General features: G+C 72.5%; 51 protein-coding genes (2 of these 51 cut by a window edge). 31 read left to right on the forward strand and 20 right to left on the reverse strand.

What is annotated here, in order from left to right:
- Together BJY14_RS29330 and BJY14_RS29335 are read left to right on the forward strand one after the other, a co-directional pair.
- On the forward strand, positions 1-371 hold the end of the coding sequence (locus BJY14_RS29330; protein ID WP_179846558.1) for a hypothetical protein. It extends 631 nt beyond the left edge of the window; the window shows 371 of its 1,002 coding nt (coding positions 632-1,002); its start codon lies beyond the left edge, outside the window; its stop codon occupies positions 369-371.
- A 203-nt stretch (positions 372-574) separates the two neighbouring features.
- The gene (locus tag BJY14_RS29335; protein ID WP_179846559.1) at positions 575-781 is read left to right on the forward strand and encodes a hypothetical protein; all 207 of its coding nucleotides are present in this window, start codon (positions 575-577) and stop codon (positions 779-781) included.
- A gap of 113 nt (positions 782-894) precedes the next feature.
- Here the strand turns inward: BJY14_RS29335 and BJY14_RS29340 are convergent, their stop codons facing one another.
- Complete coding sequence (locus BJY14_RS29340; protein WP_179846560.1) at positions 895-2,043, reverse strand: methyltransferase domain-containing protein; 1,149 nt, start codon at positions 2,041-2,043, stop codon at positions 895-897.
- Between the two features lie 210 nt (positions 2,044-2,253).
- Complete coding sequence (locus BJY14_RS29345; RefSeq protein WP_179846561.1) at positions 2,254-3,786, reverse strand: PucR family transcriptional regulator; 1,533 nt, start codon at positions 3,784-3,786, stop codon at positions 2,254-2,256.
- Positions 3,787-3,920: 134 nt separating this feature from the next.
- Between BJY14_RS29345 and BJY14_RS29350 the strand changes: the two genes are divergently transcribed.
- The 3 genes from BJY14_RS29350 to BJY14_RS29360 all read left to right on the forward strand — a co-directional run bounded on the left by BJY14_RS29350 (position 3,921) and on the right by BJY14_RS29360 (position 6,923).
- Positions 3,921-5,159, forward strand: a complete 1,239-nt coding sequence (locus BJY14_RS29350) for an NAD(P)/FAD-dependent oxidoreductase (protein WP_179846562.1) — start codon at positions 3,921-3,923, stop codon at positions 5,157-5,159.
- A gap of 113 nt (positions 5,160-5,272) precedes the next feature.
- On the forward strand, positions 5,273-6,262 hold the full coding sequence (locus BJY14_RS29355) for a DUF2637 domain-containing protein (protein WP_179846563.1): 990 nt from the start codon (positions 5,273-5,275) through the stop codon (positions 6,260-6,262).
- Between the two features lie 52 nt (positions 6,263-6,314).
- Positions 6,315-6,923 carry a hemerythrin domain-containing protein gene (locus BJY14_RS29360; RefSeq protein WP_179846564.1) on the forward strand — a complete coding sequence of 203 codons (609 nt, stop codon included), beginning with the start codon at positions 6,315-6,317 and terminating at the stop codon, positions 6,921-6,923.
- A 64-nt stretch (positions 6,924-6,987) separates the two neighbouring features.
- Here BJY14_RS29360 and lpdA read toward each other — a convergent pair whose 3' ends face one another.
- Positions 6,988-8,391, reverse strand: coding sequence for a dihydrolipoyl dehydrogenase (lpdA, locus tag BJY14_RS29365; RefSeq protein WP_179846565.1), 1,404 nt, complete (start codon positions 8,389-8,391; stop codon positions 6,988-6,990).
- Positions 8,392-8,683: 292 nt separating this feature from the next.
- On the opposite strand from lpdA, the gene BJY14_RS29370 reads away from it, so the two are divergent.
- From BJY14_RS29370 to BJY14_RS29400, 7 genes are all read left to right on the forward strand, one after another.
- Positions 8,684-9,346 carry a hypothetical protein gene (locus BJY14_RS29370; RefSeq protein ID WP_179846566.1) on the forward strand — a complete coding sequence of 221 codons (663 nt, stop codon included), beginning with the start codon at positions 8,684-8,686 and terminating at the stop codon, positions 9,344-9,346.
- Between the two features lie 106 nt (positions 9,347-9,452).
- Positions 9,453-10,862 (forward strand): MFS transporter, encoded by a 1,410-nt coding sequence (locus BJY14_RS29375; protein WP_258941860.1) that lies wholly within the window; start codon positions 9,453-9,455, stop codon positions 10,860-10,862.
- Positions 10,863-11,413: 551 nt separating this feature from the next.
- Positions 11,414-12,847: a family 2B encapsulin nanocompartment shell protein gene (locus BJY14_RS29380; protein WP_312879466.1), complete on the forward strand. Its 1,434-nt coding sequence runs from the start codon at positions 11,414-11,416 to the stop codon at positions 12,845-12,847.
- Entirely contained in the window at positions 12,844-14,214 is a 1,371-nt protein-coding gene (locus BJY14_RS29385) for a family 2B encapsulin nanocompartment shell protein (RefSeq protein ID WP_179846567.1), read from the forward strand. Before BJY14_RS29380 ends, BJY14_RS29385 begins: the two co-directional genes overlap by 4 nt.
- A 16-nt stretch (positions 14,215-14,230) precedes the next feature.
- Complete coding sequence (locus BJY14_RS29390; RefSeq protein WP_179846568.1) at positions 14,231-15,310, forward strand: family 2 encapsulin nanocompartment cargo protein polyprenyl transferase; 1,080 nt, start codon at positions 14,231-14,233, stop codon at positions 15,308-15,310.
- 40 nt (positions 15,311-15,350) lie between these two features.
- Entirely contained in the window at positions 15,351-16,958 is a 1,608-nt protein-coding gene (locus BJY14_RS29395; RefSeq protein ID WP_179846569.1) for a serine/threonine-protein kinase, read from the forward strand.
- 47 nt (positions 16,959-17,005) lie between these two features.
- The gene (locus BJY14_RS29400; protein ID WP_179846570.1) at positions 17,006-17,239 is read left to right on the forward strand and encodes a hypothetical protein; all 234 of its coding nucleotides are present in this window, start codon (positions 17,006-17,008) and stop codon (positions 17,237-17,239) included.
- A gap of 269 nt (positions 17,240-17,508) precedes the next feature.
- Here BJY14_RS29400 and BJY14_RS29405 read toward each other — a convergent pair whose 3' ends face one another.
- Positions 17,509-18,726: an ABC transporter substrate-binding protein gene (locus tag BJY14_RS29405; RefSeq protein ID WP_179849712.1), complete on the reverse strand. Its 1,218-nt coding sequence runs from the start codon at positions 18,724-18,726 to the stop codon at positions 17,509-17,511.
- Between the two features lie 289 nt (positions 18,727-19,015).
- On the opposite strand from BJY14_RS29405, the gene BJY14_RS29410 reads away from it, so the two are divergent.
- From BJY14_RS29410 to BJY14_RS29430, 5 genes are all read left to right on the forward strand, one after another.
- Positions 19,016-21,568, forward strand: coding sequence for a nitrate- and nitrite sensing domain-containing protein (locus BJY14_RS29410; RefSeq protein ID WP_179846571.1), 2,553 nt, complete (start codon positions 19,016-19,018; stop codon positions 21,566-21,568).
- 6 nt (positions 21,569-21,574) lie between these two features.
- Positions 21,575-21,952: a DUF742 domain-containing protein gene (locus tag BJY14_RS29415; protein ID WP_179846572.1), complete on the forward strand. Its 378-nt coding sequence runs from the start codon at positions 21,575-21,577 to the stop codon at positions 21,950-21,952.
- Positions 21,953-22,028: 76 nt separating this feature from the next.
- A complete protein-coding gene (locus BJY14_RS29420; protein ID WP_376770019.1) occupies positions 22,029-22,589 on the forward strand; it encodes a GTP-binding protein in 561 nt (186 codons plus the stop codon).
- A gap of 13 nt (positions 22,590-22,602) precedes the next feature.
- Positions 22,603-23,652, forward strand: a complete 1,050-nt coding sequence (gene galT, locus BJY14_RS29425; RefSeq protein ID WP_179846574.1) for a galactose-1-phosphate uridylyltransferase — start codon at positions 22,603-22,605, stop codon at positions 23,650-23,652.
- A gap of 70 nt (positions 23,653-23,722) precedes the next feature.
- The gene (locus BJY14_RS29430; RefSeq protein WP_179846575.1) at positions 23,723-24,631 is read left to right on the forward strand and encodes a hypothetical protein; all 909 of its coding nucleotides are present in this window, start codon (positions 23,723-23,725) and stop codon (positions 24,629-24,631) included.
- Between the two features lie 47 nt (positions 24,632-24,678).
- Here BJY14_RS29430 and BJY14_RS29435 read toward each other — a convergent pair whose 3' ends face one another.
- From BJY14_RS29435 to BJY14_RS29475, 9 genes are all read right to left on the reverse strand, one after another.
- Positions 24,679-25,611 carry a LamG-like jellyroll fold domain-containing protein gene (locus BJY14_RS29435; RefSeq protein WP_246396153.1) on the reverse strand — a complete coding sequence of 311 codons (933 nt, stop codon included), beginning with the start codon at positions 25,609-25,611 and terminating at the stop codon, positions 24,679-24,681.
- Between the two features lie 61 nt (positions 25,612-25,672).
- Positions 25,673-27,766, reverse strand: a complete 2,094-nt coding sequence (locus BJY14_RS29440) for a PQQ-dependent sugar dehydrogenase (protein WP_179846576.1) — start codon at positions 27,764-27,766, stop codon at positions 25,673-25,675.
- 125 nt (positions 27,767-27,891) lie between these two features.
- Positions 27,892-29,268 (reverse strand): SLC5/6 family protein, encoded by a 1,377-nt coding sequence (locus BJY14_RS29445; RefSeq protein WP_179846577.1) that lies wholly within the window; start codon positions 29,266-29,268, stop codon positions 27,892-27,894.
- On the reverse strand, positions 29,265-30,098 hold the full coding sequence (locus BJY14_RS29450; protein WP_179846578.1) for a sugar phosphate isomerase/epimerase family protein: 834 nt from the start codon (positions 30,096-30,098) through the stop codon (positions 29,265-29,267). The genes BJY14_RS29445 and BJY14_RS29450 overlap by 4 nt, the downstream gene beginning before the upstream one ends.
- A complete protein-coding gene (locus BJY14_RS29455; RefSeq protein WP_179846579.1) occupies positions 30,095-31,210 on the reverse strand; it encodes a dihydrodipicolinate synthase family protein in 1,116 nt (371 codons plus the stop codon). Before BJY14_RS29455 ends, BJY14_RS29450 begins: the two co-directional genes overlap by 4 nt.
- Positions 31,207-32,358 carry a Gfo/Idh/MocA family protein gene (locus BJY14_RS29460; RefSeq protein ID WP_179846580.1) on the reverse strand — a complete coding sequence of 384 codons (1,152 nt, stop codon included), beginning with the start codon at positions 32,356-32,358 and terminating at the stop codon, positions 31,207-31,209. Before BJY14_RS29460 ends, BJY14_RS29455 begins: the two co-directional genes overlap by 4 nt.
- Positions 32,359-32,428: 70 nt before the next feature.
- Entirely contained in the window at positions 32,429-33,238 is an 810-nt protein-coding gene (locus BJY14_RS29465) for an ABC transporter ATP-binding protein (protein ID WP_246396154.1), read from the reverse strand.
- Positions 33,239-33,258: 20 nt separating this feature from the next.
- Positions 33,259-34,281, reverse strand: coding sequence for an ABC transporter substrate-binding protein (locus BJY14_RS29470; protein WP_179846582.1), 1,023 nt, complete (start codon positions 34,279-34,281; stop codon positions 33,259-33,261).
- Positions 34,282-34,403: 122 nt separating this feature from the next.
- Entirely contained in the window at positions 34,404-35,273 is an 870-nt protein-coding gene (locus tag BJY14_RS29475; RefSeq protein WP_179846583.1) for an ABC transporter permease, read from the reverse strand.
- 141 nt (positions 35,274-35,414) lie between these two features.
- On the opposite strand from BJY14_RS29475, the gene BJY14_RS29480 reads away from it, so the two are divergent.
- Positions 35,415-36,473, forward strand: a complete 1,059-nt coding sequence (locus BJY14_RS29480; protein ID WP_179846584.1) for a LacI family DNA-binding transcriptional regulator — start codon at positions 35,415-35,417, stop codon at positions 36,471-36,473.
- Between the two features lie 30 nt (positions 36,474-36,503).
- Positions 36,504-37,628, forward strand: coding sequence for a mandelate racemase/muconate lactonizing enzyme family protein (locus tag BJY14_RS29485; protein WP_179846585.1), 1,125 nt, complete (start codon positions 36,504-36,506; stop codon positions 37,626-37,628).
- A gap of 57 nt (positions 37,629-37,685) precedes the next feature.
- Here BJY14_RS29485 and BJY14_RS46755 read toward each other — a convergent pair whose 3' ends face one another.
- Entirely contained in the window at positions 37,686-37,814 is a 129-nt protein-coding gene (locus BJY14_RS46755) for a hypothetical protein (RefSeq protein ID WP_281382140.1), read from the reverse strand.
- A gap of 195 nt (positions 37,815-38,009) precedes the next feature.
- On the opposite strand from BJY14_RS46755, the gene ybiA reads away from it, so the two are divergent.
- From ybiA to BJY14_RS29500, 4 genes are all read left to right on the forward strand, one after another.
- A complete protein-coding gene (gene ybiA / locus BJY14_RS29490; protein WP_179846586.1) occupies positions 38,010-38,537 on the forward strand; it encodes a riboflavin biosynthesis intermediates N-glycosidase in 528 nt (175 codons plus the stop codon).
- Positions 38,538-38,614: 77 nt separating this feature from the next.
- Positions 38,615-38,806, forward strand: a complete 192-nt coding sequence (locus tag BJY14_RS44575) for a nucleoside/nucleotide kinase family protein (protein WP_218905630.1) — start codon at positions 38,615-38,617, stop codon at positions 38,804-38,806.
- A 5-nt stretch (positions 38,807-38,811) separates the two neighbouring features.
- Complete coding sequence (locus BJY14_RS44580) at positions 38,812-39,150, forward strand: hypothetical protein (protein ID WP_218905631.1); 339 nt, start codon at positions 38,812-38,814, stop codon at positions 39,148-39,150.
- Positions 39,151-40,060: 910 nt separating this feature from the next.
- Entirely contained in the window at positions 40,061-41,371 is a 1,311-nt protein-coding gene (locus BJY14_RS29500; RefSeq protein ID WP_179846587.1) for an HNH endonuclease signature motif containing protein, read from the forward strand.
- A gap of 559 nt (positions 41,372-41,930) precedes the next feature.
- Here BJY14_RS29500 and BJY14_RS29505 read toward each other — a convergent pair.
- A complete protein-coding gene (locus BJY14_RS29505; RefSeq protein ID WP_179846588.1) occupies positions 41,931-42,509 on the reverse strand; it encodes a GNAT family N-acetyltransferase in 579 nt (192 codons plus the stop codon).
- Positions 42,510-42,641: 132 nt separating this feature from the next.
- On the reverse strand, positions 42,642-43,322 hold the full coding sequence (locus tag BJY14_RS29510) for a TetR/AcrR family transcriptional regulator (RefSeq protein ID WP_179846589.1): 681 nt from the start codon (positions 43,320-43,322) through the stop codon (positions 42,642-42,644).
- A 110-nt stretch (positions 43,323-43,432) separates the two neighbouring features.
- Here BJY14_RS29510 and BJY14_RS29515 point away from each other — a divergent pair, with 110 nt between their 5' ends.
- On the forward strand, positions 43,433-44,431 hold the full coding sequence (locus tag BJY14_RS29515; protein ID WP_246396155.1) for an NADPH:quinone oxidoreductase family protein: 999 nt from the start codon (positions 43,433-43,435) through the stop codon (positions 44,429-44,431).
- Positions 44,432-44,441: 10 nt separating this feature from the next.
- Here the strand turns inward: BJY14_RS29515 and BJY14_RS29520 are convergent, their stop codons facing one another.
- On the reverse strand, positions 44,442-45,035 hold the full coding sequence (locus BJY14_RS29520) for a helix-turn-helix domain-containing protein (protein ID WP_179846590.1): 594 nt from the start codon (positions 45,033-45,035) through the stop codon (positions 44,442-44,444).
- A 92-nt stretch (positions 45,036-45,127) separates the two neighbouring features.
- Between BJY14_RS29520 and BJY14_RS29525 the strand changes: the two genes are divergently transcribed.
- Positions 45,128-46,108, forward strand: coding sequence for an NAD(P)/FAD-dependent oxidoreductase (locus tag BJY14_RS29525; protein ID WP_179846591.1), 981 nt, complete (start codon positions 45,128-45,130; stop codon positions 46,106-46,108).
- Between the two features lie 44 nt (positions 46,109-46,152).
- Complete coding sequence (locus BJY14_RS29530) at positions 46,153-47,304, forward strand: Cmx/CmrA family chloramphenicol efflux MFS transporter (protein WP_246396157.1); 1,152 nt, start codon at positions 46,153-46,155, stop codon at positions 47,302-47,304.
- Between the two features lie 51 nt (positions 47,305-47,355).
- Here BJY14_RS29530 and BJY14_RS29535 read toward each other — a convergent pair whose 3' ends face one another.
- The 3 genes from BJY14_RS29535 to BJY14_RS29545 form a co-directional block, all read right to left on the reverse strand.
- The gene (locus tag BJY14_RS29535; protein WP_179846593.1) at positions 47,356-48,300 is read right to left on the reverse strand and encodes a hypothetical protein; all 945 of its coding nucleotides are present in this window, start codon (positions 48,298-48,300) and stop codon (positions 47,356-47,358) included.
- Complete coding sequence (locus BJY14_RS29540; protein ID WP_246396158.1) at positions 48,297-48,938, reverse strand: RNA polymerase sigma factor; 642 nt, start codon at positions 48,936-48,938, stop codon at positions 48,297-48,299. Before BJY14_RS29540 ends, BJY14_RS29535 begins: the two co-directional genes overlap by 4 nt.
- A gap of 194 nt (positions 48,939-49,132) precedes the next feature.
- Positions 49,133-51,280 (reverse strand): terpene synthase family protein, encoded by a 2,148-nt coding sequence (locus BJY14_RS29545; protein WP_179846595.1) that lies wholly within the window; start codon positions 51,278-51,280, stop codon positions 49,133-49,135.
- 112 nt (positions 51,281-51,392) lie between these two features.
- Here BJY14_RS29545 and BJY14_RS29550 point away from each other — a divergent pair, with 112 nt between their 5' ends.
- The 5 genes from BJY14_RS29550 to BJY14_RS29570 all read left to right on the forward strand — a co-directional run.
- Complete coding sequence (locus tag BJY14_RS29550; protein ID WP_179846596.1) at positions 51,393-51,815, forward strand: phage holin family protein; 423 nt, start codon at positions 51,393-51,395, stop codon at positions 51,813-51,815.
- A gap of 31 nt (positions 51,816-51,846) precedes the next feature.
- Positions 51,847-52,392: a 2Fe-2S iron-sulfur cluster-binding protein gene (locus tag BJY14_RS29555; protein WP_218905632.1), complete on the forward strand. Its 546-nt coding sequence runs from the start codon at positions 51,847-51,849 to the stop codon at positions 52,390-52,392.
- On the forward strand, positions 52,389-53,363 hold the full coding sequence (locus BJY14_RS29560; RefSeq protein ID WP_179846597.1) for an FAD binding domain-containing protein: 975 nt from the start codon (positions 52,389-52,391) through the stop codon (positions 53,361-53,363). Before BJY14_RS29555 ends, BJY14_RS29560 begins: the two co-directional genes overlap by 4 nt.
- A complete protein-coding gene (locus BJY14_RS29565; RefSeq protein ID WP_179846598.1) occupies positions 53,360-55,420 on the forward strand; it encodes a xanthine dehydrogenase family protein molybdopterin-binding subunit in 2,061 nt (686 codons plus the stop codon). The genes BJY14_RS29560 and BJY14_RS29565 overlap by 4 nt, the downstream gene beginning before the upstream one ends.
- Positions 55,421-55,515: 95 nt before the next feature.
- Positions 55,516-56,862: the 5' portion of an L-lactate permease gene (locus BJY14_RS29570; protein WP_179846599.1), read on the forward strand. Its footprint extends 318 nt past the window's final position; 1,347 of the gene's 1,665 nt are visible here — the first part of the coding sequence; it begins with the start codon at positions 55,516-55,518; its stop codon lies beyond the right edge, outside the window.

A 56,862-nucleotide genomic window follows, 5' to 3' on the forward strand; every position in this document is an offset into this window, starting at 1 on the left:
TGGAGGCCCTGACCGAGGCCGTCACGCAGCCGCTGCGGCTGCGGACGGGATCGGCCGTGATCGTGGACGAGTCCGATCCGGGCTGGCCGCACGAGGGGAGCTTCCTGCTCCGTGCGGTGGTGCGCAGCCCGCGGAGCCGGTGGGTGGGGCGATCCGAACTGGTGGCCGACGGTCAGATGTACGGCCGGCTGGTGCACTGGGACTTCCCGTTCGACGCCGCGAAGATCGTGCACCGGACCGTGCACGCCCCAGAGCCGGAGGGACGGATCGTGCTTTTCCGGGTCGAGGGGCCCGTTGAGCACGCCGAGTCGTTGGTGAACCGGGACGTCGAGGCATGGCCGCCCGGCCTGAGAGAACACCTCACCCCCTGACCCCCGCGAAACTCGTGCGGCGCCCCGTCGCGGCGCCGACCCGGGGTGATCTTTGGCACAGGTGAAGCCCGTGACCTGGTGTTCTGCGGTGCTCCATCAGGCCGGAGTCCTCATCAGACTGCGGCTCGGGTGTTTCGGCGAACGGTAGCGGCTGCGGCCGATGAGAGCCGCACCAGAGGAACAACGAAAAGAGGAACCCAGATATGTCTGGTAACCAGAGCGCCGCCCAGAACGCGCACATCGCGGCGGAGGCCACGTCCGACACCGCGCACGCCGACCTGGCCACCACGGCCAAGGCGCTCGCGCAGGGTCAGGCCACCCCGGAGCAGTACGACGCGGCGCGCGACAACGCGGCCGACGCCACGCAGGGCGTCCACCAGGCCAACAGCCAGCTGCCCTACCAGGGCTGACGGCTTCTGATCAACAGCCCGGACCAAGGGCTGCGCACCATCCGGCCGGTTCCCACGCCCTCGCGGCGTGGGACCGGCTCTCTTCGTCCGGAGCGGCACGTCCGCAGTCGCGGTCATCGCCTGATGCGGTGCTCCTCGGCGTCCAGCCAGATGTGCTGGCCCTCCGGGCGGACGGTCAGGCCCCACCGGTCTGCGGCGGGACGATCCAGCGCATCCCACCAGTGGAAGGCCGCTTCCACCTCGTCCCACAGGCCGCGGTCGCCCGATTGGCGGACGGGGAACCTCTCCGCGCCGGGCTCGTGGTCCACGGCGGCCCATGACCCTGACCACGGATCGATCAGCCACACCGTGTACGCCCCGCCATCGTGGTGGGTGACGACCGGTTTGCAGCGCGGTACCTTGAGGCCGATCGCCAGCGAGGCGTCGTACTCGCCGAGCACCTGGTAGGGGTGCAGGCGTGTGAACGCCTGCCGCGCGCCTGCGGTGCCGCGCATGTCGTCGTCCAGCGAAGCCCGCTTGCCGCGCTGGGCTCGCAGGCGCATGAACGACACGTTCCCCACGATCCGGCCGCGCATGGAGCCATCCCCCGATACCGCGAACGACACGAGCGCGCCGTTGTGGAAGTCGGTCGCCCATGGCGTCAGGACCTGGCCGCCGGGCCGGGTCTGCTCCGCCCATGCGTAGGGCACCCGAGCGGCCGCGGCTGTTGCGATCACCCGGTCGAACGGCGCATCCGGCGGGTGTCCCAGTGCGCCGTCTCCGGGCACCACGTTGACCTTGTAGCCGGCCTCCCGCAGGGCGTGCCGGGCGTAGTCGGCCACCTTCGGATCCACCTCGACCGAGGTCACCCGGTCGGGTCCGAGGCGTTCGGCCAGGAGCGCGGCGTTCCAGCCGGTGCCGGTGCCGATCTCCAGGACCGACATGCCCGGTTCGACGTGCAGGGCCGCCAGCATCTGGGCGACCACGTCCGGGCGGCTGGCCGAGCTGGTGATCTCGTGGCCGACCCGACCGGGCAGGGCCGGAACACCGTCGTCCACCTGCGTGACCACGAAGTCGTTGCGGTAGCACAACTCCATCCACGCGGCCTCGTCATCGCCCCGGTCCACCGGCACCAGCGGCCCACCGTCCTGCACCCACACCGTGTCAGGGATGAACCAGTGCCGCGCGACCTTTTCGAAGGCCGCGCGCCACTCCGGAGTCAGATCGCCCGAACCGACCAGTTCGGAGACGAGCCGGGCCGAGTGCTTCGCGAGGTCGGCCACTACTTGCCCTTCTCATGCTTACCGCCACCGGGCGGGTTCCCGCGGTCCGGCGGCGGGATCGGCTTGTCCCACCTGCCATCGCCTTCCTTCTTCTCGTCGTGCTTGCCCACCGCGAACTCCTTCCATGGCTGACCGCTGCTCTTCCTCATCGAAGCCGAGCGGTCACGCCGTCGGCGAGCTGGCGATGGGGACACGGTGCTGACGCGCGGGCTAGGGCCGGGGCTCCAGAGCGGTGAGTTGGAGGCGGAGGGCTAGGCGCTTTTGGGGGGTTGAGAGGTCTACCGCGGTCACCTCGTTCATGCGGCGTAGGCGGTGGCGGAGGGTGTTGGGGTGGACGGCCAAGGCCTGGGCGGCTCCCTTGGGGTCGCCGTAGTGGTCCAGCCAGGCGGCGAGGGTCGGGAGGTAGGACGTTCCGTGTTTCTCGTCGTGGGCGCGTAGGGCGGGGAGGGGGCCGCCCAGCGGGTCGGTGCCGACTGCCTTGCGGGCGCGTTCGACGACCACGGCGTCCCAGGCGTCCTCCAGGAGGACGGTGCCGGGGGCGAGGCCGCCGGACTCGACGAGGGACGCGAGTTCGGACGCTTCGGTGCGGGAGCGGAGCAGGTCGGCGGGGGAGTGGGCGGGGCCGCCCGCCGCCGCGTACAGGGTGCGGTCGTGGGCGCGGGCGCGGGTGAGGACGTGGCGCAGCCAGGGCATCGTTCCGGACTCGGCGGTGTCGCGTCCCGGTTCCGCCAGGACCGCGAAGATCGTGCCGGAGAGGTCGGTGAGGAGGGGGCGGTGCCAGCCGTAGCGGCGGGTGATCGCGTCCCAGAGGTCGAGGCGCCGGCGGACGTCCTCGGTCCCGGCCTGGCTCCCGAGCGCGACCACGCGCCAGGGCGGCGGAGCCGGGACGGGCTGGGAGCCGTCCTGGAGGGCGGCGCGCACCTGGTCCGCCGTGAGGCGGCGCGCGACTCCGGCCTCGGCCCGGAGGCGGAGCAGGTGCAGGGCCAGGACGGACGCCAGTTCGGCCAGGCGCCGGACGCGGTCGGGGGAGATCGCCGTGCGCGCCACGACCCAGATCGAGCCGAGCCACTCGCCGCCGGCGCGGACGGGGATGACGAGGCGGGGCAGCATGCCGTCCGGGCCGGCGGGGACGAGGACCGGGTCGCTCGACCGGGCCAGCTTGCGGAACACCCCGGAGGCGCGCAGATGGGCGATGACCTGCGGTGGGACGCGGCGGCCGACGATCGTGGAGACGCGGGCCGGGTCGGTGCTGTCCTGGCGGCCGGAGTAGGCGAGGACGCGGGAGCGCGCGTCCTCCAGCGTCACCGGGGCGTCGGCGATCTCGGCGGCCGTGTCGGCCAGGGCGAACAGGTCGTCCTGCGGGCCGGACGGTCCGGGGAGCGGGGCGTGGGCGCGGTCGACGGCGCCGCGCACCAGCCAGATGACGTGCGTCCAGGACGCGTCCCGCTGGAGTTCGACGAGCGCCGGTCCGAGGCGGCGCGCGGCGGCGGTCACCTCGGCGGCGCCGGCGAGGGGCGACTTGAACACGACGCCGCTCGCCCCCGCCGCACCGGCGCGTTCCAGGAGCGCGACGGCGGCGGCCGGGTCCGCCACCCCGGCGCCGAGGACGATCTCTCCCGGCTGCCCGGCGGCCTCGCCGGGTTCGGCCAGGACGACGTCGTGCACCTGCGCGTCGCGGCCGGGCGCGACCAGGCGCAGCAGGCCCGGGCCCAGCGCGTCGACCAGGCCGCTCACGCTGATCATGCGTTCTCCCCTCTCGCTTCCCATTGTGCGCTTCGCATCATGGTGGACCTCTCGATTGTCCGAACACGACAGGGGTTTCGGCTCGCGGACGCATCACCATCGAAGTGACCCGTTTCACGAGGAGAGGAGAGGCCATGGCGCGCCGAGTCGCCGTCGTGGGTGCCGGCATGGTCGGTCTGTCCACCGCATGGTTCCTGCAGGAGCACGGCGACGACGTCACCGTGTTCGACCGGCGGGACGTCGCGGCCGGGGCGTCCTGGGGCAACGCCGGGTGGCTGACCCCCGGCCTGGCGACCCCGCTGCCCGAACCGGCCGTCCTCTCCTACGGCGTGCGCGCGGTGCTCAGCCCGTCGTCGCCGGTCTACGTCCCGCCGAGCGCGAACCCGCGGCTGCTGCGATTCCTCGCGGGGTTCGCCCGCAACAGCACGGCGGCGCGGTGGCGGCGCGCGATGGAGGCGCTGGTGCCGATCAACGGGCGGGCGCTGCCGAGCTTCGACGCGCTGCTGGACGGCGGCGTCCGCGCGGAGACCAGCGAGGCCGGGTCGTTCCTCGCCGCCTACCGGACGCGGGAGGAGCGGCGCGTCCTGCTGGAGGAGATCGAGCACATCCGCGCGGCCGGCCAGGAGCTGGAGTACGAGGTGCTGACCGGCGACGAGGCGCGCCGGGTGGAGCCCGCCCTGTCCGGGGAGATCGGCGCGGCGATCCTGCTGCGCGGGCAGCGCTTCATCAACCCGGGCGTGTTCGTGCACGCCCTCGCGGACTCGGTCCGCGACCGCGGCGGCAAGATCCGCGCGGGCGCGGACGTGACGGACGTCCGGGACGAGCCGGGCGGGGTGGCGGTCCGCACGGGCGGCAGCGACTTCGAGACGTTCGACGCGGTGGTCCTCGCGAGCGGCGTGTGGCTCGGCGGCCTCGCCCGGCGGTTCGGGGTCGGCGCGCTCGTCCAGGCGGGCCGCGGGTACAGCTTCAGCGTGCCGATGGAGCGCGTCCCCGACGGTCCGGTGTACTTCCCCGCGCAGCGGGTCGCCTGCACGCCGCTCGGCGACCGGCTCCGCGTCGCCGGGATGATGGAGTTCCGCCGCCCCGAGGCGCCGCTCGACCCGCGCCGGATCCGGGCGATCGTCGAGGCCGCGCGCCCGCTGCTGCGCGGCGCCGACCTCGACGCCCGGCGGGACGAGTGGGTCGGGTCGCGGCCCTGCACCCGCGACGGCCTGCCGCTGATCGGCGCCACCCGGTCGCCGCGGGTGTTCGCCGCGGGCGGCCACGGCATGTGGGGCATCACGCTCGGCCCGGCCACCGGAAGCCTCCTCGCGGAGATGATCGCCATCGGGCGCCGTCCGGGCGAGCTGGACCCGTTCGACCCGCTCCGCTGACCCGCCCCCGCCAGCCTGCGGCTTCTGGGTGGTTATGGCGCTTTCGTCCGGACGGGCGGTCGCGAGGCGCTACCGTCTCGGGGTGATCCGGACCCCGTGACGGAGGAGCGCCGATGGACGAGCAGCGCGCGGCCGCCGTGCCGCTGACCCGGGCCCAGCGGGTCCTGGCCGGGGTCGGCGGCCTGTTCTTCGCCGGCCTCGCCGGGCTCGGCGGCTACGGGTCGTTCGCCTCCGTCCGGGACGTGGCCGAGCCCTGGTTCGGCGGCCAGGCGTGGATCGTCCCGGCGGGCGTCGACCTCGGCATCCTCGCGCTGGTGTCGGTCGCGCTGCTGCTGGAGTGGCTGGCCATGCCGATGCCGGCGCTGCGCTGGACGGCGTTCGCCTTCACCGCCGCCACCGTCTGGCTGAACGTCTCGGCCGCGCACGGCGACCCGACCGGCATGGTGATGCACGCCGCGATGCCGGTGCTGTTCATCACGTTCATCGAGGCCGTCCGGCACGCCATCCGCCGCCGCGCCGGGATCGCCGCCGGGACCGTCCGCGAAGGCGTCCCCCTGGCCCGCTGGCTGCTCGCCCCGTTCTCGACGTTCCGGCTGTGGCGCCGCATGGTGCTGTGGCAGATCACCTCCTACCGGCACGCCCTGACCGCCGAGCAGCGCCGCCGCCATGCCCTGGCCCTCCTGGACGACCACTACGGCCGCAGGTGGAGGAGCAGGGCCCCCGCCGACGTCGTCTGGATGCTCACCGACGGCGTCATGCTCGACCAGGCCCTCGCCCGCGTCACCGAGCTGACCGCGCCGAAGCCGGAGCCCGTGGACGAGCCTCCGCCCGCGACGGCGCCCGCCCCGAGGAAGCCGGCCCAGAAGGCGCCGCCTCAGAAGGCCGCGCCTCAGAAGGCCCCGCCCGAGCCGCCGCAGGAAGCCCCCTCCCGGAAGGCCCCGCGCGGCGTGGCCACCGACAACGAGGCCCGCGCCCTCGCCATCCTCGACGCCGAGCCCGGCATCACCGGCGCGGAACTGGCCCGCCGCCTCGACATCAGCTCCCGCCAGGGCCAGCGCCTCCTCAGCCGCCTCAACCGGCCTGCGCCGACGCATTCGTCCTGAGCCGTCACCTTTCCTCCGGCCGCTCCGTCAACGCGGTGAAGAAGGAGGAGCGATGAGCGAATACGACTGGACCCTGATGTACGTCATGCACGACGCGCTGAGGAGGGAACTGGAGCATCTCGCCAAGGTGACCGCGCGCGAGGACGACGACCCCCGCCGCCTCCTCGCCGCGGCCGCGGGCTGGGAGTTGTTCAAGGTGTCCCTGCACGCCCACCACACCGCCGAGGACGAGGCCCTCTGGCCGGTCCTGCGGGGGACGCTCGCCGGGCAGGCCGACGACCTGGCCCTGCTGGACGCGATGGAGGCCGAGCACGCCGCCGTCGACCCCCTCATCGAGGCCATCGACACCGGCGCCGAGCCCGTGGGCGAGCTCGTCGACGCCCTCGCCACCGCCCTGACCGCGCACCTCGCGCACGAGGAGAAGGAGGCGCTGCCGCTGATCGACGCCACCCTGACGCCGGAGCAGTTCCAGGCCTTCGGCCAGGCCCACGGCCGCCACGTCGGCCCCGACGCGCCGCGCGTGCTTCCCTGGCTCCTTGACGGCGTGGACGAGGAGACGGTCGCGACCACGCTGTCAGTCCTGCCCGCGCCGGCCCGCACCGCGTTCGACACGCAGTGGCAGCCCGCCTACAAGGCCCTGGAGCGCTGGCCGGCGTCCTGACCCCGCGACGGCGAGGCCGCCGCCACGTTCGAACCGTGGCGGCGGCCTCGTGCCGTTCCGCGGATCAGAGGTTGATCATGTGGCCGGCCAGGCCGTGCACGGCCTCCTTCATGGCCTCGCCCAGGGACGGGTGGGCGTGCACGTTGCGCGCGACCTCGTTGACGGTGAGGTCCCACTGCTGCGCCAGGGTCAGCTCGGGCAGCAGCTCGGTCACCTCGGGGCCGATCATGTGCGCACCGAGGATCTCCCCGTACTTCGCGTCGCTGATCACCTTGACGAAGCCGTCGCCCTCGCCCAGGCCGAGCGCCTTGCCGTTGGCGCTGAACGGGAACTTGGCGGTCTTGACCTCGAAGCCCTGCTCCTTCGCCTGCGCCTCCGTCCAGCCGAACGAGGCGACCTGCGGCTGGCAGTAGGTCGCGCGCGGGATCATCACGTAGTCGAGCTCCATCGTCTCGGCGTCGCCGATGGTCTCGGCCGCGACGATGCCCATGGCCTCGGCGGCGTGCGCGAGCATCAACTTCGCGGTGACGTCGCCGATGGCGTAGATGTGCGGGACGGACGTCCGGCAGCGGCCGTCGACGTCGATCGCGCCGCGCTCGGTCAGCGCGACGCCGGTCTTCTCCAGCCCGTAGCCCTCGACGTTCGGCTGGAAACCGATCGCCTGGAGCACCTTGTCGGCCTCCAGCACCTGCTGCGCGCCGTCCTTGCCGGTGACGGTGACCTTGACCTTCTCGCCCGAGTCGTCGATCGCGTCCACCCGGGTCGAGGTGAGGACGTCCACGCCCAGCTTGCGGTACCGCTTCGCCAGCTCCTTGGACACGTCGGCGTCCTCGTTCGGGACCATCCGGTCCAGGAACTCGACGATCGTGACCTTCACCCCGTAGTTGTGCAGCACATAGGCGAACTCGACGCCGATCGCACCCGCGCCCGCGATGACGATGCTGCCCGGGAGCTCGGAGCTGAGGATCTGCTCCTCGTAGGTGACGACGCGCTCCGAAAGCGACGTGCCCGGCAGCAGCTTGGTGTGCGCGCCGGCCGCGATGATGCAGTTGTCGAACGTGACCGTCTCGCTCGACCCGTCCTGCTTCGCCACCTCGAGGGTGTTCGGGTCGGTGAACGTGCCGCGCCCGTCGTAGGACGTGATCTTGTTCTTCTTCATCAGGAACTGGACGCCCTTGACGAGCTTGTCCGACACCTGGCGGCTGCGCTGGTAGGCGACGCCGTAGTCGAAGGACACGCTGCCCTCGACGTTGATCCCGAACGTCTTCTGCTCGTGGGTGAAGATGTGCGCCAGCTCCGCGTTGCGCAGCAGCGCCTTCGAGGGGATGCAGCCGACGTTGAGGCACACCCCGCCCCAGTACCTCTCCTCGATGATCGCCGTCTTCAGCCCGAGCTGCGCCGACCGGATCGCGGCGACATATCCACCCGGGCCCGCGCCCAGGACCACGACGTCAAAGTGTTCGCTCATATCCGAAGACGATATTCGCCGCGACCCTGTGCTCGCATCCCGGCGGGCGACGCGCGGGGCGCCGGGTCGGAGGCGGCCGGGACATCCTGTTAGGGTTTCGGCAAGGTCTCCCTCCGGTCACGATCCCTGGGAGCCCGTCGACTGACAGGGCGGCGCGCGAGGGCGCGAGCCCGGTGCCGTCCCGGCCGCGGAGCCCGGCGGCGTCCCCTGGAACGGCGGTGCCGCGGCGCTGGAACATCCCGCCTCGGCCCGGTCGTTGTCCCCGTTCCGAGCCGAGTGGAGGAGAAGGCGAGTGAGGATCCCCAAGCGCGTCAACACCGTCCTGGACTGGGTGGAACAGCACCTGCTCGCGTTCGCGGTCGTCGTCGCGCTGGTCGTGGTCGCGCTGGTCTCCACGCTCGCGCCGCCGGCCGTCGGCCTCCCGGTCGCCGGGTTCGTCCTCGGCGCCGCCGCCGGGGGCCTCGTCGTCCACCTCCGGCTGAGCCGCCGCATCGCCCGCGCCCGCTCCGACAACGACAACCTGCTCCGCGAGAACGGCGCGCTGCGGCACCGCAACACCGTCCTCGCCAGCGGTGTGATCACGCGGGAGGCGCAGGAGACGCAGGCGCTCGTCGCCATCCCCGAGGACGACCTGCTGGACGCCCCGGACGATCCGCAGACCACCGCGTCCCTCGACGAACTGCTCGGCGGCGACCCGCAGACCACCAACGAGCTGCCGGACGACCCGCAGGCCACCGTCGACCCGCCGGCCGGCGGCGACCCCCAGGCCACCGGCGACCCGCAGACCACCGACGAGCTTCCCGGACGGGGCAAGGCCCCGCGGCGCGCCGCCGATCCCCTGGACGGCGACCCGCAGCGCACCACCGTCCTGCCCCCGCTGCCGGACGACCTCCTCGGCGGCGCCGACGAGGACGAGGACACCGCGCGCACCCCGCGCCGGTCCCGCAGGGCCTGACCGGTCGTCACCCGTCCTGCCGCGCCCTGACCAGGGCCTTCTACCGCAGAGTCATCGGAGTCCCAACCCGGCGTTACTTTTGCTGATCTTCGGGCAGAGGCAAGCCGTGAACGACTCGACGAACGCGCGGCAGGGAGCGGATCCGGGACGCGGAGGCGAGGGCACCGGACCGCCGGAAGGCGCGGCGCCCGACGAGGGCGCCGTCCGCAAGGCCGTGACCGCGTCGGCGATGGGCAACTGCATCGAGTGGTTCGACTTCGGTGTGTTCAGCGCCGGAGTGATGACGTCGATCGTCGGCACCGTGTTCTTCCCCGAGGACGCGTCCGGCAGCGCCACGCTGCGCTCGTTCGCGCTCGTCGCCGCGGCGTTCCTCGCCCGCCCGTTCGGGGGCATGTTCTTCGGCCCGCTGGGGGACCGGCTCGGCCGCAAGCGGGTGCTGGCCGCCACGATCATCCTGATGTCGGGCTCGACGTTCGTGATCGGCGTCCTGCCCGGCTACGCCACGATCGGGCTCGCCGCGCCGCTGCTGCTGCTCGGCGTCCGGCTCGTCCAGGGCTTCTCGACGGGCGGCGAGTACGGCGGCGCCGCCACGATGATCGCCGAGTACGCGCCGACGAACCGGCGCGGGTTCTACGGCGCGTTCCTGGAGTTCGGCACGCTCGGCGGCTACATCATGGGCGCCGGGCTCGTGCTGCTGATCGACCTCCTGCTCAGCGAGGACGCGATGCAGAGCTGGGGCTGGCGCATCCCGTTCCTCATCGCGCTGCCGCTCGGCGCCGTCGGGCTCTACGTCCGGACGCGGATCGAGGACACCCCGACCTTCCAGCACATGGAGGCGGAGGGCAGGAAGGCCCAGTCGCCGCTCAGGGAGACCGTGGAGCACCACTGGCGCACCATCCTGAACCTCATCGGCATCGTGATCCTCCTGAACGTCGCCGTCTACACGCTGCTGACGTTCATGCCGTCCTACCTCGTCGACTTCCTGGACATGGACGACACCTCGTCGCAGCTCACCACGATCGGCGTGGAGGCGGCGATGATGGTGGTGATCCTCCCGCTCGGCGCGCTGTCGGACCGGATCGGCCGCAAGCCGCTGCTGATCGCCGCGGCGGTCGGCTTCCTCGTGCTGTCCTGGCCGGCGTTCGCGCTCATGCAGACGCACGACCCGGCCGGGGTCGTGGTCGGCTACGCGATCATCGGCGGGCTGCTGGTGATGATGCTGGCGGTGATCGGCGCGACGTTCCCGGCGATGTTCCCGACCAAGGTCCGGTACGGGGCCTTCGCCATCGGCTACAACATCTCGACGTCGCTGTTCGGCGGGACGGCGGCCGTGCTCGTGGGCTCGCTGATCGACGCCACCGGCTCCAACTCCGTCCCGGCCTACTACCTGATGATCGTCGCGCTGGTGGCGCTGCTGCCGATCATCAAGATCCGGGAGACCGCCGGGGTGCCGATCGAGCGGGCCGGGGAAGAGGACGCCCCGGAACCGGTGGGTTCCGGGGCGCGGCGGAGCTGAACGGGGCGCGCCATGCCCGGTGGGCCGGGCACGGCGCGCACCGGCGGTAGGTCAGTGGTCGCGGGCGAAGCGCCGGCGGGCCCAGCCCGCCAGCGAACCCGCGATCACCAGCGCGGCTCCGGTCTCGATCGCCAGTGCGGTCCACACTCCGGTCACTGGGGGCCTCCTCTCGGGTTCCGCCGGGCCCGTCCTGAACCGGGCCCGGTCCGGTGCACACCATGTTCAACATCAAGAAGCAGTGGATCTTTCCTCGGCGGCGCCGCCCGATGGGTGATCTGCCCCACGTTCGCCACTTCTGACCTGCGACGAAACCTCTACGGAGGGTGAGAGGCGCAGCTCGTCGCCCCGCCGGCGCCCGTCACCCCCGTCCCGCGGCGGCGAGCGGGGGCGTTACAGGGGATGTTGCGCCTGGGTGCGAGTTGTGTGGCGCGGGAGCAAATCAGAGGTGCTGCGAATGGCTCCTTGCGACCGTCTCATTACCGTCTGTAGCGTCACGGGTGGCCAAAGGCCACCTCTTCCCCGCAGGACCACGACGAATCGGTGGTGTGGACGTGACGGAACAGCAGCAACAGGAGCACCAGCAACAGGACCACCAGTTGAGCCTCGGCACCGCGGCCGCGCGGAACCTGGCGACCACGACCAAGTCCGTCCCGCAGATGCAGGGCATCACGTCGCGGTGGTTGCTGAAGCTGCTGCCCTGGGTGCAGGCTTCCGGCGGCACCTACCGCGTCAACCGGCGGCTCACCTACACGCTGGGCGACGGCCGGGTCACCTTCGTGACCACCGGCGCCGACGTCCGCGTGATCCCGCGCGAGCTCGGCGAGCTGGCCCCGCTGCGGGGCTACGACGACGACCTGACCCTGGACGCCATCGCGGGACGCTTCACCCAGCAGGAGTACGCGCCCGGTGACGTCGTCGTCGAACGGGGGCGCCCCGTCGACCGCGTCGTCCTCGTCGCGCACGGCAAGCTCAGCAGGATCGGCGCCGGCGAGTACGGCTCCGACGCCGTCCTCGGGACGCTCGCGAACGGCGACTTCTTCGGCGAGCAGGCCCTCCTCGGGACGCCGGAGGGCGAGGAGCCGCCGACCTGGGAGCACACCGTCAAGGCGGTGACGACCTGCACGATCCTCAGCATGAGCCAGGCCGACTTCCAGGAGACGCTCGGCCAGTCCTCCTCGCTCCAGGCGCACCTCGACGAGTACCGGGCGAGCCCGCGGCGCGCGCACAACGCGCACGGCGAGGCGGCGATCGAGGTGGCGTCCGGGCACGACGGCGAGCCCGTCCTGCCGAGCACGTTCGTCGACTACGAGGCGTCCCCCCGCGAGTACGAGCTGAGCGTCGCGCAGACCGTGCTGCGCGTCCACACCCGCGTCGCCGACCTCTACAACCAGCCGATGGACCAGATCGAGCAGCAGCTCAGGCTGACCATCGAGGCGCTGCGCGAGCGCCAGGAGCAGGAGATCGTCAACAACCGCGACTTCGGCCTGCTGCACAACACCGACCTGTCGCAGCGCATCCACACCCGCTCCGGCCCGCCCACCCCCGACGACATGGACGACCTGCTCACCCTCGTCTGGAAGGACCCCGCGTTCTTCCTCGCGCACCCGAAGGCGATCGCCGCGTTCGGCCGCGAGTGCAGCGCCCGCGGCATCTACCCCGACAGCGTCGACGTCGGCGGCCACAAGGTGCCCGGCTGGCGCGGCGTGCCCATCTTCCCGTGCAACAAGATCCCGGTCTCGCCGACGCTGACCAGCTCGATCCTGCTGATGCGGACCGGCGAGGCGGCGCAGGGCGTCGTCGGGCTGCACCAGGTCGGCCTGCCGGACGAGTACCAGCCGGGCCTGTCGGTCCGGTACATGGGCATCGACGACAAGGCGCTCCTCAACTACCTGGTCAGCGCGTACTACTCGGCCGCCGTCCTGGTGCCCGACGCGCTCGGCATGCTGGAGTCCGTCGAGGTCGCCCACGGCGGTGCCGGCGCGTGACGGAAGAACGCCTGGCCCTCTCCACCCGCGCCGCACGCAATCTCGCCTCCACCACCAAGACCGTCCCGCAGACGCAGGGCACCACCCCGCGGTGGCTGCTGTCGCAGCTGCCGTGGGTGCAGGCCGGCGGCGGCGCCTACCGGGTGAACCGCCGCCTCACCTACCGGCTCGGCGACGGGCTCGTGACGTTCGTCAACGACGGCGCGGCGATCCGGGTCGTCCCGCCCGAACTGGCCGAGCTGCCGCCGCTGCGCGGCCTGTCCGACCCCGCGGTCCTGGACGGTCTCGCCGCGCGGTTCGAGCAGCGCGAGTACGCGCCCGGCGAGCTGATCGCGGAGTCGGGCGGGCCCCTCGACGCGGTCCACCTGATCGCGCACGGCAAGGTCGAGGAGAGCGTCCCCGGCGCCTACGACGCCGCCGGCCGGGTCGGCGTCCGCGACGGCGGCGGGTTCTTCGGCGCCGACGCCCTGCTCGGCGAGCCGGGGGAGTGGGCGCACACGTTCCGCGCGCTCACCCCCGTGATCGTCCTGTCGCTGCCGCGGGAGGCGATCGAGGAGCTGACCGAGCGGTCCGAGGCGCTGCGCGCGCACCTGGAGGAGTACCGCGCCGCGCCCGCCCCGCCGCGGACCAGGCACGGCGAGGCGGCGATCGAGGTCGCGTCCGGGCACGGCGGCGAGCCCGTCCTGCCCGGCACGTTCGTCGACTACGAGGCCTCGCCCCGCGAGTACGAGCTGGCCGTCACCCAGACGATCCTGCGCGTCCACTCCCGGGTCGCCGACCTCTACGGCGAGCCGATGGACCAGGTCGAGCAGCAGCTCAGGCTGACGATCGAGGAGGTCAGGGAGCGCCAGGAGCACGAACTGATCAACAATCGCGACTTCGGGCTGCTGCACAACGCGGACCTGCGGCAGCGCATCCAGACGCTCGGGGGCCCGCCGACCCCCGCCGACATGGACGAGCTGCTGGCCCGGCGCCGCAAGACCCGGTTCTTCCTCGCCCATCCGAAGACGATCGCGGCGATCGGCCGGGAGTGCACGCGGCGCGGCGTGTACCCCGCGCCCGTCGAGGTCGAGGGCCGCCGCGTGCACGCCTGGCGCGGCGTCCCGATCCTCCCGTCCGACAAGATCCCCATCTCCCCGACCGGGACCAGCTCGATCCTCGCGCTGCGCACCGGCGAGGACGACCAGGGCGTCGTGGGCCTGCACCGCACCGGACTGGAGGGCGAGGTCCGGCCGGGCCTCGCCGTCCGGTTCACCGGCATCGACGACAGGGGGCTGCTGACCTACCTGGTCAGCGCCTACCAGTCGGCCGCCGTGCTGGTCCCCGACGCCCTCGGCGTCCTGGAGAACGTCGAGATCGCCCGCTGACGAGAGGGGACCCGCCATGCCCGCCTGGAGAGACGACCCGGCCGTGATCGGCTGCGACCACCGGACGGGGCCGCGGCACCGCCCCCGGACGGCGGCGGAGGTGCTGACCTGGAGCCGCCGCCTGCTCGACCCCGCGCTGCGGCACGTGGTCGAGTCCATGCCGGACGCGTCGCGCTCCACCGCGGGCTTCCACTTCGGCTGGCGCGACGAGCGCGGCCGGCCTGCCGCCGGGGCGGGCGGCAAGGCGATCCGGCCCGCGCTCACACTGCTGGCCGCGGAGGCGGTCGGCGGGACGGTCCAGGCCGCCCTGCCGGCCGCCGTGGCGGTCGAGCTCGCGCACAACTTCTCCCTCATGCACGACGACGTGATGGACGGCGACCTCACCCGCCGGCACCGCCCCACCGCGTGGGCGGTGTTCGGAGCCAACGCCGCGATCCTGTCCGGGGACGCCCTCCTCGCCGCCGCCTACGAGATCCTCGCAGAGGAGCCCTCCGCGGTGGTGGCACGCGGCGTGCGCATCCTCGCCCGGGCCGTCCTGGAACTGGTCGAGGGCCAGCGCGCCGACCTGGCGTTCGAGGAGCGCGCCGACGTCACGCTCGACGAGTGCCTGGCCATGGCCGCGGGCAAGACCGGGGCGCTGCTCGGCGCCTCGTGCGCGCTCGGCGCCGTGTACGGCGGCGGCACCGCCGGGCAGGTCTCCCGCATGCGCGTCTTCGGCGAGCGCCTCGGTCTGGCCTTCCAGCTCGTCGACGACCTGCTCGGCATCTGGGGCGAACCGGCGGTCACCGGCAAGCCCGTCCACGCCGACCTGCGCCGCCGCAAGAAGTCGCTGCCGGTCGTCGCGGCCCTCACCTCCGGCAGCGCCGCCGGGGGCGACCTCGCCGCCCTCTACCTGCGCGACGCGCCGCTCACCGACGAGGAGGCGGTCGCCGCCGCAGGGCTCGTCGACGCGGCGGGCGGCCGCGCCTGGGCCGCCGCCCACGCCGACGAACTCCTCACCGACGCCCTCGCCGACCTCGACGCCGCCGGCGCCGCGCCCTGCCCCGACGCCGAGCTCCGGGGACTGGCCCGCCTGATGACCGACCGCGACCACTGATCTTCCGCCCGTAGCGAGCTCTGCCCCTACACTGCAAGGCGTGCCGCCCCTCCACCCCGCCGACCCCGAGCAGCTCGGCGCCTACCGGCTCGCCTCCCGGCTCGGCGAGGGCGGGCAGGGCGTGGTCTATCTCGGGCACGCGCCCGACGGGACCCGCGTCGCCGTCAAGGTGTTCCACCCGCAGCTGACCGGGGCCATCGACACCTTCGCCCGCGAGTTAGAGGCGGCCGAGCAGGTCGCGAGGTTCTGCATCGCGCAGGTGCTCGACTCCGGCGCGGTCGGCGAGCGCCGCTACATCGTCAGCGAGTACGTCGACGGGCCGCCGCTCAGCCGGGTCGTCGCCGAGCACGGCCCCCGGTCCGGCAGCGCGCTCGACCGGCTGGCCGTCGCGACGGCCACGGCCCTCGTCGCCCTGCACGACGCCGGGATCCTGCACCGCGACCTCAAGCCGCACAACGTGCTGATCGGCGCGGACGGCCCGCGCGTCATCGACTTCGGCATCTCGCGCGCCCTGTCGGGCGCGCAGACGATGGTCAGCCGCGCCGTCGGGACGCCCGCCTACATGGCGCCCGAGCAGCTCGAACCGGGCGAGATCGGTCCCGCGGTCGACGTCTTCGCGTGGGCGTCCACGATGCTGTTCGCGGCGACCGGCCGCCCGCCGTTCGGCAACGAGTCCGTCGCCATCGTCTTCAACCGCATCGCGAACGAGGAGCCGTCCCTCGCCGGTGTGGAGGAGCCGCTGCGCGGCCTCCTCGCCGAGTGCTTCGCCAAGGACCCGGCGTCCCGCCCGTCGGCGCAGCAGGTCCTCGACCGCCTCGTCCTCAGGACGGGCCGAGCCCCGGCCGCCCCGCCGGTGCCGCCACCGCCCGCGCCTGATTCGTCGAGCCCGGCCCCGCCGGATCCCTCTCCACCGGACCCGACTCCATCGGCGCCGTCTCCTCCGGCCCTGACCTCACCGGATTCGTCTCCGCCGGCTCTGACTCCGCCGGTCCCGTCCGCGCCGACCGCACCGCCGAACGGCACCCTCCCTTCGTCCGAGCTCATGCCGCCGTCCGACTTCGGCGCGGCGAGCGCGTTGACGGTGCCGCCCAAGCCGCGAAGGCGCAGGCGGATCGTCCTCGCCGGTGCGGGCGCCACCGCGGTGGCCGTGGCCGCCGCCGTCGCGGTCGTCTGGTTCGCGAACGGCGACTCCGGCGGCAAGAAGGGTCACCCCGTGGGGCCGGCGGCCTCCGCGGGTCTCGCCGCCACACCGTCCACCGTCGGCGGCTCGCCCGGAACCGCCGGAGGGCGGACCGGCGCGGCACGTCCGGGCACGTCCCCGTCCGCCGCCTCCACGACGCCGCGGGCGCCGGGTTCGTCCCCGCCGCCCTCGTCCTCGCCCCCGCCCTCGCGCAGGGTGAGGCTCGTGCGGGCCGATCTCGGCCCCGGGCACTTCACCCCGTACTGCCAGAAGCTCGGCTGGGAGTGGATCGAGTACCGGGAGACGCCGACTCCCGGCGAGTACTGCGTCATGCGCAAGGGCGACACCATGAAGCTGTCGACGGCCCAGCTCGACGACGCGTGCCGGTGGCGGTTCGACGACCCCCGGGCCCGCCACTACTTCAAGGGCAAGTCGAACTACTGCTTCACGATGAAGCCCGCCTCCTGAGCAAGGCCCGCTTCCCGTTCGATCATATGTTCGAGTAGGGTCGAGCCGTGCAGGCTCCCGAACACGTCCCGTTCCTGTGCCCCGCCGGGCACCGGCTCGACCCGGGCCGGGTCATCGTCGGCTGGTCGCCGTGCGTCTGCCCGCCCTGCGACAGGCGGGGCCGGGGGCTGCGCGGCCACCGCACCTACCTGTGCCTCGACTGCAAGGACGAGCACGTCACGACGAAGTGCTACCTGCCCCACCACGTCCCGGCCGAAGGCGCCGAGTACCGCTGGCCCTGACGGCGGGGCCGGTCAGTACGGAAGGACGCGGCCGGACGGCGTGCGCAGGTCCAAAGACGTGCGTTCGGCCCGGCCGGCGGCGGTGCGTTTTCCGATTCTGACGCGGACTCGACCCTTCATGACGCTCCCCTTCCCCCGGCTTTACTCGCCCCTGGTACGAAACACCTGCCCACACTCGTTCGATTTCACCATCGCCGACGGGCGTCGTTTCGCGCATCGGCCGGGGGAGGTATCGGCGTTCACCACCTGAGGCGCAGGTCAGCGAGGGGTCAGCCCTTGATCTGCGTCCAGGCCTGGGCCCAGCGGGAGTAGTCCACGCATTTGTTGCCGCGGTCGTCGCCGCAGTTCTTCACCGGGGTTTTCCAGAACGCCAGACGCTTGTAGAACTCCGGGTCGCCGACGTGATAGGTGGAGCAGAAGCCCTTGGCCGTGTACCGGCACGCCTTGGGGTTGGCGGGCGCCTCGCCGAACCACTGCGCGACCTCCGCCTGCACCTTCGGCATGGTGATCCAGTTCATCCACTTGTACATGCAGGTCGGATGCTGGGCCTTCGAGGAGATCATCCACGTGTCGGACCAGCCGGTCGCGCCCTCGTCCGGGATCGTCGTGGCGACCGGCGCCTTGTCCGTCATGGCCAGGTTCGCGGTCACCTGCCAGGCGGTGCCGGCGTAGTTGTAGCCGCTCTTGAACGACTGGAGTTCGTCCAGGTAGTTCGCCCAGTACTGGTTGACGTTCGGGCGCTGCTTCTTGAGCAGGTCAACCGCGGCGTCGAACTGCTTGTCGTCCAGCTCGTAGACGTCGGTGATCTTCAGATCGGGACGGTGCGTCTTCAGGTAGAGCGCGGCGTCGGCGATGTAGATGGGGGAGTCGTAGGCGACGACGTGCCCGGCCGCGGGGGACTCCTTGTCCCACACCACGCTCCACGACGTCGGACGCTGCGTGATCTTGTCCGTCCGGTACATCAGCATGTTGGCGCCGTAGCCGTGCGGGACGCCGTACATCCGCCCGGCGGCGGAGTTGTACGGCTGGTTCTTCAGGTACTTGGCGATGTCATCCCAGCTGCTCAGCAGGCCGGTGTTGACGGGCGCGACCGTCCCGCCGTAGATGAGCCGCAGGCTCGCGTCGCCGGACGCCGACACGCCGTCGTACCGCCCGGTCTTCATGAGCGCGACCATCGAGTCGGAGGTGTCGGCGACCTTCGTGTACACCTTGCAGCCGGTCGCCTTCGTGAACGGCGTGACCCAGTCGACCTTCGGGTCGTTGGTGCCGTTCTCGGCGTACCCCGCCCAGGCGACGAGGTCGAGCCGGCCCTCCGGCGTGCCGAGTTCCTGCAGCATCGGGACGTCGGGCGGCGCGGCGGTCGCGTCGGAGCCGCCGCTGCAGGCGCCGGTCAGCGCCGCCGCGACCAGCGCCCCCGTGGCGAGCAGGGTCCGGCGGGCGCGGGCTGGTGGGCGCACGGTCGTCGTCGCATCTGGGGTACGAGCCATCACGCTGAGGCATCGTAGGGGTATTTTGGGCTGTCCGCCGCAACAAAACGTGATGATCTGGAAACTGTCGACACATGGTGGCGGACCGTCCTAGGCTCTCCTGCGTTCCGCGTGAGCCGCTCCGCACGCAATCGATGCCAGCCGTCCGACCAGTCGATGTCAGCCGTCCGACCGAGTTGAAGGTTCAGCCGCAGTGCCAAATCGAGGCCGCACAACGGACTCGTCCGCCGGACACCGGCGGGCTCCCAAGGCCGCGCGTTTCCGGTCCATCCGCTTCAAGGTCGTCCTGATGGTCACCGTCTCGGTGGTCTCCCTCGGCGTCCTGTGGGCGTTCGCCGCGAGCATCGCGCTCGGCGAGGGGCTCAACCTCCGCCACGTCAAGACCGTCCAGGACCACTACGGCTACCCGTCGGGCGCGCTCGGCAGCGCCCTGCAGGCCGAGCGGCGCCTGTCGATGGTGTACCTCGGCGGCCGCGCGGAGGGCGACCGCGCCGCCATGGAGTCCGGCCGCCTGGTCACCGACCGGCAGGCCGACCTGTTCCGCAAGCTCGCCGAGTCCGAGGCCGTCGACGGCGCCGCCCCGAGGGACGCCCAGCGCATCGCCGGCAAGATCCTGACCGAGCTGGACGGGCTGGACGACCGGCGCCGCGCCATCGACGCCGGCCGCCTGGACCGGGCCCGCACGTTCGCCGACTACACGGCCCTGCTCGGCGACGTCGGCGCGCTGCAGGGCTCGCTCGCCACCCTGGACAACTCCGAGGTCGCCAAGGACGCCCGCAACGAGGCGTCGCTGACCCGGGCCCGCGAGGTCCTCGCGCAGGAGGACGCGCTGCTGGCGGGCGCGCTCGCCGCCGGCAAGATCACACCCGGCGAGCACTCCCAGTACGTCAAGCTCGTCGGCACGCAGCGAACCCTCTACACCTACACGGCGGCCGAGCTGCGCTCCCCCGACCAGGCCTACTACGAGCGCATCGTCGGCATGCCCGAGTACAGCCGGCTCCGGACGCTGGAGGACCGCTTCGTCGCCATGCCCCGGCTGGTCAACGCCACCGGCACCGCCGGCGCGCTGTGGAAGACCACCGCCGACTCCAACCTCACCCGGCTGCGCGGCCTCGAACTGTCGGTGTCGGCGGGCGCCGAGAAGCGCGCCCAGCCGATCTCCGAGGGCATCATCACCCGCGTCGTCCTCGCGGGCGCGCTCGGGCTGGTCGCGGTCGTCGCCACCCTCGTCCTCGCGGTCTGGGTCGCCCGCTCCGTCATCCGCGAGCTGCGTCGCCTGCGCCGCGAGGCGATCGACCTGGCCGACGTCCGGCTGCCCGGCGTGATCCGCCGGCTGCGCCGCGGCGAGGAGGTCGACGTGGCCGCCGAGGCGCCGCCGCTGGCGTTCGGGACCCGCGAGATCGACCAGGTCGGCGAGGCGTTCAACGCCGCCCGCCGCACCGCGATCCAGAGCGCCGTCGAGGAGGCGACGCTCCGCCGCAACGTCAGCGACGTGTTCGTCAACCTCGCCCGCCGCAGCCAGACGCTGCTGCACCGCCAGCTCAAGCTGCTGGACTCGATGGAGCGGCGCATCGAGACCCCCGACGACCTGGAGGACCTGTTCCGGGTCGACCACCTCGCCACCCGCATGCGCCGGCACGCCGAGGGCCTGATCATCCTGTCCGGGCAGGCGCCCGGCCGCGGCTGGCGCAGCCCCGTCGCGATCGTGGACGTCGCCCGCGCCGCCGCGTCCGAGGTCGAGGACTACACCCGCGTCAACGTCGCCCCGATGACCCGCGCCGCGATCGTCGGCCCGGCCGTCGCCGACGTCATCCACCTGCTCGCCGAGCTGATCGAGAACGCCGCGACGTTCTCGCCGCCGCACACGACCGTCCAGGTGCAGGGGCAGGCCGTCTCGCACGGGTTCACGCTGGAGGTCGAGGACCGCGGCCTCAGCATGGACGAGCCCAGCCTCGCCGCCGCCAACGAGCGGCTCGCCACCGCCGCCGAGTTCGACCTGTCCGACAGCGCCCAGCTCGGCCTGTTCGTCGTCGGCCGGCTGGCCCGCCGGCACGGCATCAAGGTCACCCTGCGGACGTCCCCCTACGGCGGCATGACCGCGATCGTGCTGCTGCCCGAGGAGCTCGTCGTCCCCGACGAGGGCGGCCCGGCGCAGAGCGCGCCCGCGCTCACCACCCGCCGAGCCGAGGACGCGCTCGTCCCCGTCGGCACGGTCGTGGGCGGCGCCAGCGTCCGCAGCGGCCCGCAGCCGGTGCTCGACGAGGGCGGGTCCGTGCTGCACCTGCCGTCCGGACGGCACGCGGCGCAGTCCGCGGTCCCGTCTCCGTCCCCGTCTCCGTCCCCGTCTCCGACCCCGCCGCCGGAACCGCTCGCCCAGCCCGCGCAGCCCGTCCGCCCGTTCATCCCCCCGGCCTCCGCCATGTCCCCGTCCGGGGAGCCGTCCGGAGAGCCGGACGCGCTGACCGGTCCCATCCCGGTGTTCGAGGAGCCGATCCAGGGCCCCTCGCCGGCGCCCCGGCCGGCCGCGTCGCCCTGGGGCGACCCGCCGCCCGAACCCGCGTCGGCCCCGCCCCCGCCCCCGCCGAGCGTGCCGCGCTCGCCCCGCGAGGTCCGGCGCCGTCCCCCGGGCAAGTCGCCCGGCTCGGACCGCCCCTCGTTGCCGAAGCGGGTCCGGCAGGAGAACATGGCCTCCCAGCTGCGCGAGGAACGATCCGAGCCGGCCGCGCCCGCGCCCGCCGCCCGCGCCGACCGGTCGCCCGAACAGCTGCGGTCGATGATGTCGTCCATCCAGAGGGGCACCCGGCGCGGCCGCGCCGAGTCCCTCGATACCGAGGAATCGTGACGGACCATGACCGGTCCTGGCAGCGAATGGCTAGATGACGAGGCCGGCCCGATCGTGCGGTCGTACGCGCTCACCCGCGGGCGCGCCAGGCCCGCGACGGGCGAGGCCTTCGACATGATCACGATAATCTCGACCGCGGCGCGGCCGCGGTCGGGCTCACCCGGCATCGGCCCCGAGCATCTCGACATCCTGGAGATGTGCCTGCGACCGCTGCCGGTGGCCGAGGTCGCGGCGCGGGTCAGTCTCCCGCTCGTCGTCGTGCGGGTGCTGCTCGGCGACCTGCTCCACCACCGGCTCATCACCGCCACCCGTCCCCAACAGGAGAGCGCGCTCTCCAAGGAACGTCTGCTGAGGGAAGTGCTCCATGGTCTCCAAGCCCTCTGAGAACGCCGGTACGGCCACCGGAGGGAGCGCGGGGCCGTCACCCCGGGAGGGGGTCGGCCCGGCCACTCCGGTCGCTGTGAAGATCCTCGTCGCCGGGGGCTTCGGCGTCGGCAAGACCACGCTCGTCGGCTCCGTCAGCGAGATCCGCCCGCTGCAGACCGAGGAACTGCTCACCGACCGGGGCGTCGGCGTCGACGACACCGAGGGCGTCGAGCAGAAGACCACCACCACGGTCGCGATGGACTTCGGCCGCATCACGATCCGCGACGGCCTCGTGCTCTACCTGTTCGGCACGCCCGGCCAGGACCGGTTCTGGTTCATGTGGGACGAGCTGTCCTACGGGGCGCTCGGCGCCGTCGTGCTCTCCGACACCCGCCGCCTCTCGGACTGCTTCCCCGCCGTCGACTACTTCGAGAACCGGGGCCTGCCGTTCGTCATCGCCGTGAACCGCTTCGACGACGGCTACGACTACACGCCCGACGAGATCCGGGAGGCGCTCGACCTCAGCGACGGGACTCCGGTCGTGATGTGCGACGTCCGGGAGCGCACCTCCGGCAAGGAGGTGCTGACGACGCTGGTCAGGTACCTGCTGGCGGTGCACGAGGAGACCGCGCGGGCGGACGCTCCGGCGCTGTAGGCTGCCGGTCGAGATGAACCGGACACGCGCGCGGCTCTCCGACGGCCGCGAGATCGTCTACTACGACGAGGCCCCCGGCCGGGCGCCCGTCGCGGATCCGCGCGGCCTGCCGCCGGTCGAGCCGGTGTGCGAGGTCCGCCGCGACCCGCTGACCGGCGACCACGTCACGATCACCGGGCATCGCAACACGCGCACGTTCCTGCCGCCCGCCGACCAGTGCCCGCTGTGCCCCGGCGGCCCGGCCTCGGAGATCCCGGACGCGTCCTACGACGTCGCCGTGTTCGAGAACCGCTTCCCGTCCTTCGACGTCCGCACCCCGCCGGTGCCGCCCTCCATCGACGGTGTGGAACGGTCCCGCGGCGCCGGGCGCTGCGAGGTCGTGTGCTTCACCGACGACCACTCCACCTCGATGGCGCTGCTGCCCGTCTCCCGCGTCCGGACGGTCGTCGACGCGTGGGCCGACCGCACCCGCGAGCTGTCGGCGATTCCCGGCGTCGCGCAGGTGTTCGCGTTCGAGAACCGCGGCGTCGAGATCGGCGTCACCCTGCACCACCCGCACGGCCAGATCTACGCCTACCCGTTCCTCACCCCCCGCACCGAGCGCATGCTGGCGTCGGCCTCCGCGAACCCGGACCTGTTCGGCGACGTCCTGAAGGCCGAGCGCGCCGGCAGCCGCGTCGTGCTGTCCGGTGAGCACTGGACGGCCTACGTCCCCGCCGCCGCCCGCTGGCCGGTCGAGGTGCACCTCATGCCGCACCGCCACGTCCCCGACATGGCCGCCCTCGACGCGGGGGAGCGCGACGAGCTGGCCGTCCTCTACCGAGACCTCCTGCGCCGCTGCGACGCGCTCTACGGCGCCCCGCTGCCCTACGTCGCGGGCTGGCACCAGGCGCCGGTCGGCGAGGGCCGCGACCTGCTCCGCCTGCACCTGGAGCTGTTCTCGATCCGGCGCGCCGCCGACAAGGTCAAGTACCTGGCGGGCTCGGAGTCGGGCATGGCCGCCTGGATCAACGACGTCCCGCCGGAGGACGTCGCCGAGCGCCTGCGCGCCGCCGGCGCCTGACCCGCGCCTGACCCGACCGATTTCGCGAGTGTCCGGAACGATCTGCGCCGCGTGGCCTACGCTCCGACGCATGCCGGAAAGCGTGCTGGCGGACCCGTTGGCGCGAGGGTCCTTCGACGGCGTCACCGCCACCGCCGAGCGCCCGTCGCTGGCCTTCACCTCCCGGATCGGGCAGGGCGTGAACACCGGCCAGGCGTGGGACCTGGCGGCCGGCGCGCCGCTCGGCCCGCCGATCCCCGACTTCCCGGCCGACCGGGCCGAGTGGGCGTTCGGCCTCCCCGCCGGGTCGCCGACCGTCGCCTGGACGCACCGCGACCGCCTCCACGTCCACGACCTCTGCACGGGCCGCGAACTCACCCTGGACGCCCACCCCGACCTGCTCGGCCTCACCGTCCACCACGGCCGCGGCGCGGTCGTCGCCGTCTTCGGCCCCGCGAACGACGCCGAGGTCGCCGTGTGGGACGCGGGCACCGGCGAGCGCCTCCGCGACTTCCGTCTCTGGCTCGGCCACCACACCGCCGTCGGCCGCGGGCTCCTGCACGCGACGCCCGCGACGGGCGCCCTCGCCGGGCTGGCCGGCGACGCCGCGGTCACGCTGCTAGACCTCGAACGCGGCGAGGAGATCTCCGCCGTCCCGCCCGGCTGCGCGACCCTCACCCCGTCCCCGGACGGCCTCGTCCTGCTCTGCCCGTCCCCGGAGGGCCTGGGCGTGCACGGCCTGGACGGCGACCGCCTCGCGACCCTGTCCGTCCCGGCCCCCTGCGGCCACGTGGCCGCGGCCCTGGTCGGCGGTCACCTCCTGGTGGCCGCCGCCCTCCAGGACGCCCCCGGCACCGTCTTCGCCTGGAACGCCGCCGCCCCTGAGCCGTCCCACCGCATCGATCTCCCGGCCCCGGCCAACGACCTGGCCCTGGCCCCCGACGGCACCCTCCTGGCCGCCACAGACACCGCCCTCTACGCCGCCCGCCTGGGCACGTGAAAAGGGCACCGCCGGCGCCCGAGGGCGCCGGCGGTGGGGGTGGGAGGTCAGCGGTTGGCGAACTTGTACTGGATGCCCGCTTCCTTCGGGGTGAGGGGGCGGTCGAGGAACATCAGGCCGTCCATGCGGCAGTTGCAGGGGTTCTTCTCCGCGGTGTTCTGCGGGTAGCTGCCGCCGATCTTGATGCCGCGGGGGTCCGTGGCGGACGTGACGTCGGGCTCGGGGGCGCCTTCGAGGCCCCACGGGTCCCCGGCCGTGGTGTAGAAGCCCTCCAGTGGCTTTCCGTCCTTGTAGAGCGCCATCTCGCCGGTGTCGTAGTCGAACGTCGCGGCGAGGTGCACCCAGGTGTTCTGGGGGAGGATGCTCTGCCAGTCCTGGCTCGCCGCGAACGTCTGTGACTTCGAGCCGTCCACGCGGCGGCCCAGCGCGACGACGTGCAGGGTGCCGGAGACCTCGATGATCTCCAGCAGGGCCCGCACGGCGTGCCCGTCGGAGTCGCCGGTGAGCAGGCCGGACAGGCCGATCGCGTTGTAGACGTCGGTCGGGTTGGACGTCTCGGTGTTGGGGCTCGGGTTCGTCCCCGTCATCTTGAACCAGCCCGCCAGCGTCGCGCCCTTGGCGGAGCTGAACGCGCGCAGGGACGGGACGCCGGACGCGGAGAAGACCCCCGCCTTCCAGTCGTCGTTGCCCTTCGCGGCCGGGTTCACCTGCCCGAGCTGGATGGCGTGCCGCCGCGCGCCGTCCCGCACGCGCATCGCCCCGCCGCCGTTGATGAGGTTGATCGTGGTTCCGGAGCTTCCGCGGTCGGCCTCGCGGGACGGGTCGCCCTGGACGGGGTGCTCGAAGTCGTAGTAGGAGATCAGGTTCTTCTTCAGGGGCGGGAAGACGCCGCCGGTCGAGGCGTGGGCCGGGGCGGCGACGCAGAGGGAGGCGCCCAGCAGCGCGGTGGTGAGTGCGGCGGTGCCGCGGCGAATCATCATGTCGACTCCTTGGAGCCCTCCGGCCGGGCGCCGGCTCGCGGCGCCCGGCCGGAGGAGGCCGTTACTTCGCCGGGGTTCCGCGGACCGTCAGGTCGCGGAGCCGGCCGATGTTGTCGAACGAGCCGAAGCCCACCCGGCCGGAGCCGAGGGTCGTGTCGCGGGCCGTGAAGACCGGCTTGGACGAGCCGTCCACGTACACGGCGATCTCGCCGGTGTCCGCGCGACGGTCCACCCGGACGCCGTGCCACGCCTCGTCGGTGATGGCCGGCGGGGCGCCGTGCGACCGGTTGGCGTTCCACTGCTGGTCGATGCGCAGCCGGTCGGCGCCGTTCACCAGGAAGATCCCGTTGTGGGGGTAGATGGTGTTGTCGCTGGACAGGTGGGTGTAGTAGTAGTGCGTGTCGTCCTGGTAGCCGAAGATGACGATCACGTCCCGGTTGCTGACCGACACCGGCGTGTCGAGCCGCACCTTCGCGTCGATCCGCGTCGAGGTGAGCGCGGGGCCCTTGTTCAGCACCGCGTACTCGAACGGGCGGCGCGGTCCGGGCCGCTGCTCGCCGGCCTCGGCCAGGATCACCTGGTCGCCGGGGAACTGCCACTTGGACGGCGTGACGGGCGTCCAGTTCTTGGCGTCCATCGCGTTCGCGACGCGGACCGGTCCCGCCGCGCCGGACGCGACCCGCTTCGTCCCGACGACCTTCCAGATCTTGCCGTTGGCCTTGGCGAGCAGGTACGGCTCGCCCTTGCCGTCCGACCCGTACCGCAGGTCGACGCGCTGGTCACCGGCCAGCTCCCGCATCGTGACGGGGTTCCCGGAGGTGTCGTAGGCCGCCAGATCGTAGATCTGGGCGCGGTTCGTGCCCGTCGCGTCGTGCTTCATCTCCGACTCTTCGGTGTACATGAGCCGGCCGCTGACGATGTCGGTGAACAGGTACTTGCCGCGCAGAGCGGGCAGCCTCGCGCCCCGGTAGACGTAGCCGCCGGAGATGGCGCGGCCGACGTCGCTGGAGCAGTTCCAGTCGGCGGGCGGGTCGTGGTCGTAGGCCGCGAGCGGGTACTCGTAGTCGTACTTCGCGTCGTCGGCCGGCAGCGGGTAAAGGTGGCAGCGGTCGTCCTTGCGGAACGTGAACGCCCCCTCCCGCTCGCTCCACCCGATGTTCGCGCCCGGGTAGAGCTCGTGGATCGACTCGATCTCGTGCTCGCCGATGTGCGCGAGGAACAGGCGGTGGGTGCCGCCGGTGTCCCAGCTGAACCGGTGCGGGTCGCGCATGCCGTAGGCGTAGATCTCGCCTAGCTTGCCGGCCTGCCCGGCGAACGGGTTGTCGGCCGGGACGCCGTACTTGCCGTTGGCGCTGTCCTTGCCGGCCGGGTCGATCCGCAGGATCTTGCCCTGCGGGACGCCGAGGTTCTGCGGGTCGCCGCCGTTGTCGCCGACGTTGCCGTTGCCGCCGTCGCCGACCGACAGGTAGAGCTTGCCGTAGTCGGCGTCGCCGGGACGGGCGTTCGGGTTGAAGTCGATCTGCTGGAGGTTGTGGATGCGCCCGGCGAACCCGATGCGCAGGATCTCGCGGTGCGTCCCGGAGAAGGTGTCGGCCTTCGGGTCCGTGGCCGTCCACTCGTCGACGACGCCGTGGTATCCGGTCTTCGGCTGCGGGGTCAGGTCGGGCGTCTTGGTCTTCAGCGCCTCGCCCGCCTCGACGTGCGTGGTGTAGAACTTCCCGTTCTTTCGGAAGTCGGGGTGGAACGTGACGAATCCGAAGCCCTGTCCGAGTCCCGCCTGGGAGAAGAAGTCGGGCGCGAACGTGGCGGCGACGTCCAGGTAGACGTGCGGGGTGCGGGTCTTCTTGTCGAGCAGGTACAGGTTGCCGTTCAGGTCGGGCACGTACAGGCGCCCCGAGTGGTCGGGGACCTCACCGACGTGGTTGATGCGGTTCCACCGCAGCAGCCGCGGGTCGGTGGGGGTGCCCGTCGGCGTCGACTTCGGCAGTTGCGCGACCTCCTGGAGGACGAGGCCGAGGCCGGACGGGGCGGGGTCGTCGGGGATCGGGTCGAGGATCGGGGCGTCGTCCCGGGCCTGCGCCGCAGGCGGGACGCTGAGCAGCGGAAGCAGCAGCGCCGCGATCGTCAGGAGACACCAGCTGAGCCTTCTTCGCATTCCAGCCGTCCTAGGGTGGGGATCGGTGGCAGGAAAGCGCTTTCTGGAAGCGCTTTCCAGAACGTACGACCGGCGTCGCCCGACGTCAAGGATCAATTTCGGGCCAGCCGGATGTGGACATCTCGTCACGACCGTTCGCGGCGGAACCACGCGTGGACCAGCGTCGCGACCGCGGAGACGACGAGCCCGGCGGGTGCGGCGGCCGCATGCCCGGCCAGGGTCAGCGCCACGGCCACGGCCGCGCCGGGCGCCCAGATCCACGTCGCCACGGGCCGTCCCGCGCGCCCGCGCCGCCTCCGCCCGAACTCCGCCGCCATCGGCGGGACGAGCGCCGGCAGCGCCGCCGCCAGCACCGTCAGCCATTCGAGCAGCATCCGGTCGACCCGCAGCACCGCCAGCACCGCCCCGGGCAGAGCGATCGCCAACACCGCCACAACCCGCCGCCCCTCCACCCGCACCCCCCACCGCAGGCCCGAACCGCCGCCCCCGCCCACGGACCGCCCACCCGCCGCACCAACGGCGTCACCTGCGGGGATAGCACCCCGTGCGGGCGTGGTGTCCCGTGCGGGAGCGGCGTCCCGTGCCGGTGTGGCGTCACCTGCGGGGGTTGGTGGGCGGGGGAGGAAGCGGTCTATGGCGAGGGCGCCGGAGTGGACGGCGGCCAGGGTCGGGGCTATGACCGAGGCGGCGACGAACAGGTTCGCGGCGTGAAGGCCGTCCGGACCGGCGAGGACGGCGACCACGTCGGTGGAGCCGCTGGCCGCCGCGACCCCGGCGCCGACGACGGAGGCGGCCAGGGCCGGGACGACGAGCAGGGCGACGCACGCCGCGAGGTCGCGGCGGCCGCGCAGGCCGACGGTGAAGTCGGGGGCCCGCACGGCGAACACCGACACGTACCCGATGTAGCCGGCGAGATCCGCGGCGAGGACGCCGGGCGGCCCGTCCCGCGCGAACGAGACCGGTGAGGCGGGCGGCGCCAGCTTCACCGCGACGATGCCGATCAGCGCGACCGCGGTGAGGGTGGTGGCGACCGCGACCGCGTTCCACCGCCCGCCGCCCGCGACCAGCACCGCGGCCGTGGGGACGGTCAGCGCCGCGACCCCGACCGCGTCCGGGACGCCGCCGAGCGCCGCGGCGGCCGCCCCGCCGAGGCCGACGTTGAACCCGAACCAGCCGGCCATCGCGACCGCGAGCAGCGCGGTGAAGGCCCGCTCGGCGACCGGGGCCAGGTAGCGGGGCGCGAGCTCGGCCATGCCGGCGTTCTCCCCGGCGGGCTCCCGCAGGCCGAGACGCCCCTGCGCGGCGAGCAGCGCGGCCATGACGGCCCCGCCGACGACCAGGACCGGGACGGGCAGCGCGCCGCCGTGCCGCCCGCCGACCTGCGCCCCGAGGACGAGCGCGCCCGGCGCCGTCCCGATCCCGAGCCACGCCCCGGACGCCGCCCGCCACGTCCGGCCGCCGCCGGACCCGGACGTGCGCGGGCGCGCCGGAGCGGACGTCACGCCCCGTGCTCCGCGGGGGCGTGCTCCTCGAGGACGTGCTCCTCGAAGCGGGCCATCGTGAGTGCGAGGGCCTCGGGGCCCGGCATGGCCCAGAGCGCGTCGTTGAAGATCTCCACCTCGATCGGGCCGGTGTAGCCGGTGGCGTCCACGGCCTCGCGGAACCGGCGCAGCTCGACGCGCCCGTCGCCGAGCATGCCGCGTCCGGTGAGGACGCCCGCGGGCAGCGGCGTGACCCAGTCGGCGACCTGGAACAGCGAGATGCGGCCCTCGGCGCCCGCGCGGGCGATGCCGTCCCACACGGCCGGGTCCCACCACAGGTGGTAGGTGTCGACCATGACGCCCACCTGGGCGGACGGGAACGGCGCCGCCAGGTCGAGCGCCTGCCCGAGGGTGGAGACGACGCAGCGGTCCGAGCAGAACATCGGGTGCAGCGGCTCGATCGCGAGCTGGACGCCGTGCTCGCCCGCGTAGGGCGCGAGCTCGGCCAGGACGTCGGCGACGCGCGAGCGCGCCCCGTCCAGGTCGCGGGACCCGTCCGGCAGGCCGCCGCTGACCAGGCACAGGGCGGGCGCGCCCAGCTCGGCCGCCTCCTCGACGGCGCGGCGGTTGTTCTCCAGCGCGTCCGGCTCCTGGAAGAAGCCGCCCCGGCACAGGGACGTGACCGCCAGCCCGTGGTCGCGCATGAGCTTGCCCGTGCGGGCCAGGCCGTACTCGGCGACGGGCTCCCGCCACAGCCCGACCGCCGTCACCCCGGCGGACGCGCATCCGGCGGCGAGTTCCTCCAGGGGCCAGTGCCTGGTCGTCCACTGGTTGAGGCTGAACCTCGTCACGCGGCCCCCTGGACGGTCAGCCAGGCGCGCATCCGGTGCGCCGCGAGGTCCGGGTCGGGGAAGAGGCCGGCGGCGTCGGCGAGCTGGAAGAGGCCGGACATGTGCGTCACGGAACGCGCGGTCTCCAGCCCGCCGACCATCCGGAAGTGCCGCTGGTGGTCCGTCAGCCAGGCCAGGAACACCACACCCGTCTTGTAGTAGTAGGTGGGGGTCTCGAAGAGGTGCCGGGCCAGCGGCACCGTCGGGCCGAAGATCTCCTCGTAGGACGCGGTGTCGCCGCCGTCCAGCGCGTGCAGGGCGGCCGCGGCGGCGGGCGCGATGGGGTCGAAGACGCCGAGCAGCGCGTCGCTGTGCCCCTCGGAGTCACCCCGGATCAGCTCCGGATAGTTGAAGTCGTCCCCGGTGTAGAGGCGGACGCCGGACGGCAGCCGGCGGCGCAGGTCGATCTCCCGCCCCGCGTCGAGCAGCGAGATCTTCACCCCGTCGATCCGGGACGCGTGCTCCTCGATCAGGGCGAGCAGGGCGCCGGACGCCACGTCCAGGTCGGACGAGCCCCAGTAGCCCTCCAGTGCCGGGTCGAACATCGGGCCCAGCCAGTGCAGCACGACCGGCCGCCTGACCTGGGCCAGCAGCCGCCCGTACACGGCGGCGTAGTCCTCCGGGCCGCTCGCCGCGGCGGCCAGGTGCCGGCTCGCCATCAGCACCGGCACCGCGCCGACGGACTCGATGACGGCGAGCTGCTCCTCGTAGGCGGCGGCGATCTCCTCCAGCGACGCGGGCCCGGCGGGCAGCTGGTCGGTGCCCGCCCCGCAGACGATGCGGCCCCCTGCTGAAAGCGCTTCCTCACCGCTCCGCACGATGAGCTCGCGGGTCGTCGGCCAGTCCAGGCCCATGCCGCGCTGGGCGGTGTCCATCGCCTCGGCGACGCCCAGCCCGTAGGACCACAGGTGGCGGCGGAAAGCCAGCGTCGCGTCCCAGTCAAGCGAGTCCCCGCCCGCCACCACGTGCGCGGCCGCGTACGCGACGCGCGACGCGGCGGGCCCGGCGGGCGGCTTGTAGGTGCGCGGCTCGCTCATCGCGTAGCCGGGCGCCCCGGGCAGATCGATCCTCATTTCGTCAGCTCCGGGACGTCGAGGCGGCGGCCCTCCCGCCACGCCCGCAGGCCCAGCTCGGCGAGCTGGACGCCGCGTGCCCCCTCGTAGAAGTCCCAGGGGAAGGGGCCGTCGTCGGCGACGTGGCGCAGGAACATCTCCCACTGGGCCTTGAAGCCGTTGTCGAACTCGGTGTTGTCGGGGATCTCCTGCCACTGGGAGCGGAAGTCCTCGGTGGCGGGCAGGTCGGGGTTCCACACCGGCTTCGGCGTCATCGTGCGGTGCTGGACGCGGCAGCGCCGCAGCCCCGCGACCGCCGACCCCTCCGTGCCGTCGACCTGGAACTCCACCAGCTCGTCGCGGAACACCCGGGTGGTCCACGAGGAGTTGATCTGGGCGACGATCCCGCCCTCCAGCTCGAAGATCCCGTAGGCGGCGTCGTCGGCGGTGGCCTCGTAGGGCTTGCCGTGCTCGTCCACCCGCTCGCCGATGTGCGTCGCGCCCAGCGCCTGCACCGACCGCACCGGCGCGATCACCCCGTCCAGCACGTACCGCCAGTGGCAGAACATGTCCAGGATGATGCCGCCGCCGTCCTCGGCGCGGTAGTTCCAGCTGGGGCGCTGGGCCTCCTGCCAGTCGCCCTCGAACACCCAGTACCCGAACTCGCCGCGCACCGAGAGGATCCGGCCGAAGAACCCGCCGTCCACCAGCCGCTTGAGCTTGAGCAGCCCCGGCAGGAACAGCTTGTCCTGCACCACGCCGTGCTTGACCCCGGCCTCCTCGGCGAGGCGGGCCAGGGCGAGCGCCTCGCCGAGGTCCTCGGCGAGGGGCTTCTCGGTGTACACGTGCTTGCCGGCGGCCACCGCCGCGCGGATCGCCTCGACCCGCGCGCCGGTGACCTGGGCGTCGAAGTAGATGTCGATGTCCGGACGCGCCAGCGCCTCGGCCAGGTCGGTCGTCCACGCCGTCAGCCCGTGGCGTTCGGCCAGTTCGCGCAGCTTGACCTCGCTGCGTCCGACGAGCACCGGCTCCGGCCACAGCACGGTGCCCTCGGCCGTGCGGACCCCGCCCTGCTCCCTGATCGCGAGGATCGAGCGCAGAAGATGCTGGCGGTACCCCATCCGGCCGGTGACGCCGTTCATGACGATCCCGATGGACCTGCGTGCCATCCCGTTCCTTCCTAGCCTGTCGTGTGTCGAGTGCGGCGCGCCCTCTGGCGTGCCTGGCGGAGCGCGCCGGTCAGTCGGCCGCGCCGCCCGCGCCGAGGAGCCCGCGCACGCGATTGGTGACGCGGGCGAACTCCGGGCGGGCCATCGTCTCGGCGTAGTCGCGCTCGGCGGGCAGGTCGACGTCGATGATCTCGGCGATCGACCCGGGCCGGTCGGTCATCACCACGACGCGGTCGGCCAGGTAGGCGGCCTCCGCGATGGAGTGCGTGACCAGCAGGACGGTCGTGCCCGTCTCCCGCCAGATCCGGTTCATCTCGATGTTGAGCTGCTCGCGGGTGAGGGCGTCGAGCGCGCCGAACGGCTCGTCCATCAGCAGGACGGGCGGCTCGTGCAGCAGCGCCCGGCACAGCGCGACCCGCTGCTGCATGCCGCCGGACAGCTCGTGCGGCAGCGCGTCCTCGAAGCCCTGCAGGCCCGTCATCTCGATCAGCTCGGCGGTCCGCTTGCGCGCCTGCTCGGACGGCATCTTGCGCATCTCCGCCTGCAGCAGGATGTTCTTGCGGGCGCTGCGCCATTCCAGCAGCGCGGCCCGCTGGAACACGTAGCCGATGTCGTGGCGCGGTCCCGAGACCTTGTCGCCGCGCAGCCGCACGTCCCCGGTCGAGGGCTTCAGCAGCCCCGCGACCAGCTTCAGCATCGTGGACTTGCCGCAGCCGGACGGGCCGACGATCGCGACGAACTCGCCCATCGGGACGTCCAGCGACACCTCGCGCAGGGCGGTGACGTCGCGCTTGCGGGTGCGGAACCGGACGGCGACCTCGTCGAGGCTGACGGCCGTCTCCCGGCCGGTGTCCCGCTTCGCGGTGGATTGCTCGCTCATGGTCCTCATCGCTCGTCCCGTCAGGTCTGCGGCGCGGCCGACGACTGCCAGTACTCCGACGGCGCCTGCGCCTTCCCGATGACCCCGGCCTGCTGGAAGGTGGAGATCGTCTGCTTCCAGTCGTCCTCGGAGTTCACGCCGGGCGCCTTGCCCTGCGTCGCGGGGGTGTGCAACAGCGTCAGCGTGGTCTTGAACTGCTCGGTGAGCACCTTCTCGGGCGGCAGCTGCTCGGACGCGCCCGCCATGCTCGCGACGGCGCCCGCCTGGTCGGACTCCGCGGCCGTCCACGACTCGCTCGTGGCGGCGACCATCTCCTTGACCAGCTTCGCGTCGCTCTTCAGCTTCCGCTCGCCCGCCAGCAGGCCGTTGGAGAAGAAGTTCAGCCCGAAGTCGGAGTACCGCAGGTACGAGACCTCCTTGCCGGACTTGGCGGCCATCGTCGGGCCCTGGTCGTTCGCGAAGCCCATGAGCCCCTGGGTCTTGCCGGCGAGCACCGCGGCCATCTTCCCGGCCGGGTCGGTGTTCTGGACGGGGACGTCGCTCGCGCTCATCCCGTTCTTCTGCAGGAACACCGGGAAGGTGCGCGCCAGCGCGTCCCCTGCCGTCCCGGCGATCTTCTTGCCCTTCAGGTCGGCGGGCTTCTTGATCCCGGCCGAGGTGAACGACTGCACGGACGCGGGCGTCGTCTGCAGGAACACGCCGATGCTCTTGACCGGCATCCCCTTGTCGACGGCGGCGAGCAGCGCGGGCGTGTCGGCCCAGCCGAAGTCGGTCTGGCCGGCGCCGGTGGCCTGGACGGTCTTCTGCGAGCCCTGGCCCGCCTTGATCTCCAGGTCGATGCCGTGCTTCTCGAAGATGCCCTTCTTCTTGCCGTAGTAGAACGGCGCGTGCTCGCCGTAGGGGTACCAGTTCAGGGTCAGCGTGACCTTGGTGAGCTTCTTGCCCGAGGCGCTCGTGGTCTCGCCGGAGTCACCGCCGCAGGCGGCGCCGGTGAGTGCGAGTGCCGGCGCCATGACGGCGATGGCGAGGGTGCGGAGTTTCATAGGACGGCCCTCCGTAAAGGGGTGGGTTGTTCTCGGCCGTTGGTCTGTCGGGACGTCCCGTCCGGGAGATTCCGGGCGGGCGGTTCGGGTGGCGGGGGGCGTGCGTCTGCCGGGAGGCGCCGTCAGTAGGTGGTGGTGACGGCCTCGCCGCGGCGGCTGGCGTGCCACGGCAGCAGCAGCTTCTCCGCGACCTCCACGACGACGAACAGCACGACGCCGATGGCCGACATGACCAGCAGCCCGGCGAACAGCATCGGGGTGTCGAGATTGCCGTTGGCCTGCAGGATCACGTAGCCGAGCCCCTCGTTCGCGCCGACGAACTCGCCGACCACGGCGCCGGTGACGGCCAGGGTGACCGCGACCTTCAGGCCGGAGAACAGGTGCGGGAGCGACGCCGGCAGCCGGATCTTGGTGAACGTGGCCATCGGGCTCGCGCCCATCGTGGCCGACAGCTGGAGCATCTCCGGGTCCACCGCCTTCAGCCCGGCGACCATCGAGATCACCACCGGGAAGAAGGCGATCAGAACCGCCACGACGATCTTGGGGCCGATGCCGAAGCCGAGCCACACCACGAACAGCGGGGCGATCGCGATCTTCGGGATGACCTGCGCGAACAGCAGGATCGGATAGAGCGTGCGCTCGACCGTGGCCGAGTACACCATGAGCACCGCGGACGCGACGCCGATGAGCACCGCGAGCGCGAAGCCGATCAGGGTCTCGTACGTGGTGACCCACGTGTGGTGCCAGATGTAGCCCCACTTGTCGCCCATCAGCCGCAGCGTCGCGCCGGGCGAGGGGACGAGGTAGGCCTCCACCAGCTTGAAGGCGCTGATCGCCCACCACGCGGCGAAGCAGGCCACCAGCAGGGCGGCGGGCCGCCACGACCGTTCCAGGCCGTCGCGGACCCGTTCGCCCGCGCCGGGCCTGGCGCGTTCCACGACGCCGGCCGCCTCCGCCGAGGGCGGTGCGGCCGTCGTACCCTGACTCACCATGGGTTCCTCCGGACGGGGTGGTTCGGAAAGCGCGTTGAGAAAGCGCTTTCTGATGTACCGTAAGAACCGGCACATGCCGCGGTCAAGAGGGTCTTCGCCAGGAACCCGCCGCGAGGGCCCGTGCCGGCCGAGGGGGCGTGGATGACGGAAGCGGCCGAAGGGGAGCGCACCGGCGACCGGGCGTACGTGACCCTGCAGGACGTCGCGCGGGAGGCGAGCGTCTCGCTGGCCACCGCGTCCCGCGTCCTGAACGGGACCTCGCAGGTCCGCGCCGACCTGCGGGAACGCGTCCTGGCCGCGGCGGCCGAGCTGAGCTACACCCCGAACGCGCACGCCCAGGCCCTCGCCAGCTCCTCCAGCAAGTCCGTCGGCGTCGTCTGCCACGACGTCAGCGACCCCTACTTCGCCGCCATTGCCCGCGGCGTCATGCGCACCGCCGCCGAGCACGGGATGCTGGTGATGCTCGCCAGCACGTTCCGCGACCCGGCGCGCGAGGTCGAGTACGTGGCGATGCTGCGCGCCCAGCGGGCCCGCGCGATCCTGCTCATCGGGTCCGGCTTCGAGGACCGCGACTGGGAGCGGGCGATGGCCGCCGAACTCGACCCCTACCAGCGCACCGGCGGCCGCGTCGCCGTCCTCAGCCGGCACCGCAGCCTCAAGGTCGACGCCATCCTGCCGCAGAACCGGGAGGGCGCCGCCGCCCTCGCCCGCGCCCTGCTCGACCTCGGCCACCGCCGCTTCGGCGTGCTGACCGGCCCCCGCGCCCTCACGACCGTCCACGACCGGCTCGGCGGGTTCACCGACGCGCTCGCCGACGCCGGCGTCCGCGTCGACCCCGGGCACATCGTCGAGGCCCCCTTCACCCGCGACGGCGGCTACCGGGCGGCGGTCGAACTGCTCAGCCGCGACAACCGTCCGACCTGCGTGTTCGCCGTCACGGACGTGATGGCGGTCGGCGCGCTCGCCGCCTTGCGCGACCACGGCGTGTTAGTGCCGGAGGAGATGTCGCTCGCCGGATTCGACGACATCTCGATCGTCCGCGACCTGACCCCGGCGCTCACCACCGTCGCGCTGCCGCTGAACGCGATGGGGGAGCGCGTCATGGGCCTGGCCCTGCGCGAGCCCGCCACCCGCCGCAGCCGCATCGAGCGCGTCGCGGGCGAGGTGGTGCTGCGCGCCAGCACCGCACCGCCCGGCTGACCCGGGCGCCCGCTTCCCGGGAGACATGAAATGAAGATCGAGAAAATCGAGACGTTCTGTGTCGCGCTGCCCACCCACCGCTCGTTCGGGGTGTCCGGAGGGGCGGTCGCCGTCGCCGGGCGGCCCAGCCTGCGCGTCCTCGTCAAGGTCAGCGCCGAGGGCGCGCACGGCTGGGGCGAGGCGACCCCCATCCCCGCCTGGACGTACGAGACCGCCGAGTCCATCGTCACCACCATCGACCGGTACCTCGCGCCCGCGATCATCGGCCGTCCCGCCTGGGACCTCGACGGCGTGACGGCCGCCTTCGACCGCGCCGTCAACCGGGGCTTCAGCATCGGGGCGCCGCTCGCCAAATCCGCCGTGGACGTCGCCCTCCACGACCTGCTCGGCCGCGCCGCCGGCGTCCCGCTGGGCGTCATGTGGGGCCAGCGCCGCCGGGAGACGATCGACCTCGGCTGGATCGTCTCCGGCCGTTCCCCGGGCGAGGTGGCGCAGAGCGTCGCCGAAGGCCGTGACCTGGGGTTTCGTGCCTTCAAGGTCAAGATCGGCCTGGGGCCCGAGGACGCCGAGGTCGTCGAGGCCGTCCGCCTGCACGCGGGCGACGAGGCGGCGCTCTGGGTGGACGCGAACCAGGGCTACACCGTCCGCTCGGCCATCACGATGGCGCGCCGCCTGGAGGACCTCGGCGTGACCGCGTTCGAGCAGCCCCTCCCGGCCAACGACATCGCCGGCCTGCGACGCCTCCGCGACGCCTCCCCGATCCCGGTCGCCCTCGACGAGAGCCTCCGCCACCCGTCCGACCTGGCGACCTTCGTCCGCCTCGACGCGGTCGACGTCGCCATCGCGAAGGTCCAGCGCACCGGCGGCCTGACCCTGTCCCGCCGCCTGTGCGCCCTCGCGGAGGACTGCGGCGTCGCGCTGATGGGCTCCGGCCTCACCGACTCCGACCTCGGCCTCGCCGCGTCCCTGCACCTCTTCTCGGCTTTCGGCGTCGACACCCCGGTCGACCTCAACGGCCGCCAGTTCATCGAATCCCCGTACGCGGGCCCGACCGTCGAGATCCGCGACGGCACCGCCCGCGTCCCCGACGCCCCAGGCCTCGGCGTCGAGGTGGACGAGCGGACCGTCCGCGACCTGGCGGTCGACGTCCTCTAGACGCGAAGAACCCGCCCGGGCCCCGGGCGGGTTCTCATCTATCGGCCTGAGAGGCCGTCAATGCGCGGCGAGCTCGTCCTCGGACACGTCGACCTCCGCGGGACGCTCGGAGTCCGGTTCCGCGGGCCGCCATTCGGGCCACGCGTCGATCTTGGTCCGCCGGGGGTTCGCCAGGGCGTTGTCCATTGTTACCGCAGTCCTCCTGTTCAAGGCCGGGCCGGATCAATAGATGGTCCCGGCGGGATGCCGGGTCCGCAAAATGGTCTAGACCGCGGTTCCCATCCCGGGCCGCGGCAAACCTCATAACAACGTCAATCGATCATCCATTCCCGGCGGGAAACGGGATGGACGGCGACGGCCGTCCCTGGCACGCTCTCACCCATGGACGTCGCCGAGCTGATCCGCCTCCAGGAGCAGGGTGCGCGCCCGAAGTTCCTGTTCTTCTGGGGCCACCAGACCCCAGGTCGCGGCTACCTCAGCCAGTGGTGGCCGTCCCCCTTCACCGTCGGCGGCGTCACCTACGCGACCGCCGAGCACTACATGATGGCGGAAAAGGCCCGCCTCTTCGGCGACGAGGAAACGGCCGCCGCCATCCTCGCCGCGCCCCATCCCCGCCGCGCGAAAGACCTCGGCCGCCGCGTCCGCGACTTCGACGAGCAGACATGGCGCGACAATCGTGTGACCATTGTCACAAAGGCCAGCGAGGCCAAGTTCGCCCAGAACAAAGATCTTCGCGACTACCTCGCCGGCACCGGCGACCGCGTCCTCGTGGAAGCGAGCCCCCTCGACCGCGTCTGGGGCATAGGCCTGACCGCCGACGACCCCCGCGCCGAACACCCCGCCTCCTGGCAGGGCGAGAACCTCCTGGGCTTCGCCCTCATGACCGCCCGCGAGACGCTGTCCGCCTGACCTCACCACCGGTCGATCACCTTGCTTGTTCGAATATCGGATCGCTTGAGACCTGCGGACGGTGGCACGCTGCCTGCATGGACCAAGCAGAGGCGCTGCTCATCGGGGGCCGGGCAGGCGTCGGCAAGACGACGGTGGGGTGGGAGGTCTCGGCGCTGCTGCGGGCCGCGCGGGTCCCGCACGCGATCATCGATGGGGACTTCATGGGGCAGGTGCATCCGGCGCCGGAGGGGACCCGGACCGCGCCGAGATCACAGAGCGGAACCTGACCGCCGTGTGGGGGAACTACGCGCGATGCGGCTACCGCCGCCTGATCTACACCAACACCCTGAGCATCCTGCCCGAGGTGAACGGCATGTTCGAACGCGCCCTGGGGACGGAGACGCGGATCGTCCGTGTCCTGCTCACCGCCTCCGACGCTACGGCGCGCGAGCGGCTGGTGCGCCGGGAGTTGGGCTCTGAACTGGAGCAGGAGCTTCAGGGCAGCGCCCGCAAGGCACGATTCCTGGACCAGCACGCCCCCGCCGACACGGTACGAGTGACGACGGACGCGCGAACCGTCACGGACATCGCAAACGAGGTAGTGACCGCCACCGGCTGGACCGCAGTCTGATTTGGGCCGCTGTCTGACCTGGATCGCTGTCTGACCTGGATCGCTGTCTGATCTGGGCCGCTGCCTGATCTGGACTGAGGACGTCTTGCCGTAAGTCATGTCTGATTCGGACGGTGCGCTGATGATGTTCGTGGGATAGCGCGCCGCGTGACATTCGATCTCGCGAGGCGTGCCTTTTATGGGAGGTGTTGGGGCGGGGCGGGGCGGGGCGGGGCGGGGCGGGGCGGGGCGTGCAATGGCTGTGTCGACTCCTGCATCCTTGACCGTCGAGCATGGAAGTGGCCGCCGTCGGTCGGAATGTGCACGGTTGTGGAGGCGGGCAGGAAAAAGGTCGTTGGATGTTGGGCGCTGAATCCCGATCAACATCGTTATTGTCTTCTGGGTCGGCAGCATATGGGATTCGGCGTGCTTTCGTTCTGCATTCGCTCCCTTTTGGGGGGCGAGCATGGGGTGCTGGGGGCGTGTTCGTACGTGGTGTGTTCTTCGAGGGGGCGGCCGGGGTGGGGTGGCGCTGCGTACGGGGCCGCCCCTCCAAAGTCAAGGGCGCCTTCGGCGTCGCTACGCGATGGGACTTCGTCCCACCCTTGACTTCGGAGCCTCTGCGGCCCCTGGTGCAGGTTTCGTCGGGCAGGCTCCGCCTGCCCCCGCCCGACGCGCCACCCCACCCCTCCAAGAGGGTCTGTCCTCTTTCGCTCCGAGAGGGCCCAATCGTTCAAGGGTGCGACAGAGGACGGACCTGGCCGGGCGGGAAGTTCGTCGGCCCTGGGAGGGGGTTCTTCGCAGGAGATTTGGATCACGAATCGAATTCGAATGTGAGCCGACTCCGTCTATCTCTTCAGTGATAGAAGTAAGACCGCGCAATGCGCGGTTGTGGGAGAGTTCGGTCAGCGGTTCGATATAGGCTCTACTTATGCGTTCAGTCGTTGTCGATCTCGATTCGGCGTCCACCATGGAATTGGTGAACGTCGCGTCCGCGATCGCGGCTGAACTCGCCAAGCGCCCCGCGCCGGATTCCGCGCCAGCCTGCATGGAGCTGACTGAAACCCTCGCTGCCGCCTCCGATATGCACGAGGCAGCCCTCGCCGGATTCATCGGCGTGGTCGACACCGGCCGGGAAGTGCAGCGGTGGGGCTTCCCCTCCACGCAGTCATGGCTGCGCAACCGCCTGGGCATGCGTGAGGCCCGTGCCAAAGAGCGCCTCACCCTGTCCCGGCAACGGCATCGCCTCACCGAGCTGACCGGTCGATGGGAGTCCGGGACCGTCTCGTTCGGGTACGCGTCCACCATCGCGGGCGCAGTCGCCCGGCTGGACGACGAGGACTGCAAAGCTGCCGAGGAGATCCTGCTCGGCATGGTCGACCAGTCCTTCTCCGCCGGGAAGGTCGCCTCGTTCGGCCGCCGTATCCGCGACGTGATCGCCGAGCGAGACGGCACCGAACAGCCCCCCGACGCCGACACTCGTCGCGCCTACGAGCGGTCCTGGATCGACACCACCCGATCCCTGGACGGCGGCCGCTACATCAAGGGGTGGCTCAACGCCGAAGACGCCGCCATCTGGGACGGCACTCTCGGTCCGCTCGCCAAGCCGGCCGGGACCGACGACCACCGCGACCTGTCCGAACGCACCGCGGCCGCCCTCACCTCCGTACTGTCCGGCGGCCACAAGGCCACCAAGGTCACCGTCATCTGCGAACTGGACACCCTCACCGGCGGCCATGCCCCCGCCCGCCTCGCCGACGGAACCCCGATCCCGGCCGAACAGGCCCGCCGCATCGCCCTGTCAGCCGGGGTGTCGCCCCTGCTGCTCGGCAAGGGCAGCATCCCCCTGTATCTGGGCCGCACCGAACGCTTCGCCACCCCCGGCCAGCGCCGCGTCCTGGAAAGCCTCAACCCCACCTGCGCCGTCCAGGGCTGCGAAGTCCCCGGCGCCCTCTGCGAAGTCGACCATGTCGACGGATGGGCGCTCGGCTCGCCCACAGACATCGACCAGCTCACCCTCACCTGCGGATGGCACAACCGCTGGAAGGCCACCAACCCCCACCGAGTCCACATCACCAAGACTCCGAACGGCCGCTACACCTACCGCCTCCAGCCACCGGCCGCCTCCAGGCTCCCAGCCACCAAGCCCCTAACCCCGTGGACCGTAGAACCCAAAACGATCCCCCCACCCCACCGAATCACCCTCACCACACCCCCACCAACAAACCCCCGCGCCCCGTAACCCAACCCCCCGCGCCATCCCCCTCCCCGTCCCCACCCCCCACCACCCAGACCAACTGGGCCACTTCCCCGTGCCCTCACTCAGCGCACCCCACCACCCGCCCCGGCCAACGACAAGAGAACCGCCCCGCCCCGCTCCCTGCTAGCCCGCCCCGCCCTGCCCGCCCACGCGTGCTTCGGCTTAGCCCCGCCTTGCCTCGCCAGGCCTGTCCGCGCCTCGCCCACCCCACTCGCCCCCACCTCGCCCCGCCTCACCCAGCATCGCCCCGCCCGGCCGCGTGTATGTCGGCCCTGCCCTGCCCTGCCTCGCCGGGCCTTTCCTCGCCCGCCCCCGCCCGGCAACGCGTGCTTCGGCTTCGCCTCACGTTGCCCCGCCGGGCCTTTCCTCGCCCGCCCCGCTTGGCTCTGCCTCATGTCGCCCTGCCCGGCCACGCGTGTCTCGGCCTTGCCTAGCGCTGCTTGCTCTGCCTCGCCAGGACTTGCCGGTGCTTGTGTTGAGTACGGAGCTCTCGTTGGTGGGGTGGCGGAGTTTTTGCTGGTGAGAAGTCGGGTGGCGCGGGTTAGTGGATCTGTCGGGCCATGAAGATCGCTTGCTCGCCGGCCGACTCGGTGCCGTCGTAGAGCCTGGTGTCCAGCCCGCAGAAGGCGAAGCCCATCTTCAGGTAGGCGCCGATCGCGGGGGCGTTGATGTTGCTGACTTCAAGCCATACATGCCCGGCACCCTGCTCCTCGGCGAAGTCGAAGGCGTGGCTCATCAAGGTTCGTCCCAGACCCCTGCCCCTCCATCCTGGGGCGACCTCGATGTCGCAGATGGTCAGGCGCCTGTTCCATGGTTCGAAGGAGCTCTCCACGAACCCGCACAGTTCGTCTCCGCTGTAGGCGACCACCGTCTGGCTCAGCTCGGGATCGCGGTCGGCCCGGGTGTCCTCATCGGCTGGGAAGACCTTGTGGATCGGAGGGGTCACGGGAGTCTGGCGGAGCGTGAAGCCCTCGCCCGTTTCGACCACTTCGAACACGGAATCTGTTGTGAACGACCCATCGAGCTTCGCCAAGGCCTGATCGTCCTCAGGTCGAGCAAGCCGGTAGGTGACGGCGCCCCGCACGCCGAGCACCGTCGCATCGTTCACGGTCTTCTTCATGATCGACAACCTACTGCCGTACAAGCGGGAGGCTTCGTCCCGTTGCCGTGTCATGAGCAGCCTCTGTCCGCACCGCTCTGCGGTCGCGTCGGGTCCGGCAGCACCGCCGGCTGGAACGGCGTCCGTAACTCGTCAGGCAGGGACCGCTCCACCTTCTCCGCGGCCGCAGGCTGGCGCTGAGCCAAGTTCGATGGCGTCTTGGTCGGCCATCCTTGTGGGGGTGGGCCAGGCGGTCATGGCGTGGGTGATGATCGATTCCAGGTCGGGGCGGGTGGCGCCGTCGCGGGCTTGTAGGGAGAGGCCCTGCACCACGGTGGTGTAGTAGCGGGCGAGGGCGTCGAGGTCGGTGGGGGACGCGGTGAGGTCGCCGTCGGTCACGCCGCGGGCCAGGCGGGCCCTGATGGCGGCGAGCATGTCGTGCCGGAGGCCGGCCAGGAACTCGCGGACCTCGTGGTTCTCCACGGCGCCGGTCGGGGCGGCGAGGACGAGCATGCAGTAGTGCGGGGCGTCGGAGCGGGTGATCTCGTCGGCGGTGGCGCGCAGCATGGCGTGGATCGCGGCGCGGGCGGTCGGCTGCTCGCGCAGGGCGCGTCTCGGGGGTTCGCCCGAGGTCGTGCCGTAGAGCGCCATGACCTTGCGGAACAGGTCCGCTTTGCTGCCGAAGCAGGCGTAGATGCTGGCCGAGGCGATGCCCATGGCCTGGGCCAGGTCCTTGAGGGACGTGCCCTCGTAGCCCCGTTCCCAGAACACGTCCAGCGCCTGGCGCAGGGCGGTGTCCGGGTCGAACGTGCGCGGCCTGCCGCGACCAGCCATCGGGATGCGTCTCCGTACTTGTTTGTCGTTCGATCAACTTTACCTTGACCGGCGCCTCGTGCGCGTGGGACGGTTTGTTTGTCGTTCGATAAACAAATAGGAGCCGACCGTTGAACCTTCCCGCCACCATGCGCGCCCTGCGGCAGACGTCGCTGAACGGCCCCCAGGACCTGCGGCTGATCGATGACGCGCCGGTACCGGGCCCCGGCCCCGGCGAGGTTCTGGTCCGGGTCACCGCCGCCGGAGTCAACTTCGTCGACGTCTCGCAGGCCCACGGCACGTTCGCGGGTGGGCCGCAGCCGCCGTATGTGGCGGGCATCGAGGGCGCGGGCGAGGTCGTCGCCCTCGGGGAGGGGGTGGACGGTCCGGAGCCCGGAACCCATGTCGTCGGCGTCGGGGTCATGGGCGGCGCGTTCGCGGAGTACATGGTGCTGCCCGCGGCCGCGGCGGTTCCCGTGCCGGTGGGCTGGGGCGACGAGCAGGCCTTGGGCATGGTCGTGAACTGGCCGACCGCGCTGGCGGCGCTCAAGCCGCTGGGCCGCATCGAAGCAGGTCAGACGGTGTTGATCCACGCCGCGGCCGGCGGGACCGGTCAGGTCGCGGTGAGGCTGGCCAAGCACTACGGCGCGACGGTGATCGCCGCCGCCTCGCCCGGCAAGCACGAGGTCGTCCTGGCGCTGGGCGCCGACCACGTCATCGACTCGCGCGCCACCGACCTCGCCGGCGAGGTCCTGCGCCTGACGGGCGGCGCAGGCGCCGACCTGGTGCTGGAGTCGGTCGGCGGCGCCGTCCTCGACGCCAGTCTGGCCGCGGCCAAGCGGGTGACGGGACGGGTCGTCGTCTACGGCGTGGCCGGCGGCGAAGCCGCGATCACCAACTGGGAACTGGTCTACGAGCACCAGGTCCACCTGATCGGCCTGAACATCGGCACTCTGATCCAGGCCGCACCGCAGATCTTCGGCGAGGTCATGGGGGAGATGTCCGCGCTCCTCGCGGCCGGGGTGCTCGGCCCCGGCCGGCCCACCACCTACGAGCTGGCCGAGGGGCCCAAGGCGCTCGCGGAACTGGAGGCGCGGGCCACCGTGGGCAAGCTGGCTCTGCTGCCTTGAGCGGGAATGTTCAGTGCGCCTGGCGGGGACGGGGCTTGGCGCGGACGTGGAGGCGTTCCCCCTGGCGGCCGAAGAGGCTGAGGACCTCGACCGGGCCTTCGCCCGTGGTGCCGAACCAGTGCGGTAGCCGGGTGTCGAACTCGGCCACCTCGCCCGGGCCCAGGATCAGGTCGTGGTCGGCCAGGACCAGGCGCAGACGTCCCGAAAGCACGTAGAGCCACTCGTAGCCCTCGTGGGTGCAGAGGTCGGGCACGCGCCGGGCCGCCGGGAGGACCATCTTGTACGACTGGATCGGGCCGGGCTGGCGTGTCAGGGGGAGGACGGTGTTGCCGTTCACCCGCCGGGGCGTCAGCCGGACGCGGGGGTCGCCGACCTCGGGGGCGCCCACCAGTTCGTCCAGCGGGACCTGGTGGGCGTGCGAGATGGGCAGCAGCAGCTCCAGGCTTGGACGGCGCTGACCGGACTCCAGGCGCGACAGCGTGCTCTTCGAGATTCCGGTGGCCTCGGACAGCTCGGCCAGTGTCACGTTGCGCTCGGTGCGCAGCCGCTTGAGGCGCGGGCCGACCTCGGCGAGCGCGTCGGCGATGGCGGGTGGGTGATGCATGCCCCCATTCCACTGCGGCCGTCCCGGAAATGGCAACAAAGGTTGTCGGCCGGGCGGCGGGGAGGGCACTGTCCGCGGCGGAGGTGATCGCGATGAGCGATGACGAGTACGACGTCGCGGTGGTCGGTGCGGGGGCCGCCGGGTTGAACGCCGCGCTGGTGCTGGCGCGGGCGCGGCGGCGGGTCGCGGTGGTGGACGCGGGCGAGCCCCGCAACGCTCCGGCCGCGCACATGCAGGGGTTCCTGTCGCGGGACGGTATGCCGCCCGCCGCGCTGCTGGACGTGGGCCGGGCCGAGGTCGCCGGGTACGGGGCGGCTCTGATCGGCGCCCGGGTGGAGCACGTCGATCCCGGGTTCACCGTGCGCCTCGTCGGCGGTGCGGTCCTGAGCGCGCGGCGGCTGGTGGTGGCCACCGGCCTGCGGGACGAGTTGCCCGGCATCCCCGGGGTGGCGGAGCGGTGGGGGCGGGACGTGCTGCACTGCCCTTACTGCCACGGGTACGAGGTCCGCGACCAGCCCCTGGGCGTGCTGGGCACCTCGCCCGGCGCGGTGCATCAGGCCCTGCTGCTGCGGCAGTGGTCCGAGGACGTGGTGCTGTTCGCCCACACCCTGGAGCTGGACGAGGAGGAGCGCGAACGTCTCACCGCCCGCGGCGTGCGCCTCGTGGAGGGGGAGGTCAAGCGGGTGGTCGCGGACGATCGGGTGCGCGGCGTCGAGCTGGCCGGCGGGCGGACGGTGCCGCGCCGCGCGGTGTTCCTGTTCCCGCGCATGGTTCCGCGCGACGCCCTGCTGACCGGGCTCGGCTGCGCCGTCGAGGACGGCCGGGTCGTCACCGACCGGACCGGACGCACCACTGTGCCGGGCGTGTGGGCGGTCGGGAACGTGACCGATCCGCGCGCGCAGGTCGTCACCGCCGCCGGCATGGGCTCCGCGGCGGCCATCGCCCTCAACGCCGACCTGCTGGACGAGGACGTCCACCGCGCCATGGACCAGCACCGCGCCGTGGACCAGCACCGTGTCGTGGACCAGCACCGCGCCATCGAGCAGCACCGTGTCGGGGGTGGGGGGCGGTGAGTGTCGGAGTCGTGTCGGAGCCGGCTTCGGTCTCCGGGAGGAGGTTGCCGCTCGGGGTCTACCTGCTCGCGTTCAGCCTGTTCGCGATGGGCAGCGCGGAGTTCCTGCTGGCCGGGGTCCTGCCGGAGATCGCCGACGATCTGCGGATCAGCCTGTCCTCGGCCGGCGCGCTGATCTCGGCGTTCGCCGCCGGGGTGGTCGTCGGGGGGCCTCCCCTCGCCGTCCTGACGCTGCGCTGGCCGCGACGTGCCACGCTGGTGGCGACGCAGGTCGTCTTCGCGGTCTCGGTGGCGGTCGGCCTTGTGGCCGACGATTACGCGGTGCTGCTGGTCACCCGCTTCCTGTGCGGCCTGGCCTATGCGGGGTACTGGGCGGTCGCGGCGGTCACCGCGATCGGCCTCGTCACGCCCGACCGCACCGCGCGGGCTTCGGGGGTGGTCGTCAGCGGGCTCAGCCTGGCGATGGTCGCCGGGGGTCCGGCGGGCGCCCTGCTCGGCTACTTCACCGGGTGGCGGGGCGGGTTCTGGGGGGTGGTGGCCCTGACCGCCGCGGGCGCTGTCCTGAGCCTGCTCGCGGTGCCCGCGACCAGCGCGGACGCGGAGCCGAGCGTGCGGCGTGAGCTGCGCACCATGGGGCGGCCGCGGCTGTGGGTCGTCTACGCCGCCACCATCCTGAGCACCGCCGCCTACATGATCTCGTTCAACTATCTCGCGGCGTTCCTGACCGACGTCACCGGCGTTCCGGGCGTGTGGGTGCCGGCGGTCCTCGCGCTGTTCGGCGTCGGCGCCTTCATCGGGCTGTCCGTCGGGGGCCGGATCGCCGACAGGCGGCCCACGCACGCGCTCATGGCGGGGGCGCTGGGGATAGCGGCATGTTCCGTCCTGCTCGCGGTCCTGGCCGGGCATGCGCCGGCCGTCGTCCCGCTCGTCCTACTGCTCGGGGTCGCCGGATTCGTGCTGAACCCGGCCATCTACGGGCGGGTGTTCGCCATCGCGGCAGATGCGCCGACCCTCGCAGGGGCCACGACCGTCTCGGCGTTCCAGCTTGGCATCAGCATCGTGCCGGCCCTCGCCGGTGCCGCCATGAACGCTGGCGCGGGCCTCACCTCCGTCACCTGGATCGGTGCCGGGCTGGCGGCGGCCATCGTGCCGACGGTCCTCCTCGACCGGACGCTCTCCCGCCGCGAACGGGACTGACCAGACCACGAGGAGGCGCGGACCGCCCCGGCCGGGGCGGTCCGCCGGTGGTCACGGGGTCTTGGTCGGGGTCGCGCTCGGTGCGCCGGGGGCGCTGGAGGGCGGCTGGGCGCCGGCGGTCTCGGTCGGGTTCGGGCCCACGAAGAGGAGGACCTGGTTCTTGGCCCAGGGGACCGCGTCGTGGACGTACCACGTGGGCGGAGCCTGGCCGGACTTCAGGACCTTGCTGGCGTTCCCTTCCATGGCGCGGTACTCCGGCACCGTGACGTGCCGCTTGCGCAGGGCCGCCAGCACCTCGTCGACGCGGTGCTTGCGGTAGGTCATGCCGTGCATGACCTCGCCCAGGGCGGTGGCGGGGGCTGTGCTGTCGTACTTCTCGCCCGGACGGGCCTCCCGCCCGAAGGCGATGGTGGCGGTGCCCTTGTAGCCGGTGCGGATCCGGACGCCGACCGGGCAGACGTCGCCCGCGCCGCCGGTCTCGCACTCGCCCTTGGCGGTGATCGTGGTGACGTCGCGCTCGGTGGTGTTCTCGCTGGTGTCCATCATGACGACGGTGCCGACGATGGACGGGGAGGTCGGGACCATCGACAGGGTGACGTCGAGGCCATGGGCGGCGAACTCCTCCTTGTAGCGCTTCGGGTCGGCCAGCGGGTCGCGGACGCGCACGTCGATGTAGCCGCCCTTGCGGGTGAACGTCAGCGCCGCGACCAGCCCGACGCGCGGGCTCGCCGGGGTGATGGCCGGGGCCCCGCCGGATCCGCCGTCGCGGGCCATCGCGACCGCCGTGACGGCGGCGCCGGCGATGCCCGCCGCGGCCAGCGGGAGGCCGATGAGCATGACCGGCGAGCGCCGCCTGCGCGGGGCGGCCGAGGGGACCGCGGTCGCGGTGATGCGGTCGGCGAGGGCGGTGGCCGCGTCGCCCGGCAGCAGGGCCCCGGCCTGACGGTCGGTGACGGAGGCGAGCCCCGCGATCAGTGGGTCGATGTCGCGGTTCATGTGGGGTCTCCGTTCGGGATCCGCCGCCCCGCGGCGGGCAGGGGCGTGGTGGGCAGGGGCGTGGCGGGCAGGGGCGTGGAGGCGGCGGGGGCGTCGGCGTCCGCGCGGGCCAGGGCGCGGGCGAACCGGCGGCGGGCGCGGTGCAAGCGGATCCGCACCGCGTTGCGGGAGCAGCCGAGGACGGTCGCGATCTCGCCGTGGTCGAGCCCCTCCCAGCCGACCAGGGCCAGCAGCTCGCGGTCGGACTCGGGCAGGCCGCGGAACGCGGCGCCGACACCGGCCAGGTCGCCGTCGGGCGCGTCGTGGCCGGTCAGGCCGTCGCGCACCTGGGAGCCGAGGTCGGCGGCCAGCGCGGACCGGCGGCGCTCGCCGCGGTGGTGGTTGGCCAGGACGCGCCGGGCCACCCCGTACAGCCACAGGCGGGCCTCGTCACCGGGCGGGACGTCGTCGAGCCGCCGCCAGGCCGTGAGGAACGTCTCCGCCAGGACGTCGGCGGCGTCCTGCGGGTCGCTGGTGCGGCGCAGCGCGTACCCGAGGATGCGGGCGCGGTTGGCCGCGTAGACGTCCTCGAAGCGGCGGCGCCGGTCGTCGGGCGGGCGGGATTCCTGCGCGTGGGGTGTTCGCGATGGGGATGGCAAGCCCTCTCCTCTCGTCGCGGCGTTCTCACCGGACGCAGGGCACATGTCCGCACATCGCCGAGCATTTCAGCACAGCTCTTCACGCGGCGCAGCACTCAACGCGGCGCAGCACTTCAACGGAGACTTTCCCGCTCTGCCGCTCAGGCCGCCGTCCCGGGGCGGGGACCGGGGCGGCGGCCTGAGAGGGGCGCCGCTCAGTGGGCGGCGCGCGCGAGGAAGTGGAAGGCCGACGTCCCCAGACCGGCGGGCTTGGGGAGGCGGAACACGGGCTCGCGCTCGTCGTAGCGGTCGGTCTCGCGGTGCCAGGCGAGGACGCCGGCCATCCAGTCGCGCAATTCCTCGACGTACGAGGAAAGTGCGTCTCGGGCGGCCGCGTCCAGGTCGAGCAGGTCGCAGAGGGCGGGGAGCTCGCCGCCGGCGAGCTGCTCGAACTGGCGGCGGCGCGAGGCGATGAGGTCGGCCACGATGGGCAGCGCCTCGTCGCGGCCGCAGCCGAAGAAGTTCCCGACGGCGAGGACGCCGTTGTTGAGCTCGCCCTCGTACTCGATCTCCTTCCGGTAGGAGAAGCAGTCGTTCAGCAGGCCCCCGACGTCCATCGCGGAGGCGTTGATCTCGCGCAGGGTGCGGGTCTCGAAGACGTGCGCGGGAATCTCGTTCGCGCGCCCGATGCGCGCCAGGCTCATCGTCAGCTCGGAGCCGAACGTGTGCCGGCGCATCTCGATGTAGTCGACGGGGTCGGGGACGCGCGACTGGAGGTGGTTGTTCAGCTCCCACACCCAGCTCTCGACCATGTGCTCGACGGCCGCGCGGAACTCGCGGCGGCCCCGGTCGTCCATGGGCCCGGCGGTGCGGGGCCACAGGTCCGCCAGCCCCGCCTCGAACGGGTTCTCAGGGGCGGGGGTGGCGCCGCAGTCCAGCGGCATGAACCGGGGGACGCGGGCGTTGAACGCCTTCGCGCCCGCCATGTCGCGGTCGCGGTTGAAGACGGCCGGGAAGAAGTCGTCGCCGAACGTGCCGCACGCCAGCCACTGGACGGCGAGGTCGAGCGCCTCCGGATCCGCGCCGGGGACGAGGGAGGCGCCGCAGACCTCCAGCGCCATCCCGGTGAGCCGGTCGGGGCTCCACACCGGGACGGGCGTCCGGGGATGCGGGGAGAACATGCCCATCTCCCGTGCCCAGGCCGGCAGGTTGCGCCCGGCCCGCTCGCGGTGGGGGTTCGTACGGGCCGCGTAAGGGATGTCGAACGAAGGCAGCGGCGTAGGCCCGACCTTCTGGAAGGGGACATGGGGGAGGCTGATCCGCGCCGACTTCAACAGGGCGGGGATGCGGGCGGCGGACATCCCGAGCGACCTGTCGTTCATGTACCGGCTGGACCGCAGGTGCCATTCGTGGCCGCCGGACTGCCAGTCCTGGAGGGCCTTCACGTAGGCGGCGACGCTCGCCCGTTCCGCCGGGTCGAGGGCGTGGTCCTCGAAGACGTGCGGCAGTTCGGTCACCGCGGTGTTCTCGAACTGCCGCAGCCGGGAGGTGAGCAGGTCGTTGACGGTGTCGGCGGCGACCTGCGGCGCGACCGACAGGAACCGCTCCATCACCAGGACGGAGTTGTTGACCTCGCCCTCGGTCTCGGTCTCGCGCTGGTAGGAGAAGATGTCGTTGCGCAGGTGGACGGCGTCGGAGAAGGTGTCCTTCAGGACGCGCAGGGGCCGCGTCGCCACCACGCGTTCGGGGATCTCGACGCCCGCGGCGTGCTCGGCGAGGTCGGCCGACCACGGCGCCCCGCCGACCTTGCGCCGCATCTCGATGTACTCGACCGGGTTCGGGATCCGGCCGGTGCTGATGTTGGACAGCTCCCACAGCGACTCGCGCAGCAGGTTCAGGGTGCTCACCGAGAAGCGGCGCCGCCAGGCGTCCGAGCGCGCCGGGACGGTCCGCGCCCACAGGTCGGCGAGCCCGCGCTCGACGGCGTTGACCGGTTCGGGCGGGTCGAGCGACATGAACAGCGGCAGCCGGTCGAGGTAGGTGCGGGCGCCCTCCTGGTCCTGCGGTTTCTTGAAGACCTCCAGGAAGTGGTCGTCGAAGTAGAAGACCCAGACGTACCAGTCGGTGACGAGGTCGAGCTCCGGGGCCGCGCAGTCGGGGTGCGTGTAGGCGCACAGGAGGGCGTAGTCCATCCCTTCGAGCTCCCGCTCGTCCCAGATGTCGGGGGTGCCGGGGTCGCGGTCGGCGTCCAGCATCCTCATCTCGCGCGCCCACGCCATGGTGTGGCGCCGCGCGCCCTCCAGATGCGGGTTGAGCCGCGCGGGGTACGGGACGTAGAAGTCGGGCAGCTCGAAGGGTTGCATGTACCGGCCTCTCTGTCGGGTCCGGTTCGGCAACCTACAGCACATGCAAAGTCACTGAAAGTGATACATTGCTTGCCGGAATCTCCCCCCAATACGGGGGTAAGCCGAGGTCATGTCGAAGTCGCGCAAACCTGCCGCGGCCAACGACCCGCTGGAGCAGAACCTCGTGCTCGCCCGGCGTGTGGTCGAGGCGGCGCAGGAAGAGATGATCAATAAGGCCCGGCAGCGCGTCCCGGCGCTGCGCCTGGGGGCCGTGGCCGGGGCGTTCGGGGTCATGGCGACCGCGGCCACCTACCGCATGAACGTGCTGCTGCTGGAGAGGAAGCTGCCCCCCGAGCTGGCGTCGTTCATCACCGCCGCCGTGTACGGGGGAGGGGCGGGCGCGGCGGCGATGGCGGCGTCCCGCAAGTGGAAGGGGCTGCCGGCGCCGCTGCCGACCGACACGGCCCCGGCAGGTGGTGGAGATCCTCACCGACAACGACTGATCGCCCGGGGCCGGGCACGGCCCTTCGACGCGGCGGCCGAGGTTCTGTGACCGATGGGAGATCCGGGGTAGGCACCCCGGCATGGACAGCGAAGCCACCCCGGTGCGCGCCGACGTCACCTTGGTCGTGAACGGGACCGAGCACCGGCTCAACGTCGACACCCGAGCGTCCCTCCTGGACGTGCTGCGCGAGGAACTCGGCCTGACAGGGTCGAAGAAGGGCTGCGACCACGGCCAGTGCGGAGCCTGCACCATCCTTCTCGACGGGCACCGGGCGAACGGATGCCTGGCCTTGGCCGTCGCCCATGATGGAGCGGACGTCGTCACGGTCGAAGGTCTGGCGCAGGACGGTGAGCTCAGCCCCGTCCAGAAGGCGTTCGTGGAGAACGACGCCTTCCAGTGCGGGTACTGCACGCCCGGCCAGCTCTGCTCCGCCACGGGGATGCTGGACGAGGCCGAACGCGGCTGGCCCAGCGCCGTCACCGGCGATCTGGGGGCCGATCCCGTCCTGGACGACGACGAGATACGCGAGCGCATGAGCGGCAACCTGTGCCGGTGCGGCGCCTATGTCGGCATAGTCGCGGCCCTCAGGCAGGCCGCGCGGCGCCGGGAGGGGGCTGAGGCATGAGGCCCTTCGCTTACGAGCGCGCCACCAGCGCGGAGGACGCCCTGCGACGCCACCAGGACGGAGCCGTCTACCTGGGCGGGGGAACCAACCTCGTCGACCTGATGCGGCTCGGGGTGGAGGAGCCGGCCAGGCTCGTCGACGTGGCGCATCTCCCGTACGACCAGATCGAACTGCGGCCGGACGGGAGCCTCGTCATCGGCGCGGCGGTGACCAACAGCGCCGTCGCCGCCGACCGGACCGTCCGCGAGGGCCATCCGGTCCTGGCGCAGGCGGTGCTCGCGGGGGCGTCCGGCCAGATCCGCAACCTCGCCACGGTCGGCGGGAACCTGCTCCAGCGGACCCGCTGCTCCTACTTCCAGGACGCCTCCAAACCGTGCAACAAGCGCGCCCCGGGCAGCGGGTGCCCGGCGCGGGAGGGCGAGCACCACAACCTGGCGATCATGGGTCATTCGGACGCCTGCGTCGCGACGCACCCGTCCGACATGGCCGTGGCGCTGGCCGCTCTGGACGCGTCCGTACGCGTCCGGGGGCGCGGCGGGGAGAGGACCGTCCCCATCGAAGACCTGTACAGGCTCCCCGGTGACGAACCGCAGCGCGACACCACGCTCGAAGCGGGCGACCTCATCACCGCCGTCGAGGTCCCCGTGCTGGGCGTGCCGTCCCGCTACCGCAAGGTCCGCGAGCGCGCGTCGTTCGCGTTCGCGCTGGTCTCCATCGCGGCGGCGCTGGACGTCGACGGCGGCCGGGTGCGGGACGTCCGGCTGGCCCTCGGCGGCGTCGCCCACAAGCCGTGGCGGGCGCGGCGCGCCGAAGAGGCCCTGCGCGGCGCGGAGGCGACCGAGGAGTCCTTCGTGCGCGCCGCCGAGGCCGAGCTGGAGGCCGCGGAGCCGCTGCGCGACAACGCCTACAAGGTGCCGCTGGCGCGCAACCTGATCGTCCGGACGCTGACCGAGCTGGGGGAGGAGTCATGACCGACCGGCTGGAGGGCCGCGAGAAGGTCACCGGGACGGCGCGGTACGCGTTCGAGTACCCCGTGCGGGACGCCGCCTACGCAGCGGCGGTCCAGGCGAGCGTGGGCAAGGGCCGGGTCGCGTCGGTCGGCGCCGAGGCCGCGCTGCGGCTGCCCGGGGTGCTCGCCGTCCTGTCGTGCGAGAACCCTCCCGAGCTCAGCGACACCTCGGACGGCGAACTGGCCCTGTTCCAGTCGCGGACGGTCTCCTACCGCGGCCAGTTCGTCGCCGCGGTGGTCGCCGAGACCCTGGAGACCGCGCGGGAGGCCGCCCGTCTCCTGCGCGTCGAGTACGCCGAGGAGGAGGCGCCGGACGTCGGGCTGCGCGCAGACCACCCGGGCCTCTACAAGCCGGACAAGGTGAACCCGGTGTTCCCCGCGGACACCGAGCAGGGCGAGCCGGAGGAGGCGTTCGCCGGCTCGGACGTCCGAGTGGACGCCGTCTACACGACCCCGGCCGAGCACAACAACCCGATGGAGCCGCACGCCACGATCGCCCGGTGGAACGACGACGGGTCCCTCACGCTCTACGACTCCAACCAGGGCGCGTCGACCGTCCAGTCCACGATCGCGAAGATCTTCGGGCTGGAGCGGGGCCGGGTGCACGTGGTGTCGCCGCATGTGGGCGGCGGGTTCGGCTCCAAGGGGACGCCCCGGCCGAACGTCGTGCTCGCCGCGATGGCCGCGCGCGCCGCGGGACGTCCCGTGAAGTTCGCCGTCCCGCGCCAGCAGATGTTCGCGACCACCGGCTACCGGACCCCGACCGTCCAGCGCGTCCGGCTCGGCGCCGGCGGGGACGGGCGGCTGAACGCGATCCTGCACGAGGTGGCCGAGCAGACCTCCACCGTCAAGGAGTTCGCCGAGCAGACGGCGACGCCCACGCGCACGCTGTACCGGGCCCCGCACCGCCTCACCTCGCACCGGGTGGTGCCGCTGGACGTGCCCACGCCGTCCTGGATGCGCGCCCCGGGTGAGACGCCCGGCATGTTCGCCCTCGAGACGGCGATGGACGAGCTGGCCGTCGCGACGGGCATCGACCCGGTCGAGCTCCGCGTGCGCAACGACACCGACCGGGATCCGGAGAGCGGGCTGCCGTTCAGCTCCCGCAACCTCGTCGCGTGCCTCCGCGAAGGCGCCGAACGCTTCGGGTGGGCCGGACGCGACCCCCGGCCCGGGGCCCGCCAGGAGGGCCGCAAGCTCGTCGGTATGGGCGTCGCGTCGTCCACCTATCCCGCCTACCAGAGCCCCAATCAGGCCACGGCCCGCGCCGAGCCGGACGGGACGTTCACCGTCCGGATCGCCGCCGCCGACATCGGCACCGGCGCCCGCACCGCCCTCGCCCTGATCGCCGCCGAGACCCTCAAGGAGGACCTCGCCGACATCAGGATGGAGATCGGTGACAGCTCGTTCCCGAGGGCGTCGGTGGCGGGCGGCTCCGGCGGGACGGCCGGCTGGGGCACGGCCGTCGTGCGGGCCTGCGAGGCCCTGCGCGGCAAGCTGAACGGCGCCGTCCCGCCCGAGGGCGTCGAGGCGTCCGCCGACACCGGCGATGAGCTCAAGGCCCGGGCGGCGTACGCCCGGCACGCGTTCGGCGCGCAGTTCGCCGAGGTGGAGGTGGACGCCGACACCGGCGAGGTCCGCGTCCGCCGGATGCTCGGCGTGTTCGCCGCCGGCCGGATCATCAACCCGACGACGGCCCGCTCCCAGTTCATCGGCGGGATGACGATGGGCGTCGGGATGGCGCTGATGGAGCAGAGCGTCATGGACCGGGAGTTCGGCGACTACCTCACCCGCGACCTCGCCCAGTACCACGTCCCGGCCTGCGCCGACATCCGCGACGTCGACGCCGCGTGGGTGGAGGAGTCCGACCCCCACCTGAACCCGATGGGCGCCAAGGGCATCGGCGAGATCGGCATCGTCGGCGCGGCGGCTGCGGTCGGCAACGCCGTCCACCACGCCACCGGGATCCGCGTCCGCGACCTGCCCATCACCCCGGCCCGGCTCCTCCCGGAGCTCTGACCGATTGAAAAGTTCACTATCAAGGTGATCTCCGTCACCGGGCCGGGTAGAGACCGTGTACTCGGGGGCGACCACTACCCCGCGAGGTGATCGCCGTGTACCAGCAGGTCCTCGATCCCGTCGCCGACTCGCTCGGCTGGAGCTCCCTGGTCGCCGCGCTGCCGCTGGCCGTGCTGTTCGTCCTGCTCGGCGGCGTCCGCATGCGCGCGTGGCTGGCGTCCCTGATCGCGCTCGCCGTCGCGCTGGCCGTCGCCGTCTGGACGTACGGCATGCCCGCCGGCCAGGCGCTCCTGGCCGGCTCGGAGGGCGCCGCGTTCGGCTTCTACCCGATCCTGTGGATCGTCATCAACGCCCTCTGGGTCTACAACATCACCGTCGCCACCGGCCACTTCGACGTGCTGCGCCGGTCGTTCGCGCAGGTCAGCGACGACGACCGGCTCCAGGCGGTGCTGATCGCGTTCTCGTTCGGCGCGCTGCTGGAGGCCCTGGCCGGGTTCGGCACGCCGGTCGCGGTCACCTCCGTCATGCTGATCGCGCTCGGCTTCCCGCCGCTCAAGGCGGCCGTCCTGGCCCTCACCGCCAACACCGCGCCCGTCGCGTTCGGCGCGATGGCGACGCCGATCCTCACGCTCGGCAAGGTCACCGGCGAGTCCAGCGACACGCTCGGCGCCATGGTCGGGCGGCAGACCCCGATCCTCGCCGTGTTCGTCCCGCTCGTCCTCGTCGTCATCGTGGACGGGCGGCGCGGCCTGCGCGAGACCTGGCCCGTCGCCCTGCTGTGCGGCGCCGCGTTCGGCGCCGCGCAGTACGTCACGGCGAACTTCGTCTCGGTGCCGCTCGCCGACGTCGTGGCGTCGCTGGTCTCGGCCGCGGCGGTCGTGCTCGCCGTCCGGCTGCGCCCGTCGGCGGCGGCCAGGCCCGCCCCGGTCGCGGGCGGCGCGGCGGACGAGCCGACCCCGGAGTTCGCCGCCCGCGTCGAGGGACGGGACGGGAGCCGGGACGGGAGCCGGGGCGCGGACCCGCGCGCCGAGGTCGCCCGCGCCTACGCGCCCTACGCGATCATCATCGCGGTCTTCGTCGTCTGCCAGATCGGGCCGGTGAAGGACCTCCTGGACCGGGCGACGCGGACGTTCTCCTGGCCGGGCCTGCACCTCACGGGCCCGTCCGGCAAGCCGCTGGCCCTGCCGACCTTCACCTTCAACTACCTCACCACGCCCGGCACGCAGATGCTCGTCGCCGGGCTGATCACCATGGCCGCCCTCGGCGTCGGCCTCCGCCGGGCCGTGCGCGCCTACTGGACGACCCTCGTCCAGCTCAGGTGGGCGATCGTCACCGTCATGGCCGTCCTGGCGCTGGCGTTCGTGATGAACGCCTCCGGGCAGACCGTGACGCTCGGGACGTGGATGGCCGGTGCGGGCGGCGCGTTCGCGCTGCTGTCGCCG

The organism is Actinomadura luteofluorescens (assembly GCF_013409365.1).
GTDB classification, from domain to species: domain Bacteria; phylum Actinomycetota; class Actinomycetes; order Streptosporangiales; family Streptosporangiaceae; genus Spirillospora; species Spirillospora luteofluorescens.

Bases quoted from the DNA above. Each gene is read 5' to 3' on its own strand.
- BJY14_RS29560 (WP_179846597.1), top strand. From the start codon at position 52,389: ATGAGGCCCTTCGCTTACGAGCGCGCCACCAGCGCGGAGGACGCCCTG.
- BJY14_RS29430 (WP_179846575.1), top strand. From the start codon at position 23,723: ATGCCGGAAAGCGTGCTGGCGGACCCGTTGGCGCGAGGGTCCTTCGAC.
- BJY14_RS29555 (WP_218905632.1), top strand. From the start codon at position 51,847: ATGGACAGCGAAGCCACCCCGGTGCGCGCCGACGTCACCTTGGTCGTG.
- BJY14_RS29465 (WP_246396154.1), bottom strand. From the start codon at position 33,238: ATGAGCGAGCAATCCACCGCGAAGCGGGACACCGGCCGGGAGACGGCC.
- BJY14_RS29335 (WP_179846559.1), top strand. From the start codon at position 575: ATGTCTGGTAACCAGAGCGCCGCCCAGAACGCGCACATCGCGGCGGAG.
- BJY14_RS29350 (WP_179846562.1), top strand. From the start codon at position 3,921: ATGGCGCGCCGAGTCGCCGTCGTGGGTGCCGGCATGGTCGGTCTGTCC.
- BJY14_RS29455 (WP_179846579.1), bottom strand. From the start codon at position 31,210: ATGAGGATCGATCTGCCCGGGGCGCCCGGCTACGCGATGAGCGAGCCG.
- BJY14_RS29435 (WP_246396153.1), bottom strand. From the start codon at position 25,611: ATGATGATTCGCCGCGGCACCGCCGCACTCACCACCGCGCTGCTGGGC.
- BJY14_RS29390 (WP_179846568.1), top strand. From the start codon at position 14,231: ATGCCCGCCTGGAGAGACGACCCGGCCGTGATCGGCTGCGACCACCGG.
- BJY14_RS29505 (WP_179846588.1), bottom strand. From the start codon at position 42,509: ATGAAGAAGACCGTGAACGATGCGACGGTGCTCGGCGTGCGGGGCGCC.
- BJY14_RS29565 (WP_179846598.1), top strand. From the start codon at position 53,360: ATGACCGACCGGCTGGAGGGCCGCGAGAAGGTCACCGGGACGGCGCGG.
- BJY14_RS29535 (WP_179846593.1), bottom strand. From the start codon at position 48,300: ATGAACCGCGACATCGACCCACTGATCGCGGGGCTCGCCTCCGTCACC.
- BJY14_RS29500 (WP_179846587.1), top strand. From the start codon at position 40,061: ATGCGTTCAGTCGTTGTCGATCTCGATTCGGCGTCCACCATGGAATTG.
- BJY14_RS29510 (WP_179846589.1), bottom strand. From the start codon at position 43,322: ATGGCTGGTCGCGGCAGGCCGCGCACGTTCGACCCGGACACCGCCCTG.
- BJY14_RS29480 (WP_179846584.1), top strand. From the start codon at position 35,415: ATGACGGAAGCGGCCGAAGGGGAGCGCACCGGCGACCGGGCGTACGTG.
- BJY14_RS29405 (WP_179849712.1), bottom strand. From the start codon at position 18,726: ATGGCTCGTACCCCAGATGCGACGACGACCGTGCGCCCACCAGCCCGC.
- BJY14_RS29440 (WP_179846576.1), bottom strand. From the start codon at position 27,766: ATGCGAAGAAGGCTCAGCTGGTGTCTCCTGACGATCGCGGCGCTGCTG.
- BJY14_RS29415 (WP_179846572.1), top strand. From the start codon at position 21,575: ATGACCGGTCCTGGCAGCGAATGGCTAGATGACGAGGCCGGCCCGATC.
- BJY14_RS29355 (WP_179846563.1), top strand. From the start codon at position 5,273: ATGGACGAGCAGCGCGCGGCCGCCGTGCCGCTGACCCGGGCCCAGCGG.
- BJY14_RS29360 (WP_179846564.1), top strand. From the start codon at position 6,315: ATGAGCGAATACGACTGGACCCTGATGTACGTCATGCACGACGCGCTG.
- BJY14_RS29470 (WP_179846582.1), bottom strand. From the start codon at position 34,281: ATGAAACTCCGCACCCTCGCCATCGCCGTCATGGCGCCGGCACTCGCA.
- BJY14_RS29550 (WP_179846596.1), top strand. From the start codon at position 51,393: ATGTCGAAGTCGCGCAAACCTGCCGCGGCCAACGACCCGCTGGAGCAG.
- BJY14_RS29345 (WP_179846561.1), bottom strand. From the start codon at position 3,786: ATGATCAGCGTGAGCGGCCTGGTCGACGCGCTGGGCCCGGGCCTGCTG.
- BJY14_RS29475 (WP_179846583.1), bottom strand. From the start codon at position 35,273: ATGGTGAGTCAGGGTACGACGGCCGCACCGCCCTCGGCGGAGGCGGCC.
- BJY14_RS29545 (WP_179846595.1), bottom strand. From the start codon at position 51,280: ATGCAACCCTTCGAGCTGCCCGACTTCTACGTCCCGTACCCCGCGCGG.
- BJY14_RS29460 (WP_179846580.1), bottom strand. From the start codon at position 32,358: ATGGCACGCAGGTCCATCGGGATCGTCATGAACGGCGTCACCGGCCGG.
- lpdA (WP_179846565.1), bottom strand. From the start codon at position 8,391: ATGAGCGAACACTTTGACGTCGTGGTCCTGGGCGCGGGCCCGGGTGGA.
- BJY14_RS46755 (WP_281382140.1), bottom strand. From the start codon at position 37,814: ATGGACAACGCCCTGGCGAACCCCCGGCGGACCAAGATCGACGCGTGG.
- BJY14_RS44575 (WP_218905630.1), top strand. From the start codon at position 38,615: ATGGACCAAGCAGAGGCGCTGCTCATCGGGGGCCGGGCAGGCGTCGGC.
- BJY14_RS29410 (WP_179846571.1), top strand. From the start codon at position 19,016: ATGGTCACCGTCTCGGTGGTCTCCCTCGGCGTCCTGTGGGCGTTCGCC.
- ybiA (WP_179846586.1), top strand. From the start codon at position 38,010: ATGGACGTCGCCGAGCTGATCCGCCTCCAGGAGCAGGGTGCGCGCCCG.
- BJY14_RS29485 (WP_179846585.1), top strand. From the start codon at position 36,504: ATGAAGATCGAGAAAATCGAGACGTTCTGTGTCGCGCTGCCCACCCAC.
- BJY14_RS29520 (WP_179846590.1), bottom strand. From the start codon at position 45,035: ATGCATCACCCACCCGCCATCGCCGACGCGCTCGCCGAGGTCGGCCCG.
- galT (WP_179846574.1), top strand. From the start codon at position 22,603: ATGAACCGGACACGCGCGCGGCTCTCCGACGGCCGCGAGATCGTCTAC.
- BJY14_RS29525 (WP_179846591.1), top strand. From the start codon at position 45,128: ATGAGCGATGACGAGTACGACGTCGCGGTGGTCGGTGCGGGGGCCGCC.